Source organism: Micromonospora sp. NPDC002389, from assembly GCF_040296095.1.
Taxonomy (GTDB): Bacteria; Actinomycetota; Actinomycetes; order Mycobacteriales; family Micromonosporaceae; genus Micromonospora.
In genome coordinates this window covers 582,442-639,211 of record NZ_JBEOWP010000001.1, presented here as the reverse complement: position 1 = coordinate 639,211, position 56,770 = coordinate 582,442, and the positions used below count along the sequence as shown (strand labels likewise).

The window sequence follows — 56,770 nt, the reverse complement described above, 5'->3', positions numbered from 1 at the left end:
TCGTCGCCGTCCCGGACGAAGGTCGGCTCGACCAGCCGCGCCACGTGCTCGCGGACGTCGTCCGGGTACCCGCCGACCAGCAGCGGATCGAGGAAGATCCGGTTGTGCAGGCCGTCGACCAGGCGTACGGCGGCGGCGTCGGCCGCGCTGTCCGCGTCGGCGGGCTGCACGTCCGCGGGGTTGAGCGTGATGCCGACCCGGGCCGCCCCGCCGGTCCGCAGGGCCTGGGCGGCCAGACCGTGCGCGAGCAGCAGATGGTGTACGGCGGAGAAGGCCGCCCCCGCGTCCTGCACCCCGGGCGCGTGCACCCCGTTGCCGTACCCGAGGTACGCGGAGCACCACGGCTCGTTGAGCGTCGTCCAGGTGTCGATCCGATCGCCGAGCCGGGTGTGCACGGCACTGGCGTAGGTGGCGAAGTGCTCTGCGGTGTCACGGTCGGTCCAGCCGCCCCGGTCCTGCAACGTCTGCGGCAGGTCCCAGTGGTACAGCGTGACGATCGGGTCGATGCCCCGACCGAGCAGCGCATCGGTCAGCCGGTCGTAGAAGTCCAGGCCGCGCGGGTTGACCGGCCCGCTGCCGTCGGGCTGGATGCGGGGCCAGGACACCGAGAAGCGGTACGCCTGGAGGCCCAGCTCCGCCATCATCGCCACGTCGTCGGCGTACCGGTGGTAGTGGTCGCAGGCGACGTCGCCGGTGTGCCCGGCGTGGACCTTGCCCGGCGTACGGCTGAAGGTGTCCCAGATCGAGTCGCCGCGCCCGTCGTCGCGGGCCGCCCCCTCGATCTGGTACGCCGCCGTGGCCGCACCCCACAGGAAGTTGTCCGGAAACCTGAGTCCAGTCACGCCTTCACCGCACCTTCCATGATCCCGCCGATGATCTGGCGGCCGAACAGGACGAACACCAGCAGCAACGGCAGCGTGGCGATGGCCGTACCGGTGAACACCTGGGACATGTCCTGGTAGTAGCCGTCGGACAGGGCCCGTAGCGACAACTGCACGGTGGGATTCTCCGGATCGTTGAGCACCGCGTACGGCCAGAGGAAATCGTTCCACGTGGTCATGAAGGTGAGCAGGCCGAGCACGGCGGCGGCCGGCCGCAGTGCCGGTACCACCACGTTCCAGTAGATCCGGGCGGTACCGCATCCGTCCACCCGGGCCGCCTCGATCAGCTCGGTGCTGACCGCCTGGCCGGCGTACTGGCGCATCATGAACACGCCGAAACCGGTGACCAGCGCGGGCAGGATCACGGCGGGCAGCCGGTCGTTCAGGTTCAGCTTCGTCATCAGCATGTAGAGCGGGATGACGCCGAGCTGGGTGGGCACCATCATGGTGGCGATGATCACCATCAGCATCGCGTTGCGGCCCCGGAACCGCAGCTTGGCGAAGGCGAACCCGGCCAGGCTGCAGAAGAACACCACCGAGACGGTGACCGTGGTCGCCACGATCGCCGAGTTGATCAGACCGGTCAGGAAGTAGGCGTCGGTGTTGTCGAACAGCCGGGCGATGTTGGCGCCCAGGTTGCCGCCGGGCGTCATCGGTGGCGGCAACTGCCCCATCGCGTCGCTGCTGCGGCTGGCCACCACGAACATCCAGTAGATCGGGAAGAGCGACATCACGGTGGCGGCGATCAGCGCGCAGTACGTGAGCGGGCTGGCCCGCCAGAGCCGGCTCATCGCGCCACCTCGCTTCGCTCGGCGTCGCGACGAGGCCCCAACGCGCTGAACCGAAGGATTCGCTCGCTGCGCTCGCTCATCGCGGGCCTCCCTTCCGCCCGCCGACGTTCGGTCGGGCACCGGCCCCGAGCCGGCGGATGATCAGTACGTTGATCGCCGCGACGATGGCGATCAGGGCGAAGAGCAGCCACGCCACAGCCGAGCCGTAGCCGAAGTTGTAGTAGGGCGCGAAGGCGTTCTCGAACATGTACATGGTCAGCGTCTGCGACTCGCGCATCGGGCCGCCCCGGATCGCGTTGGTGCCGGAGTGGAACAGCCGGGGCTCGGTGAAGAGCTGGAGCCCGCCGATGGTGGAGATGATGACGCAGAAGATGATCGTCGGCTTGAGCAGCGGCACGGTGACCGCCCAGAACTGCCGGGCCCGGTTCGCGCCGTCGATCGCCGCCGCTTCGTACAGGTCGCGGGGGATGGCCTGCATGGCGGCCAGGAAGATCAGCGCGTTGTAGCCGGTCCAGCGCCAGTCGACCATGGCGGAGATGGCCACCCAGGAGGCGAACCGGTCGGACTTCCACCCGATCGGGTCGAGGCCCACCAGGTCGAGCATCCAGTTGACCATGCCGAACTCGCGGCCAAACAGCACCCCGAAGACGATCGCCACGGCGGCCGTGGAGGTGACGTTGGGGACCAGCACCGCCATCCGCCAGCCGGTCCGGAAACGCAGGTGCCGGTTGAGCAGGTTGGCCAGCCAGAGCGCCAGGAGCAACTGCGGCACAGTGCTGATCACGAAGATGCCGAGCGTGTTCACCACCGAGTGCCAGAAGTCGCTGTCGACCAGCAGTTGGGTGTAGTTGTCCGCGCCGATGAAGGTGGGATTGCTGCCGAGGAGGTCCCAGTCGTGCAGCGAGACCCAGAAGGTGTACGCCAGCGGCCACGCCCCGAAGATCGCGAAGATCACGAAGAACGGGGCGATGTAGAGGTAGGGCGAGTACTTCGCGTCGATCCGGCTCAGTCGGCCGGACCGTGGCGGGCGGGTGTTCCGCGGTGCCGGGGTGGCCGGCGGGTGCGCGTCGAGCTGCAACGCCATGACCCGTGACTCCTTTCCACGCCCCCGCCCCGCGCCGATCCTCCGGTCGCCGTCGCGTCGGGGTGGACGCGTCGGGTCCGGTGGATCGGCGACGGGGTGGGGACCGTCGGGCCGGCTACTTGGCGGCGGCCTTCTTGGCGTTGGCGATCGCGTCCTGCCACCCCTGCTCGGGGTTGCGCTGTCCCAGCTCGACGGTGCGGACCGCGTTCTCGACCTCGGTGCGTACGGCCTGGTTCTTCGGGCCCATGTAGACCGGCTTGAGGGTCTTGGCGCCCTCACCGAAGATCCGGCCGACCGGCGCGCCGGAGAAGTACGCGTTGGTGGCCTCGGTGATGGCCGAGTCCTCCAGCGCCTGCGGCGACGACGGCAGCGGGCCCTTGGCCTTGAAGGCACCGATGTGGCCCTCGGCGCTGGTCAGGAACTTGACCAGCTTGATCGCCTCGTCCTGGTTCTTGCTCTGGCGCGGCACGGCCAGGTGCGAGCCGCCCCAGTTGCCGCCGTCACCGGGCACCCGGGCGATGTCCCACTTGCCGTTGGCCTCCGGACCGGCGTTGCCCTCGATGACCCCGGTCATCCACGCGGGGCAGGCGATGGTGGCGAACTTGGACTGCTTGAAGGCGGAGACCCACTCGTCGGACCAGGAGCCGTACTTGCCGGAGAGGCCCGCGTTGATGATGGCCATGGTGGTGTCCCAGGCCTGCTTCACCGCCGGGTTGCTGTCCACCACCAGGTTGTCGCTGGTGTCGTAGTAGTGGTAGCCCTGCGCGTTGCCGGCGGTCTGGAGCACGATCGTGTTGAACGTGTTGGTCGCGGCGTCCAGGAACGCGGCGCCGGTGTTCGCCGCCTTGAACTTCTCACCGGTGGCGATGTACTCCTGCCAGGTCGGCCAGAGCTTGGAGACCTCTTCGCGGTCGGTCGGCAGCCCGGCCTTGTCGAACAGGTCCGTGCGGTAGCACATCGCCATGCCGCCGACGTCGGTGCCGAGGCCGATCAGCTTCTGGCCGTCGGCGGTGAGCCCCTGGTTCCACTTCCACTCCAGGAAGTTGCCCTTGAGGTCGGCGGCGCCGTGGTCGAGCAGGTTGACGAAGTTGTCCGGGTTGGCCTTGTACTCGACCATCAGACCCTCTTCGATGGCGACCACGTCACCGGCGCCCTTGCCCGCCGCGAGCCACTGGGTCAGCTTCGGCGAGTACTCGTCGAGGTTGCCGCCGGTGCCCCGCTCGACGATCTTCACGCCGGGGTTGGCGTCCATGTACTGCTTGTAGAGCTCCTCGTAGCCGAACTGTCCGAAGACGTCGACGGTGAGGGTTATCGTGCCGTCCTCGGCGTCGTCGCCGCCACCGCAGCCGCTGGTGACGAGCAACGCGCCGACGGCGGCCAGGGCGACCGCAGCGAGGCGGTGGCGCGGGAAGGTGCCCATGGTCTGGTGACCCCTCTCAGGTCGGGGGTGGTGGTGGAGTGAAGTCCAGAGAGCGCTCTCACGAAGCTTGCGGTCTGCCCTCGATCGATGTCAAGAGAGCGCTCTCTCGGCGAGGTCACAGAATGGCCACGGGCGGCCCTCCCGATCGGGAGGGCCGCCCGTGGCATGTCCGTGCTGCGTCGGCTACGCCGGCTGTCGTGCCGGCCGCGTTCGGCTTCGCCGGCTGTGCTGGCTCTACCGGCCGTCGTGCCAGCCATATCGGCTTGGCCGACGTGCCGGCCAAGCGGCCGTGTCGACTGTCGGGCGTGGCCGGCCGCCGACGCGGACTCAGGCGGCGCGGACCCCGTCCAGCAGGGCGCGGTCGCCGGCCACGGTCAGGGTGTCGAAGCTGACCCGCCCCCAGAGCGCCAGCAGCAGGTCGCTCGCGGTCGCGTTGACGTGCACCCGGGCGTGGTGGTCGTCGTGGTCGAGGATCGTGCCGGTGTCGAGCAGGGCCACCCCCTCGCCGCGCAGCCGCAGATACCACTCCTGGGCGGCGTCGCTCGCGCTCAACCGCACCACCCCGCGCCACTGCCCGGTCGCCGCCCGCCGACCCGCCGGCAGCCAGGTGTCCAACACCTCGCTCACCCCGTCGGCCGCGAGCTTGGCCTCGATCGGTTCACCGGCGGCGATGGCGAGCTGGGAGTCCCATCGGTGCACGGCGGTCTCGTGGGCCATCCGACGCGGCCAGAAGCCCGCCTTCTTCGGCTGCGGGGCCCAGTTCCACGCCGGAGCCTCCGGGTCGAGGGTGTCGAAGAGGGCCATCAGCTCGTCGTACGCCTGCTGCCACTGCGCCGCGGCGGTCACACCCGGCACCGGCTCGACCGGCTGTGCCCGGCGCTCCGGGGCCGTCGTCCCGCCCGAGCCCACGATCGCGTGCGCCCAGCGGTAGACGCCGGCGAGATGCAGGGCCAGGTCGGCGACCGTCCAGCCGGGGCAGGAGAGCACGGGTGTCTCGGGCGGGGCTTCGGCCACCGCAGCGGCGAACGCCGGACCCTCCGTCCGAAGCGCGCCGATCCAGAAGTCCTTGCTGCCCTGCAATCTGCTCATCGCCATCCTCCCGGGGGTGACCCGGCCACCAATGGGTGCCGCGGCTACCCACCAGCCTAGGGTGAAAGGCGTGTTCGACGCCTACGCCCAGCCGACAGTCGCCGCTGAACCCGCCAGCACCGGCGATCTAGCGCAATACACCACACTACGCTTGGGTGGCCCGGCTCGCCGGATTGTCACCGCCACCACCGCCGACGAGATCGTCACCCGGGTACGCGAGGCACAGGACGACGTTCTGCTGCTCGCGGGCGGTAGCAACGTGGTGATCGGCGACGCCGGCTTCCCCGGCACCGTGGTCCTCGTCCGGTCCCGGGGTCTGCGCGTGCTCGCCGAGAACGAGGTGAACGTCACCGTACGGGTCGAGGCCGGCGAACCGTGGGACGACCTCGTCGCCGCCACCGTGGCCAACGGCTGGTCCGGGTTGGAGTGCCTGTCCGGCATCCCCGGCTCGACCGGAGCGACCCCGATCCAGAACGTCGGGGCGTACGGGCAGGAGGTCGCGGAGACCATCGTCGGCGTACAGGTCTACGACCGCGTCACCGGTGAGGTGACGACGGTCCCCACCGTGGACTGTGGCTTCGCGTACCGGGCCAGCGTCTTTAAGTACAGCCAACGGCTGGTGGTGCTCTCGGTCGACTTCCGGCTGGCCCGTTCGCCGCTGTCCGGCCCGGTGCGCTACGCGGAACTGGCCCGTACGCTCGGTGTCTCGGTCGGTGACCGGGTGCCGGCGACCCAGGCGCGTGCCACCGTGCTGCGGCTGCGCGCCGGCAAGGGCATGGTGCTGGACCCGACCGACCCGGACACCCGCTCGGTCGGCTCGTTCTTCACCAACCCGGTGCTGGACACCGCCGGCTACGAACTGTTGCGGCAGCGGTCCGCCGACATCGGGGAGCCGCCAGCCTGGCCGGGCGCCGGGGACCGGGTCAAGATCAGCGCGGCCTGGCTGATCGACAAGGCGGGCTTCGGCAAGGGCCATCCCGGCCCCGAGGGCGTCGCCATCTCCAGCAAGCACACCCTGGCGCTGACCAACCAGTCCGGCACCGCCAGCACCGAGGCCCTGATCACGCTGGCCCGCGAGATCCGTGACACCGTCGAGGCCCGGTTCGCCGTGACCCTCCACCCCGAACCCGTCCTCGTCAACTGCACCATCTGACGCCCGCACCGCTGCGCCGCGCCTCGCCGCGCGGTCGTAGGCGGGCCGGCTGAGATGTAAGGAAGGGACCCTTCCTATACACGAGGCGTTAGTAGGGGACCCCTCCTTACACCCCTCCTCGCGGGGCGACGCTGGGCCAGGGGATCGTGAGTTGGCCCTGACGCCACTCGCGAGGACGGCGCAGGACGGGCCAGCCCTGGGCGCGCACCGTGGACACCGCGCGCAGCCAGCGTTGGCGCGGGCCGAACGGTGCGTAGCCGGCGGCAGCCCGCCAGGCGTCGTCCAGAGCGCGGATCAGGTCGTGGATCGGCTCGCCCGGCACGTTCCGGTGGATCAACGCCTTGGGCAGCCGTTCGGCCAGCTCGGCCGGGTTCTCCAGCGTGGTCAGCCGGGCGGCCAGGGTCAGCGTCAGGGGACCGGTGGCGTCGAGCAGGATCCAACTGCCGAGTCGACCCGGCTCGTCGCAGGTGCCCTCCACCAGCAGCCCGCCCGGAGCCAGCCCGGCGAGCACGGTTGCCCAGGCGGCGGCCACCTCGCTCTCGTCGTACTGCCGCAGGACGTTGAACGCGCGGACCACGGTCGGCCGGAGCCCGGCCAGCTCGAAGCCGCCCCGGGCGAAGGTGAGACCGGGTGGGTCGGCGGCAGGTTGGGCGGCGTCGACGCGTACCGGATCGATCTCCAGCCCGACCACCCGCACGTCGGCGCGGACCCGCGCGGCCAGCCGGGCGCGCAGCTCCACCGCCGTCACCGGTGTGGCACCGTACCCGAGGTCGACCACCAGCGGGTCCGGAGCGTCCCGCAGCACGTCCGCGCAGTTCTCCACCATCCAGTTGTCCACCCGGCGCAGCCGGTTGGGATTGGTGGTGCCCCGGGTCACCACACCGAGCGGCCGGGACCTCAGTGTCGCCATCGTGCAGACCTGGCGACACGACTCATCCGGCCATTCTCGCCCCTGCTGCCGCGGCCGGGAGCGGCACCCTGGTGATGAGGTCGGTCACGCCGGGACGCCTGGACGGCGTATTTCCGGCCGCCGATCGGGAAGATGACATCCGGCGTGGAGGTTGACGCAGGAGCGCCGGTCGTGCGCGTCGGCATCAACCGTGGCAAAGGGAGCGGACGTGGCGGAAATGCACACCGGTGTCGGACGTCAGCGAGGTGCCCTGCCGTGGCCCCGCCCCCGGCGGATCGCGACCCTCTCGGTGCACACCTCACCCCTGCACCAGCCGGGCACCGGCGACGCGGGCGGTATGAACGTCTACATCCTGGAGGTCGCCCGGCGGCTCGCCGAGGCGGACGTGGCGGTGGAGATCTTCACCCGCGCCACCTCCGGTGACCTGCCCCCGGTGGTGGAGGTCGCCCCCGGTGTGCAGGTACGGCACGTGATGGCCGGTCCGCTCGAAGGACTGACCAAGGAGGAACTGCCCGGCCAACTCTGCGCCTTCACCGCTGGGGTGCTGCGCGCCGAGGCGGCCCGCCCACCGGGCCACTACGACCTGATCCACTCCCACTACTGGCTCTCCGGCCAGGTCGGCTGGCTGGCCAAGGAGCGCTGGGGCGTACCGCTGGTGCACACCGCGCACACCCTGGCCAAGGTGAAGAACGCGCAGCTCGCCGCCGGGGACCGGCCGGAACCCAAGGCCCGGGTGATCGGCGAGGAACAGGTGGTCGCCGAGTCCGACCGGCTGGTGGCGAACACCCAGGTCGAGGCGCGAGACCTGATCGACCGGTACGACGCCGACCCGACCCGGGTCGCGGTCGTCGAACCCGGCGTGGACCTCGACCGCTTCCGTCCGCTCTCTGGCGACCGGGCGGCCGCCACCGTCGCCGCCCGGACCCGGCTCGGCCTGCCCGTCCGGGGGCACTTGGTCGCCTTCGTCGGTCGGATCCAGCCACTGAAGGCCCCGGACGTGCTGATCCGTGCGATAGCGGCCCTGCGCGACCGGGACCCGGCCCTGGCCGAGGAGGTAGCGGTGGTGATCTGCGGCGGTCCCAGCGGCACCGGACTGGACCGACCCACCGCGCTGATCGAGCTGGCCGCCACGCTCGGTGTCGCCGACCGGGTGCACTTCCTGCCGCCGCGCACCGGCGCCGACCTGCCGCTGCTCTATCAGGCGGCCGATCTGGTCGCGGTGCCGTCGTACAACGAGAGCTTCGGGCTGGTCGCGCTGGAGGCCCAGGCCTGCGGTACGCCGGTGGTGGCCGCCGCCGTCGGCGGTCTGGTCACCGCCGTACGCGATCAGGTCAGCGGCGTACTGGTCCGTGGGCACGATCCCGTCGACTGGGCGCGTACGCTCGGCCGTCTGCTGCCGGACCGGGCCCGCCGGGCCGAGCTGTCCGTGGCGGCAGCCCGACACGCTCGCGACTTCTCCTGGCACCGCACCGCCGCCAGCCTGCTGACGGTCTACGGCGAGGCGATCGCCGCCCACCGTGCCCGCCTCACCGCCGAACTGACCGCCTCCCGTTCCTGGTAGCGGGCTGCGCGTAACGGTTCCGTGTAACGGCTGCGCGTAACGGTTCCGTGTAACGGCTGCGTGTGCGGGCTGCGTGTAAGGAAGGGACCCCTACTAACGCCTCGTGCATAGCAGGGGTCCCTTCCTAACACCTCGGCAGCACAGCGCACGGACAGTGCCGGCCGTAGAGTTGATCCGATGAGTGACCTTGGGGCCCTGATCGAGTCGGTCTGCGCCGAGCGGGAGTTGGACTGGGAGTCCACCGGCCCGGGGTCGTACGCGGTGACCCTGCCCGGTACGCACAAGCTCAAGACGATCTGCAACCTGATCGTCGGCGAGCACGCGCTGCGGATCGAGGCGTTCGTGATGCGCCAGCCGGACGAGCGGCGCGAGGAACTGTGGGCCTGGCTGTTGCAGCGCAACGCCCGGATGTACGCGGTGTCGTTTTCCGTCGACGCGGTCGGCGACGTCTACCTGACCGGTCGGGTCAACCCCGCCGGTGTCGACGCCGACGAACTCGACCGACTGCTCGGCGCGGTACTCACCTACGCCGACGAGTCCTTCGACACGATGCTGGAGATCGGCTTCGGCAGTTCGATCCGGCGGGAGTGGGAGTGGCGGGTCAAGCGGGGCGAATCCACCGCGAACCTCGCCGCCTTCGCGCACCTCTTCGAGCCGTCTCCGCAGGCCGAGCCGTCTCCGTAGGTCGAGCCGTCGCGGTGGCAGGGCGACCCGTCTCGCATGCCGAGCTGTCTCCGCAGGGTGAGACATCTCCGTACGCCGAGCGGTCCGCACTGTCAGCCGTCGGCGTCGCAGGGCGAGACGTTTCCGCAGCAGGACGAGCCGTCCAGCAGGTTGAGCGCCGACCCGATCAACGCGGCCTGCACCACGGCACGTACGGGGATTCGGATCGCTCCTGACGGGTAAGCCGCCGCACCGCGCGGTGCGGCGTTGGGACCCGCCGCGCCGAGACCGAGTGTCGAGGAGCGTGAGCGTCCATGGCTCAGCGAAGCAGCTCGGGTCGCGGCGGGACCGCGACCAGCACCACACGACGAAACAGCAGCATCGCCCGGATGTCGGAGTCGGAGATCTCGCAGATGCGGGCGGAGGACATCCGGGGCCAGTTGCGGCGGTACGGCGTCTCGGGGATCTCCGCGTTGCGCAAGCCCGAACTGGTGAAGACGCTGGCGAAGACCATGCGGTCGGGTGGTGCCGCCCGCCGCAGCAGCGGCCCGGCCGGTCGGGCCAAGGCCACGAAGGCGGCCGGGACCCGGCAGACCACGTCGACCCGTACCGCGCCGGGCCGGGCGAAGGCGGCACCCGCGAAGCGGGCCACGTCGGCCCGGAAGGCGACGACCGCCACGGCCCGCAAGGCGGCCACCGCCCGCAAGAGCACCACCACCGCTCGCAAGAACACCGCTGCGGCCCGGAGCACCACCCCGGCCCGGAAGACCACCACCGTGGCCCGGAAGGCGACCACCGCCCGCAAGGTGACCCCGGCCCGCAAGACGACGACGGCCCGCAAGACCACGTCGGGGCCGGCCCAGAAGGCGACCACCGCCCGGAAGGCAACGACGGCCCGCAGGACCACCTCGGGTCCGGCCCGCAAGACGACCACCGCCCGCAAGACGACTCCGGCCCGCCAGACGACGACGGCCCGGAAGGCGACCACGGCCCGGAAGGCAACGACGGCCCGGAAGGCGACCACGGCCCGGAACGCGACCACGGCCCGGAACGCGACCACGGCCCGGAAGGCGACGTCGGGTACGGCCCGGAAGACGACCGGCGCCGCACACAAGAGCACGTCCACGGCCCGCAAGAGCACCACGGCCCGTACGAGCACGTCGGGTCGGGCCGGGGTCGCGAAGGCCGCGTCGTCGCGGGGCGGTGCGGTGCGTACCGGTAAGTCGACCGCGCGGTCGACCCGGTCGTCCCAGGTCATCGCCTCGCTCCAGGATCGGCCGGAGCGTCCCGGTCGCAGCCTGGTCACCACCAACCACGAGGTGATCCAGCGGTGGGCCCGGGCGCGCGGCGCGAAGCCGGCGACCATCAGCGGCACCGAGCGGGAGGGTCGGGCCGGGGTGCTGACGTTCAACATCCCGGGGTACCGGGAGAGCAGCCGAATCCGCGAGATCACCTGGGAGGAGTGGTTCCACACCTTCGATCTGCGGCGGCTGAACCTGATCTTCCAGGAGCAGATGCGGGACGGTCGGCAGAGCAACTTCTTCCGTACCGAGTCACCCGATCGAGAGGACGGCTGAGGTTTGCGGGAATCGCGGTCGGGTACCCGCTGTTGGCGCCAAGTAGGGGCAAACGTGCTGGTCCGGGGGCCGGAACTGCGCGTTGTGACGGGTAAGACAGCCGTTCGAGTTGAATAGCCCCTGCTGGCCGAACTAGCTTTATTACACCGCGCCACGCTCGGAACCGTTCGGGGGAGCGGCGGATCGATCAGGTCCGTGCACCGAGTGGGGTGTCGGGGGACGGGTGGATCAACACCGTTGGGGGACGGTGCCCCACCTGTTTGGACCGGCGGCGCGAGCGGGCGTCGCTTACGGGGGTGAGTGCCGCCCGCCGCCGCCGGTCGTACGACGCGAGTGCCCGGTACGCCCCGCGTACCGGGCACCACGCGTGTGGCGGACAGCGCGCGCAGGCGTCGACGACCAGATCCCGGGGCCGCCGGCAGGCGCTGTTCAGGATGCGGCGGTGACCGAGGTGCCGACCGGTTCCGCCGTGGCCTGCCGCAGCGCGGCCACCCGGCGTTCCCGAGGCGGCCCGGCGAGCAGGTGGCCACCGGCCGCCGCCAGCCCGAGCGCGCCGACGATCAGCCAGTGCCCGTCGCCCCACTGCTGGAGGCTGAACCCGCCGAGCGTCGGCGCCACGAACGACGCCGCCGGGAAGGCCAGATAGAACACCGACTGGTAGCGGGCTCGCAGGGCCGGCGGTGCGAGGTCGGCGTTGATCTGCGCGTTCGGCGGCGCGGCCAGCATGGAGCCGACCGTCCAGACCACACACGCACCCAGGTAGAACGCGAGGTCGTCGGCGAGGGCCAACGCACCGAAGCCGACCGCCAGCAGTGCCGTGGAGACGGCCAGGACGGTGCCCTTGCGGTGCCGGTCGATGAGCCGGGGTACGAAGAGTTGCCCCAGCACGATCAGCACCCCGCCGAGGGCCACCACCGTGCCGTACGCCGACGGGCCGAGCCCGTCCGCGCGCATCGCCAGCGGCATGATCGTCGACGCCTGCATGGTCAGTACGGCCAGCACGAAGGTCAGCCCGACGAAGACCAGGAAGTGCCGGTCGGCCAGCGCGGTGTGCAGGCCGGGGCGACGCTGTCGGAGCCGGACGGATGTCAGCGGCGGTGGTGGCGTACCCGCTGCGGTTGTCGACCTGGCGGGCAGCGTCTCCGGGACCTTCCACGCGATCAGCAACGCGGTGGCCAGCGTGGCGGCGGCGTCCACCAGGAAGAGCGCGACGTAGCTCGCCTCGGCCAGCAGCCCGGCGAGCAGCGAGGCCACCGCCATGCCCAGGTTGAACGCCCAGAACTGGAGGTTGAAGGCGCGCGATCGGCGGTGTTCCGGCACCACGTCGACGATCGCCGCGACGAACGCCGGGCTGGGCATCGAGTGCGTCACGCCGACCAGCAGGGCGAGTGCCGCGATCACCGCGAGGTGCTGGCTCAGCGCCAACGCGACCATCAGCCCGGCGGTGACCAGGTGCGCGAACACCAGGGTCGACCGTCGTCCCCAGCGGTCGGCCAGCACCCCGCCGAGCAGCACCCCGGCCGCCCCACCGGCGCCGTACGCCCCGACGACCACCCCGGCCAGCGACTCGCTGGCCCCTCGGGCGGCGGTCAGGTAGAGCGACAGGAACAGCATCGCGAACGCGCCGGCCCGGTTGATCAGCAGCCCGGCCCAGAGGTACCAGAAGGTGGCGGGCAATCCTCCTGCGGTGTCGGCGAGCCAGCGGCGCGGCCCGGTGGGCGTACCGCCGTCGTGCTGGTCTGCGGCCCGCACCCCGACCTCCTCGATCTGTTCGGACACCTAACAGATCTTGCCCGAGCAGGTCGGCGGTGCGGCGCGAGGGGGCGGACTCAGCTCTTGCCGGTCGCCACCGGCTCGGCCGCCTGGGGTGCCGCCGGCTGCGGTGCGGTCGACTGGAGGGTCACCACGGGGGCGGCACCGGCGGTACGCAACGCCAGCGCACGCCGCTCCCGGGCCGGCCCGGAGACCAGGTGGCCGACGGCCATCACGGCGCCGATGGCGGCACAGCCCAGCCAGAGCGTGGCGTTGCCGGCCTGCTCCCGCACCAGGCCGCCGAGGATCGGCGCGGCCGCTCCGGCGAGCTGCCAGGAGAGCGAGAAGACGCCCTGGTAGCGGCCGCGCAGCTCGCCGGGGGAGAGCTCGGCGATGAGGGTGGCGTTGGACGGCGAGTTGAGCATCTCGCCCAGCGTCCAGATCAGCACGGTGAGCCCGAAGAACCAGGCCACGTCGGCGAAGGCGGTCAGTCCGAAGCCGACGCCCATCACCACCGCGGCCAGGGCGAGCACGTGCGAGCGGTTGCGGCCCCGGATGAGCCTGGGTACGAAGAGCTGGCCGGCGACGATGAGGACCCCGTTGAGCGCGATCACCGAGCCGTACGTGGCCGGGCTCAGGCCGGAGTCGGCCATCGCGATCGGCAGCATCGAGATGTGCTGGAGGAAGACCAGCGCACCGAGCAGGTTCAGGGCCACGAAGCCCAGGTACACCCGGTCGGTGAGGATGGTGCGCAGCGCGCCGGTGCGCTTGCCGTCGCGGGGCACGCCCACGGTGACGGTGCGGGTCTCCCGCACCCGGATGAAGATGATCAGTGCGGTGACCAGCGTGGTCGACGCGTTGACCACGAACAGCAGCAGGTAACCGGCCTGGGCGGCGAAGCCGGCCAGCACCGCCGCGCAGGCGAAGCCGAGGTTGATCGCCCAGTAGTTGAGCGAGAACGCGCGCAGCCGGTCCCGCTCCGGCACCACGTCGATCATCATCGCGCCGAACGCCGGCCGGGCTGCCTCGGCGAAGAGGCCGAGCAGCAGCGCGCCCGCCGCGATGGTCGACAGGTCCCGGGCGAAGCCAAGGGCGAGCATCATGGTCGCCGCGCCGAGGTGGGCGGTGAGCAGGGTGGGTCGCCGTCCCCAGCGGTCGGTGAGCGTACCGCCGATGGTGGTGCCGACCGCGCCGCCGACGCCCCACGCGCCGATCACCAGGCCCGCCTGCGAGGCCGAGAAGCCGCGTTCCTGGGTCAGGTAGATGGCGAGGAAGACGAGGACGAACGAGCCGAGGCGATTGATCAGCGTCCCGGTCCAGAGATACCAGAACGTCTTCGGTAGCCCGCCTGTGGTGTCCCGGAACCAGCCCCGTATCGCGCGCACCTCGGCGCACCCCCGTTTCGGTAATGACCAATGATCGAGATGATCCCTTACAACTTAGATGTCGGCCGGAAGCCCGGTCACCCCGTTTTCCACGTGGTGGTCGTCACCCCCCTTCCCGCGCGTCCACTCACGGGTTGCGGCAGGATGATCCGCATGACAGCTAGCGAGGGACCCACCGTCGGGACGCTGGTCCTGCTGCGGCACGGCGAAAGCGACTGGAACGCCAAGAACCTCTTCACCGGCTGGGTCGACGTGGACCTGACCGAGAAGGGGGAGAACGAGGCGCGCCGCGGCGGCGAGCTGCTGCGCGAGCACGACCTGCTCCCCGACGTGGTGCACACGAGCGTGATGCGCCGCGCCATCCGCACCGCCGAACTGGCGTTGAACGCCGCCGACCGGCACTGGATCGCGGTGCGCCGGTCGTGGCGGCTCAACGAGCGGCACTACGGCGCCCTGCAGGGCAAGGACAAGAAGCAGACCCTGAACGAGTACGGCGAGGAGCAGTTCATGCTCTGGCGCCGCTCGTACGACACCCCGCCGCCGCCGATCGCGGACGACGACGAGTGGTCGCAGGTCGGCGACCCCCGGTACGCGCTGCTGCCGACCGAGCTGATGCCGCGTACCGAGTGCCTCAAGGACGTCGTCGAGCGGATGCTGCCGTACTGGTACGACTCGATCGTGCCGGACATCCTGGCCGGCCGGACCGTGCTGGTGGCGGCGCACGGCAACTCGCTGCGGGCGCTGGTGAAGCACCTGGACCAGATCAGCGACGAGGCGATCGCCAAGCTGAACATCCCGACCGGGATCCCGCTGCGTTACGACCTGGACCCGCAGTTGCGTCCGCAGACGCTGGGCGGCACGTACCTCGACCCGGAGGCCGCCAAGGCCGCCGCCGCCGCGGTGGCCAACCAGGGTCGCTGATCGCACCCTGCCCGTCGGGCCTGAATGTTAGGAAGGGTCCCCTGCTATGCACGAGGCGTTAGCAGGGGACCCTTCCTTCGGTCTCAGGCCGGGGTTACGGGCTCGCCGGTGATCAGGTAGACGACGTGCTCGCCGCTGTTCACCGCGTGGTCGGCGAACCGCTCGTAGAAGCGCCCGAGCAGGGTGGCGTCGATGGCCGTCTCCACGCCGTACGGCCAGTCCTCGCCGAGCAGCACCCCGAACAGCCCCTTGTGCAGCTCGTCCATCGCGTCGTCGTCGCCGTCCAACTCGGCGGCGACGGTGGCGTCCGGACGCGCCAGCACGGAGGCGATCTTCTCGGCCATCCGGTCGGCGATGCCGGCCATGTCGGTGAAGACCGGCCGCAGTTCCGCCGGCACGGCCGGCGACGGGTGCCGGCGCAGCGCGGTCTTGGCGACGTGGTCGGCCAGGTCGCCCATCCGTTCCAGGTCGGCGGCGACGTGCAGCGCGGTGATCATGGCACGCAGGTCGGAGGCGACCGGCGCCTGGCGGGCCAGCAGGTCACAGACCCGCTCCTCCACCTGCCGGTAGAGCGCGTCGATCCCGGCGTCGCCCGCGATCACCGATTCGGCCGCCTGCCGGTCGGCGGTGAGCAGGGCCCGGGTCGCCTGGCGCAGCGCCGCCCGTACCCCCTCGGCCATCTCCACCAGCATCTGGCTGACCGTGTCGAGATCGGCCCGGAACTCGTCGCGCATACTCACGTCCTGTCGGTCGGCGCCGGCACGTGCCGGCGAGGGTTCGTGCAGGTACGCCGCCCAAGCTAGGAGCACCGGGAGGACCCCAGGTGAACGCCGATGAACTGAGCCGGACGCGCAGGTGAACTTTCCCGGAAGTGAGAGTGCTTCGTCCCGTTCCGTACGGTAGCCGGGTTAACAATGACCCTACGATCGCCGGGTGACGTGGGCGGTGACGGTGGGAGTGGCCTCGGCCCTGGTGGTCGGCGTGGTCGCCGGACTGTTGCTGTCCCGGTTCGTCCCGGCGGCGCGCCGGTCGGCGGGCTCCGCCGGACGTGGGTGGGCCGGTCTCCGGCTCGGTAGGGGGAGGCACACGATCGCCGACGAGGTGCAGGTCGGGCTCGGCCGCCGCGCGATCGACTCGCTGCGCGCCGGAGTGGTGGTGCTCGACCCCGAGGACGTACCCGTACTCGTCAATCCGGCGGCCCGGGCGCTGGGCCTGCTGCGTACCGGTGGCCGCCCGGGCTCGATCATCGCCCACCCGCTGGTCCGTACGCTGGCCGGTCAGGTACGTCGTACCGGCGTCCGCCGCGAGATCGAGCTGGACCTGCCCCGGGGCCGCGACAACGTCGGGGACAACCCGCTCGGCGTGCACCTGCGGGCGATGGGCCTGGGCGGCGGCTACATCGCCGTGGAGGCGACCGACGTGACCGAGTCGCACCGGCTGGCCCGGGTGCGGCGCGACTTCGTGGCCAACGTCAGCCACGAGCTGAAGACCCCGATCGGCGCGCTGCAACTGCTCGCCGAGGCGCTGCTCGACGCCACCGAACCACCCGACGGGGACCGGCCGGACCTCTCCGAGGACATGGTGGCGGCCCGGCGGTTCGCCGAGCGGATCCAGCACGAGTCGACCCGGTTGGGGCGGCTGGTGCAGGAGTTGCTGGAGCTGACGCGGCTCCAGGGCGCCGAGCCGCAGCCGGCGCCGGAGCCGGTCGCGCTCGACTGGGTCATCTCCGAGGTGGTGGACCGGACCCGGACCACGGCCGCCGCCCGCCGGATCCAGGTGACGGCCGACTCCGGCCGGGGGCTGACCGTGTACGGCAGCGACAGCCAACTGGCCACGGCGGTGGCGAACCTGGTGGAGAACGCCGTGAACTACTCGGGCGAGGACACCACGGTACGGATCACCACGCGGGCCACCGACGACCACGTGGAGATCGCCGTGGCGGACCAGGGCATCGGGATCGCGCCCACCGACGTGGACCGGATCTTCGAGCGGTTCTACCGGGCCGACCAGGCCCGGTCCCGCTCCACCGGCGGCACCGGCCTGGGGCTGGCCATCGTCAAACACATCGCGAGCAACCATGGCGGCCGGGTGGACGTGACGAGCACTCTTGGTGGTGGGTCGACGTTCACCCTCCGGCTGCCGGCCCGACCGCCGGACGATCTGCTGGCGTCACTGCCGGTTGCTGGGATCGAGGCCGGTCCGGCCGACCTCCGGCAGGTCTGACCACACATGGATCAGACCGGGCTCCCCGCCCGGTCCGACCCGGATCGAAAGGAAACACCGTTGAGCCGCGTACTGGTGGTCGAGGACGAGGAGTCCTTCTCCGACGCCCTGTCGTACATGCTCCGCAAGGAGGGGTTCGAGGTCTCCGTGGCCGCCACGGGCACGTCGGCGCTGACCGAGTTCGACCGGACCGGGGCCGACATCGTCCTGCTCGACCTGATGCTGCCGGAGATGTCCGGGACCGAGGTCTGCCGGCAGCTCCGGCAGCGGTCGCACGTGCCGATCATCATGGTCACCGCGCGGGACAGCGAGATCGACAAGGTGGTCGGCCTGGAGATCGGTGCCGACGACTACGTCACCAAGCCGTACTCGCCCCGTGAGCTGGTCGCCCGGATCCGGGCGGTGCTGCGCCGACAGACCCCCGAGACGACCGAGTCGGGCATGCCGACGCTGGCCGCCGGCCCGGTCCGGATGGACATCGAACGGCACGTGGTGACCGTCGACGGTGGCGCGGTGCAGTTGCCGCTCAAGGAGTTCGAGCTGCTCGAACTGCTGCTGCGCAACGCCGGCCGGGTGCTCACCCGGGGACAGTTGATCGACCGCGTCTGGGGCGCCGACTACGTGGGCGACACCAAGACGCTCGACGTACACGTCAAGCGCCTGCGCTCCAAGATCGAGCCGGAGCCGTCCACCCCGCGCCACATCGTGACTGTGCGCGGTCTTGGCTACAAGTTCGAGCCGTGATCCGCCGGCCGGCGACCGGCCGTCAGGCCGGGTCGGCCGGGTGCGGTGCGACCAGGCCCTGCCGGATCCGCGCCGCGCAGAGCTCGGCCAACCGGGCGTACGCGGCGGCGCCGACCAGGGCGGTCAGCTCCGGCCCGTAGGAGACGTACATCGGCTCGCTGCCGACGTGGGCGTCGGTGGAGGAGGTGCACCACCAGTCGAGGTCGTGCCCGCCCGCGCCCCAGCCCCGCCGGTCGAACTCGGCCAGCGTGGAGACCAGCACCTTGGTGTTGTCCGGCCGCTTCACCCACTCCTGGTCCCGGCGGACCGGCAACTGCCAGCAGACGTCCGGCTTGTACTCCAGCGGGTGCACCCCGTCGCGCAGCGCCTGGGCGTGCAGCGCGCATCCGCCGCCCCCGGGGAAGTCGGCGTCGTTGAGGAAGACACACGGTGCGTCCGGCCCCTGGGTGGCGGTACGCCGCGCCGGGTTCTTGCCGTCCACGGTGTCGTTCTCGGTCCAGTTCTTGGTGCCGCGTCGGTAGTGCTGCCAGGTCTGCGGGGTCAGCCGCTTCACCGCGCCGCGTACCCGCTTCTCGTCGTCGGTGTCGGTGAAGAACGCGCCGTGCGAGCAGCAGCCGTCGGCGGAACGGCCGGCGATGATGCCGTGGCATCCCTGCCCGAAGACGCAGGTCCAGCGGGACAGCAGCCAGGTGAGGTCGGCCCGGATCAGGTGCCGCTCGTCGGCCGGGTCGACGAACTCGATCCACTCCCGAGGGAAGTCCAGCGGCACCTCACGGCTGCGGGGGTCCGTCGGGTCGTCCACCAGCACGCGGAGTTCGATCTGCCCTGTCACTCGGCCCAGCGTACGCGTGGTGTACGGGGATGGCCGGTGAGTGACGCGATCCGATCTCCCCTAGTGTTTCCCCATGCGACTGGGTGTCCTCGATGTCGGTTCGAACACGGTGCATCTGCTGGTGGTGGACGCCCATCGCGGGGCGCACCCGTGGCCGGCGCACTCGGAGAAGGCGGTGCTGCGGCTCGCCGAGCAGATCGGCCCGGACGGCGCGCTCCGGGACACGGGTGCGGACGCCCTGGTCGAGGCCGTCGGGGCAGCCCGCGCCTCGGCCGCCGCGCTGGGCGTGGACGAGTTGCTCGCCTTCGCCACCTCGGCGGTACGCGAGGCCACCAACGCCGCCGAGGTGCTGGCCCGGGTCCGGGACGCCACCGGCGTACGCCTGGAGGTCCTGCCCGGCGCGGACGAGGCGCGGATGACGTTCCTCGCGGTGCGGCGGTGGTTCGGCTGGTCCGCCGGTCGACTGCTGGTGCTGGACATCGGCGGTGGCTCCCTGGAGATCGCGGCCGGTATCGACGAGGACCCGGATCTGGCGGTCTCGTTGCCGCTGGGTGCCGGCCGGCTGACCCGGGACCGGCTCGGCGTGGACCCGTGCAGTGACCGCCCGCCCGCGCCGGAGACCGTGGACGAGCTGCGCGAGTACGTCGACGGCCTGCTGGAGCCGGTGGCCGAGCGGATGACCGAGGTGGGCTGGGACCGTTCGGTGGCCACCTCCAAGACGTTCCGCACCCTGGCCCGGCTCGCCGGTGCCGCGCCCAGTGGTGCCGGGCTCTGGGCCAAACGCCGACTGACCCGGTCCGGGCTGCGGCAGGTGCTCGGCTTCATCCGGCACATCCCACCGGCCCAGCTCGTCGAGCTGGAGGGGGTGAGCGCCGGCCGGTCGCACCAGCTCCTGGCCGGTGCCGTGGTGGCCGAGACGGTCATGCGCCGGCTCGGGGTCGACTCGGTGGACATCTGCCCCTGGGCGCTGCGGGAGGGTGTGATCCTGGACCGGCTGGATCGGCTCGCGCCGGAGGTGGACGCGGTGTGAGCGGGGTACGCGACCGGTGTGAGCCCGGCTGTCCGGAGAATCCGATTCACGGATTATCGTCTGATTGGTGTAACGGCCGGCGGCTACCCTCGGTGGTGTGACTTCCCGCGTCCCGGTGCTCCTCTCCAGTTCCTCGGTCTTCCCTGAGCGGACCGCGGCGGCGTTCCAGCTCGCCGCGGAGCTCGGCTACGACGGGATCGAGGTGATGGTCTGGACCGACGCTGTCAGCCAGGACGCCGGCGCGCTGCGCGGGCTGGCCGACCACTACGGCGTACCGGTGCTCAGCGTGCACGCCCCCTGCCTGCTGGTGACGCAGCGGGTGTGGAGCACCGACCCGTGGGAGCGGCTGCGGCGGGCGGCGGTGCTGGCCGAGACGCTCCACGCGCCGACCGTGGTGGTGCACCCACCGTTCACCTGGCAGCGGGACTACGCCCGCACCTTCGCCGAGGGGCTGGACACGGTGGCCGACGAGTTCGGCGGGCTGCGCTTCGCGGTGGAGAACATGTACCCGGTGCGGATGGCCGGGCGGCAGTTCGTGCCGTACGCACCGGGCTGGGACCCGACCGAGACGGGATACCGGTCGTACACGCTCGACCTGTCGCACTGCGCCGCCTCGCACACCGACGCGCTGGAGATGGCCGACCGGATGGGCGCCGGGCTGGCGCACGTGCACCTCGGTGACGGCACCGGCGAGGGACGCGACGAGCACCTGGTGCCCGGACGCGGCACGCAGCCCTGCGCCGAGCTGCTGCGCTCGCTGGCCGGGCGGGGTTTCACCGGCTCGGTGGCGGTCGAGGTGACCACCCGGGGCGCGAAGAGTCGTCAGGTGCGCGAGGCGGACCTGCGGGAGGCGCTGGCCTTCGCCCGCCAGCACCTGAACACGCCGTCCCCGGTCGAGGCGGCCTGACCTCGGCCGCGTCCAGCGCGGCGGCCTCAGCAGGTCGGCCGGCGCGGTGGCCCGACCTGGGCAGCTCGGCCGGCCGGCGGCCTGACCTCGGCCGGTCGGTTGGCGCGGTGGCCTGACCTCGGCCGGTCGGCCGCAGGGGCGGTCAGGACACCGAGGTCAACGGGTCGCTCTGGGCCGGCACGGCGGCCCGCTTGCGGGCGCGGTGGGCGGCCACGTGCGAGCGGGTGGCGCAGCGTTCCGAGCAGAACCGGCGGCAGCAGTTCGACGAGGTGTCCAGGTAGACGTTGCCGCAGCGGTCGTCGGCGCAGACCCCGAACCGGGCGCTGCCGTACTCGCAGAGCCAGACCGACAGGCCCCAGACCGCGCCGGCCAGGTACTCCGAGCTGACCGAGGCGCCCCGGCCGGTCGCGTGCATGTGCCAGTCGCTGGAGTCGTGCCCCGAGATGCGCGGCTGCACCGGATGGACCTCCAGCAGCGAGTTCAGCTCGGCGACCGCCTCGCCGTCCCGCCCGGTGGTGCCGTACTCGAAGACGTCCCGCAACCGCTTCTGTGCGCGCCGGAAGGTGGCCAGATCCCGCTCCGCGACCTCGTCGCGCATCCACTCGTGGTCGTCGCAGAAGATGGCCCGCAGGTCGTCGAGGTCGTCCAGGCGGGCGTTGACGAGGTCAACTCCGGTCCGGGCGTACGCGTCGAAGTTCACACTCCAACGGTAGACGACTCATCCCGGACGTGGCGCGTCGATGTAGTGCGGGAGAAACCTGGCGTAACCGTCGGTGATCAGACTGGCGCTCTCCCGTAGCCCCGCCCCCGCCGATTCGCCGTCCACCACCCACGCGCCCAGGACCAGGTGACTTCCGTTGAATTCGGGCAGTGCCCGAAACTCCTGATAGCAGAATCCCTCACTGCCGTAGTCGCCCGGATTCGTGATCTCCTCACTTTCCGTGACGATCCGTACGGCTGCGCCCTCCCGGCCGAGCAACGGCTTGGCGACGTACTCGGTCATACCGCGCGGCGAGTCCAGGTACGCCGGCAGCAACAGCTCGTGCCCCGGGTACAGCTCCCAGAGCACGGCCAGCAGCGCCTTGTTGGACAGCAGCAGCTTCCAGGCCGGCTCGATCCAGGTGGTCGGCGTACCCGGGTCCAGCGCCAACGGCCCGTACGGCTCGGCCAGCATCCACTCCCACGGGTAGAGCTTGAAACAGGTGGTGACCGGCTGCCCGGCGGTGTCGACGAAGCGGCGGCCGTCCCAGCCGATCTCCTGGATCGGCAGCAGCTCCACGTCCAGCCCGGCCTGGCGGGCCGTCTCGGCCAGGTAGCCGGCGGTCATGTGGTCCTCGCCGCTCTCCTCCTCGTTCGACCAGACCACGTGCACCCGGCGGTCGTGCAGACCGGTGCCGATCTTCGCCCAGGCGCCCACCAGCCGCTCGTGCAGGCTGTTCCACTGGTCCAGCTCCGGGCGGGTGTGCTCCAGCCAGTACCACTGGATGATGCTCGCCTCGACCAGCGCGGTCGGGGTGTCCGCGTTGTACTCCAGCAGCTTCGGCGGCCAACTACCGTCGTACCAGAGGTCGAACCGGCCGTAGAGGGTCGGCGGCGTCTCCCGCAGCGACCGGGCCACCGCCTCGACCGCCCACTGCGGGATGCCGAACTCGGCGTACCGGTTGCGGGCCACCACGTGTTCGGCGGCGGCGACCGACATCCGGTGCAGCTCCTCGGTGGCCTCCTCCAGCCGCAGCACCTCGTCCAGCTCGAAGGCGTACGCGGCGGTCTCGTCCCAGTACGACATCACCCCGCCGTCGGGCAGCTCGGTGTCGACGTACACCAGCCCCTGCGCGCGGATGGTCGCGTCCCAGTCGGGTCGCGGGGTGACCTGCTCCCGGCGCACGCTCAGCCGCCGCAGGAGGCGAGATGGGTGCCGAAGCCGCCCCGGTCGGGCACGGACGCGGCGACCGGCTCCGGAGCCCCTCGGTTGACGGCCGTGGCCGCCGACGGTGTCGGGGTGTGCAGGGCCAGGGCGACTGTCTCACCGCCTCCGGACGGGCCCATGGCGCAGTCGTCATCGTCGTCGTCGGAGGACATGTTGCAGCCGGAGAGGGCGAGCGCGAGGGCGGTGAGTGCGCCGAGCTGCACGGAGGCCGACCGGAGTCGGCGGCGGGGGCGGTTTTCCACGTTCATCGTTGTAACCGATGCACGCCACGCCCGTCGCCCGGGGTCCGGGTGCGCGGATCGTGTGCGCGGGCTGGGTGCGTGGGGTGGGTGCGCGGGCTGGGTGTGCGGGCTGGGTGTAAGGAAGGGCCCCCTGTTAACGCCTCAGGTATAGAAGGGTTCCCCTCTCACTCCTGAGTGTTAATAAGGGGCCCTTCCTTCACCTCGGGCGGGGCGCGCTGGGGGGTGGCTCGGGCGTTACGCTCGGCTCATGCTCCGTTCCGTCATCCTCGCCGCCTCCCGGTCAACCCGGGTCGAGCGGCTCGTCGCGACGGCCCCGTTCTCCCGGGACGTCGTGCGCCGGTTCGTCGCCGGCGCCGGGACCGACGACGCGCTGCGCGTGACCCGCGCACTCGTCGGCGACGGTCTCGCGGTCACCCTCGACAACCTCGGTGAGGACACCGTCACCCCCGAGCAGGCCAACGCCACCCGGGACGAGTATCTCGCCCTGCTGCGGAGTCTCGCCGAGGCGGGCCTCACCCCGGCCGCCGAGGTGAGCGTCAAACTGTCCGCGCTCGGCCAGACCTTCGACGAGCACCTCGCGTACGACAACGCACGCGCGATCTGCACCGCCGCCGCCGATGCCGGCACCACCGTCACGCTGGACATGGAGGATCACACCACCACCGACTCGACGTTGGACGTCCTGGCCAACCTGCGCAAGGACTTCCCGTCGACCGGGGCGGTGCTCCAGGCGTACCTGCGGCGGACCGAGTCGGACTGCCGTGAGCTGGCCTCGGCCGGATCGCGGGTCCGGTTGTGCAAGGGCGCCTACAAGGAGCCGGAATCGGTGGCGTACCAGTCGTCCCGCGAGGTGGACAAGTCGTACGTCCGGTGCATGAACATCCTGATGTCCGGCGACGGCTACCCGATGCTGGCCACCCATGACCCGCGTCTGATCGCCATCGGCGAGGACCGGGCGCGCTGGTTCGACCGGGGATCCGACGGCTTCGAGTTCCAGATGCTCTACGGCATCCGGCCGGAGGAGCAGGCCCGCCTGGTCGGCGAGGGCTACACGGTCCGCACCTACGTGCCCTACGGCGACGACTGGTACGGCTACCTGATGCGCCGGCTCGCTGAGCGCCCCGCCAACCTGGCCTTCTTCGCCCGCGCCGTGGCCTCCCGGAAGTAACCCGGCCGCCCGGAGTCGGCCCGGCCGCACAGAACCAGCCCGGCCGCACAGAACCAGCCCGGCTGCCCGGCAAGTAACCGTCCATCGGCCCCGGACCGTCGACCGACGATCCGGGGCCGTCGCCTTGACGAATTTAGCTAATGGGGTTAGCTTTTTGGCTATGACTGTTAGCTTTGTCGAGCATGGCGGTGGACGCGTCGCCTACGAGGTACACGGGCAGGGGCCGCTGGTCGTCCTGTCGCACGGCATGGGGGAGAACCGCCACTCCTACCGTCACTTGGTCCCGCTGCTCGTGTCGGCGGGCTACCGGGTGGCGTCGGTCGACGTCCGGGGGCATGGCGACTCCAGCGTCGGCTGGCCGTCGTACGCCCCAGCGGAGGTCGGCGCCGACCTGCTGGCGGTGGTCCGGGACCTCGGCGGTGGCCCGGCCACGCTGGTCGGCAACTCGTCCAGCGGGGCGGCCGTCGTCTTCGCCGCGACGGAGGCACCGGAGCTGGTCGAGGGCATCGTGCTGGTCGGCGCGTTCGTCGAGCAGCGCAAGCTCAACCCGTTCATGCGGCTGGCCATCGGTGCGGTGCTGCGCAGTGCCCGCCTGTTCGGGCTGTTCCACCGGACTCTCTTCCCGGTCCACCGGCCCGCCGACGACGCGGCGTACCGCAAGGCGATGGTGGCCGCGCTGCGCCGGCCCGGCCGGATGGCGGCGGTACGCGGCCTGATCGTCCCGGTCGAGCCGTACTGGACCGCCGTCGCGCCCCGGGTGCGGCAGCCGGTGCTGGTGCTGATGGGCACGAAGGACCCGGACTTCGCCGACCCTGCCGCCGAGGCGCGTGCCGCCCGACGACTCTTCCCGGTCGCCGAGGCGCGCATGATCAGCGAGGCCGGGCACTACCCGCACGCCGACCGGCCCGAGGCGATGGCCGGTGAGCTGTCCGAGTTCCTCGCGGTGATCGATCGTGCCTAGGGCCGGGCTCAACCCCCAGGTGGTGGTCCGCGAGGCGGCCCGGCTGGCCGACGAGGTCGGCTATCACAAGCTCACCCTCGCCGCGCTGGCCGGCCGGCTCGGCGTCGCGCTGCCCAGCCTCTACAAGCACGTCAAGGGCGCCGACGCGCTCGCGCAGCAGCTCTCCGCACTCGCCACCGCCGAGATCGCCGACGAGATGACCACGGCCGCAGCCGGTCGCAGTGGCGAGGACGCGTTGCGTGCCGTCGCCGCCGCCTACCGGTCGTACGCCCGCCGCCATCCCGGCCGCTACCCGGCGACGCAGCGGGTGCCGGACCCGGACGACCCTGCGCACGTGGTCGCCGGCCGACGCGCGGTGGAGGTGGTCTACGCCATCCTGCGCGGGTACGGGATCGAGGGCGAGGCGGCGGTGGACGGGGTCCGGATGTTCCGCGCCGCCGTGCACGGTTTCGTGTCGCTGGAGGCGGCCGGCGACTTCGGCCTGCCGCGCGAGGTCGACCGCTCGTTCGACCAGATGGTGACCGCCCTCGGCGTCGCCTACCGGAGTTGGCCCGGACCCGCCGGAACCGGCCCCGGCTGACCGTCCACCCGTCCACCCGCGTCGGCCCGTTCACCCGCGTCGGCCCGTCCACCCGTCGGCCCGCCCGCCGACGCACCACGAGGCGTCACTTCCGCGCGGCCAGGTGGACCCGTACTCTGCGCCGGTGACCGACGGGGGAACCACGGCCGGCGACCACCCGACGCGGGCCGACTCGACACCGCCTGCGGCCGGGCTGGCCGACACAGCGCCGGCGCAGCCGACGCCGGCCGACACGAGGCCGCCTGAGACCGTGCCGGCCGACACGAGGCCGCCTGCGACAACGCCGGCCGACACGACACCCTCGCAGATGACGCCGGGAGGGCTGGAACCGTCCGGGTTCGTGCCGCCCGTGCCGGGCCGGAGCCCTCGCCGCCGATGGCCACTCTGGACGGCACTGGTCGCCGGCGTACTGGTGCTGGCCTGTGGCGTGCCGGTGGTGCTGCTGGCCGGCGGGCTGCCGGACACCGACCTCGGGAAGCCCGCCACCGCCGCCTCGCCGACCGAGAACCCGACCACGATCGCCGCCCGGCAGGTCGCCGAGCGGATCACCGTGCAGTTGGACCGGCAGTCGGCCGCGTTGCTCGGTCGCGACCGGGCCGGCTTCCTGGCGATCGCCGCACCCGCCGCGCAGAAGGACCTGCGCCGCCGGTACGCCGCGCTGACCGCGCTCAAGGTCACCCGCTGGGAGGCGCGCCCGGGCGGGCTGCCCACCTCGGCCGGGCGGGCGGGCGAATGGCGGTTGCCGGTCGAGTTCCGGTACTGCTTCGTGCTGCCGGAGTGCACGACCAGCCCGGTGGTGATCGAGACCCGGTGGCGCGACGGCGCGGAGCCCCGCCTGCTCGCGTTCTCCAAGTCGAAATCGTCGTACCCGGTGAACGGCCGGTCCAACGGGCAGCCCGGCAGCCTGCCCTGGGAGGTCAGCGACCTGGTGGTGGAGGTGGGCGAGCGTACCGTCGTGGCCACTACACCGGCGTACCGCACGCGGCTGCCGGGCCTGCTGCGGCGGGCCGAGGCGGCGGCGACGGTGGCCGACGCGTACGTGGTGACGGGCAACCCGCCGGACCGGTACCGGATCTTCTACGCCGGGCCGAAGGAGTGGAAACGCTGGTACGGCGGTGAGCAGCCGGAGTGGGGCGCCGGGTACGCGATCAACGTCGGCGGCGGCCACTACGAGATCGTGCTCGGCCCGGAGAGCTTCGAGTACGGCCCCTATCTGGACGAGTTGCTGCGGCACGAGTTGGCCCACGCCGCCTCGCTGCCGGAGAAGGACTACGCGGACGAGTCGACGTGGTGGCTGAGCGAGGGGCTGGCCGAGCAGGCGGGCGTCGACGGCCAGCCGGTCGGTCGGTACGAGGGGCTGGACTCGGTCCGCCAACTGGTCGAGGGCGACTGGGACGGGAAGCTGGAGTCCCTGATGCCCGACGCCGACACCCCGCAGGAGCAGGTGAACGGCAGCTACGGCGCCGCCTTCCTGGCGGTCCGCTACTTCGTCGACCGGTTCGGCGAGGAACGGGTGCGCGCCTTCGTCAAGGCCGTGCTGCACGACCTGCGCGTGCCGGCACAGGTCAGCGAGGAGATCTTCGACGAGGAGTGGAGCACCCTGCACCGGGAGTGCGTCGCGTACATCCGCGCCACGGTGCGCTGACCAGGCGGCGTGCCGCAGATCCGTCGGGGGCGACTCGTAGCATGGGCGGGTGCGCCGCACCGACTCGCCGCGGCTGCCCGCAGTCACGCGGCCCCGCCTGCTCACCGCCCTGACCGCCGTCGCCGTCCTGACCCTCACCGGCGCCGCCTCCTGCGGCGGGGACCCGCCGGCAATCTCACTCGCCTCGGCCACGCTCGCCCCGGTGGCCGAGGAGATCGACGCCCCGGCCACCGTCACCGCCCGCGCGGCGGCCACCCTGACCGCCCCGGCCGACGGCACCCTGGCCAGCCTCCGCGTCGAGCCGGGCGAGCGCGTCCGGCGCGGCCAGGTGCTCGCCGTGGTCGAGTCGCCCGCCGCGCGGGAGCGTCTCCGGCAGGCGCGCGCCGCGCTCAACGCCGCCAAGCGGGCCGGGCCCGGCGGTGGTGGCGGCGACCTCGCCGGCAGCCTGCGCGGCACCGACCGCGCGGCCGACGAGGCGCACGAGGCGGCCCGCGCCGCCGCCCGCAAGATCAGCGACCCGGAGCTGCGCAAGGCACTGCTGGCCCAGGTCAAGGCCGCGCAGAAGCGGTACGACTCCGCCGCCCGCACCGCCGACCAGGCGGTACGTGAGGTGCAGCGCGGCGTCCGCAACCTGAACTCCGCCGTCGGCGCGCTCGCCACCGCCCAACGCCTCCAGGCCCAGCAGGCGTACGACCTGGCCAAGGCGACCGTCGACGCGTTGACCTTGCGTGCGCCGATCGCCGGGGTCGTGCAGCCGGGCGGTGTCGCTGCCGGCGGTGATCCGTCGGGTGCGCTCGCCGGTCTGCTCGGATCGGGCGGGCTGCCGCCCGGGCTGGACCCGGCCGCGCTCGGTGCCGCCCCGGCGGGACCCCCGCCCGGCGTGGACACCGCCGTCCCGGTCGGTGGGCGGGTTACCGCCGGCACGCCGGTGCTGACCGTGGTGGACACCGGTGAGCTGGGTCTGCTGGCCGAAGTCGACGAGACCGACGTGCTGCTGGTGCGGGCCGGGCTGACCGGCACGGTGGAGCTGGACGCGGTGACCGGTGCGGTGTACGAGGCCACCGTGAAGTCGATCGACGTGCTGCCCAGCGCCTCGGCCCGGGGCGGGGTCAGCTATCGGGTCCGGCTCGCGCTGGGCCCGGGGCGTTTCGGCGAGGCGGAACCGGCACCGGCGCCGCGCCCCGGCATGAACGCGGTGCTGCGGCTGCGGGTCCGGGAGGCGGCGGACGCGGTGACCGTACCCGCCTCGGCGGTCTTCTCCGTCGACGGGCGGGACACGGTCTGGGTGATCCGCGACGGTCGGGCCGGCCAGGCGGCGGTCACCGTCGGCGTGCAGGGCCAGGACCTGGTGCAGATCGTCGACGGGGTGCAGCCCGGCGACCGGATCGTGGTGCGCGGCACCGACCAGGTCCGGGACGGCCAGGAGGTCGGGTGAGCCGGGCTCCGGCGATCGAGGCGGTCGACGTCTCCCGGACGTACCAGCTCGACGGGATCTCCGTACCCGCCCTGCGGGGCGTCACGCTGACCGTGGCGGCCGGTGACTACGTGGCGCTGATCGGGCCGTCCGGCTCGGGCAAGTCCACCCTGATGCACCTGCTCGGCGGGCTCGACCGGCCGACCGGTGGCCGGCTGGCGATCGGCGGGCGACAGGTCGGCGCGCTGGCCCCACCCGAGTTGGCGCGGTTGCGCAACGAGACCATCGGATTCGTCTTCCAGGCGTTCCACCTGCTGCCGCGTACCTCGGCGGTGGACAACGTGGCGTTGCCCCTGGTCTACCGGGGGGTGGGGGCCCGCGAACGCCGTACCCGGGCCGCCGCGATGCTCGGGCGGGTCGGTCTGGGACACCGGTTGGACCACCGGCCCAACCAGCTCTCCGGCGGCGAACAGCAGCGGGTCGCGATCGCGCGGGCGCTGGTCACCGATCCGACGGTGCTGCTCGCCGACGAGCCGACCGGCAACCTGGACAGCAGCACCGGCGCGGCCGTTCTGGAACTGCTGGAACGGCTCAACGCGGAGTCCGGCGTGGCGCTGGTGATGGTCACCCACGACGCGGAGGTGGCGGCCCGGGCCCGCCGCCGGATCACGATGCGCGACGGGGTGATGGTCGCGGACAGCGCGGCCGGTACGCCGGACCAGGCCGGCGGTGGCCTGACCGGCTCGTCCGGCAGCGCGGCCGACCAGGGCGGCGACGGGATACGCCGGTGAGGCTGGCGGAGGCGTGGCGGGTGGCCTGGGACGCGCTGCGCGCGAACCGGATGCGCAGCGCGCTGACCATGCTCGGGGTGATCATCGGTGTCGCCTCGGTGGTGCTGCTGGTGGCCATCGGCACCGGCACCAAGCAGACGGTGGAACAGCAGGTCGAGGGGCTCGGCTCCAACCTGCTGCTGGTCGTGCCGGGGCGGCTCGACGTCGGGTCCGCCCCGGCGGTGTCGCCGCTGACCCTCAAGGACGTGGACGCGGTCGGCCGGGTGGTCGGGGACCCGAGTCGGGTGGCCGTGACGGTCGCCTCCGGCGCCACCGTACGGGCCGGCACCCGGGAGGACTTCACCACCGTGCAGGGGGTGCTGGAGACCACCCCGGAGGTCTTCGCCCGGGAGTTGGGTCGGGGCCGCTACCTGACCCGCTCCGACGTGGACACCGGTCGCCGCGTCGCGGTGCTCGGCGACTCGGTGGCCCGGGCGCTGTTCCCGGACCGGGAGGCGGTCGGCCAGCAGGTCAACGTGGCCGGCGTACGGTTCCGGGTGATCGGCGTCTTCACCCCGCTGGGGCAGAGCCTCGGCGTCGACCGGGACGACGAGGTGCACATCCCGGTGACGGCGGCCCAACGGTTGTACGGCACCCAGCGGGTCGATGCGATCGCGGTCAAGGCACCGGACCGGGAGCGCATCGACGAACTGGGCGAGCGGATCGTCACCGAGTTGAACGGCCGGCATCCGGGCACCGAGTTCAGCGCGGTCACCCAGGAGCAGATCCTCGGCGTGCTGGGTGACATCCTCGGCATCCTGACCGGCGTACTCGCTGCCATCGCCGGGATCTCGCTGCTGGTCGGCGGCGTCGGCGTCTCCAACATCATGCTCGTCTCGGTACGCGAGCGGACCCGGGAGATCGGGCTGCGCAAGGCGGTCGGGGCCCGTCCACGCGACATCGGCGTGCAGTTCCTGCTGGAGGCGGTGCTGCTGACCTCGGTCGGCGGGCTCACCGGGATGGCCCTCGGGGTCGGCGGGGCAATGCTGGTGGCCGCGGTGTCGCCGATCCCGGCGGCGGTGACCTGGTGGTCGCTGGCGCTGGCCTTCGGCGTCTCGGCGGCGGTCGGGATCGTCTTCGGGGTGCTGCCCGCGCAGCGGGCCGGTCGGCTCGACCCGGTGGTGGCGCTGCGCGCCGAGTGACGGTTCCCGTCAGGTGGCCGAGGATGATCGGTTGCCGGATCGGCTCACATCCACTCGACCAGGGGTTTTTCGCCCCGGTGCGCCGATCGAATCATGATCAGTTGCAGGAAGGGATCGCGCCGGTCACAGCCGTCCCGCTACCGTACTGGTAACACGCGCGTCGCCGGCCGCGCGGGAGGACCCGTGTGGCGGCACGCGCCGGGCATGGGATGGGTCGGTGAGCCATGGCCGGGTCGCAATCCGATGGTCGACTCTCGGATGTCAAGTTCCTGACCGTCGCCGAGGTGGCAACGGTCATGCGGGTCTCCAAGATGACGGTCTACCGTCTCGTGCACAGCGGTGAGCTGACCGCCGTACGCGTCGGCAGGTCGTTCCGGGTGCCCGAGCACGCGGTGCACGAATATCTCCGTGGCGCCTTCCAGGAGACCGCCTGACCCGCGAGCCGGATCCGGTCGCGGCGGGCCCGGTGAACGGGCATCGACCGGGGGCGCGTTGGTCCTGCTGACGCATCCCCGCTACGCTGGACTTGCGATCGTGACCGCTGGTGCGCTCTGCCGCCCACTCCGCCGGTCCGGTCCGTTGTCCGCAAGCGGTCGCCGACGCCACGGATTCGTGGTGTCTTGCCGGTCGCGCCGCACGTTGCATCGAAAGGCTTTCGTATGGGCTCGGTGGTCAAGAAGCGCCGCAAGCGCATGGCTAAGAAGAAGCACCGCAAGCTGCTGCGCAAGACCCGCGTCCAGCGTCGCCGTCTCGGCAAGTGACCGTGTGCCGGGCCGTGGCCCGGCATTCGTCGCTTGCCAACTGTCGACCCTCGGAGGCTCAGGTGATCAGGCCGTGGCTGTCCCGGCTCGGTCGCTGCGGCCGGGGTAGGTGCGAGACATGACCCCCGGTGGCTCATCGAGCCCTCCGGGGGTTGTCGTCGTGACCGGGGTCAGTCGTTATCTCGGCGCGCACGTCGCCGCCCGCCTCGCCGCCGATCCCCGGATCGCCCGGGTCATCGGTGTCGACCTGGCCGAGCCCGGCCCCGAGGTGGCCGAGCTGCTGGCGCAGGTGGAACGGGTCCGGGTGGACGCCGGGTCGATCGGTGGCCTGCTCGCCGACCTCGACGTCGACACCGTGGTGCACCTGGCCCTGGTCAGCGCCCCGGATTCGCAGCACGGCGGTCGCGCGGCGATGAAGGAACAGAACGTCATCGGCACCATGCAGCTCCTCGCCGCCTGTCAGCGGGCGCCGCACCTGCGCAAGATCGTCGTCCGGTCCTCCACCGCCGCGTACGGCGCGTCGTTCCGGGACCCGGCCGTCTTCACCGAGGAGACCGAACCCCGCGAGGTGCCGCGCGGCGGTTTCGGCCGCGACATCCTCGACATCGAGGGGTACGTCCGCGGGTTCCGTCGCCGCCGCTCCGACGTCACCGCCACGGTGCTGCGCTTCGCCCCCTTCATCGGCTCGACGGCCGACACCACGCTGACCCGGTACTTCTCCCAGCCGGTGGTGCCGACCATCTTCGGCCGCGACGCCCGGTTGCAGTTCCTGCACTTCGACGACGCCCTGGAGGTGGTGCACCGGTCGGTCGTCGAGGACCATCCGGGCACCTACAACGTCGCCGGCCGCGGTGTGCTGTCGCTGTCGCAGGCGATCCGGCGGGCCGGGCGGATCTCGGTGCCGGTGCTGGAGCCCGGTGTCGCCGGTGCCATCGCGCTGGCCCGGACGATGGGCTTCGGGCGGTACGGGCTCGACCAGGTCGACCTCTTCGTGCACGGCCGGGTGGTGGACACCTCCCGCCTGGAGCGCGAGTACGGGTTCACCCCCCGCTCGACCGCCGCCGCCTTCGACGACTTCATCAACGCCCACCACGGCCGGGCCGTGGTGACCCGGGAGCAGTTGGCCGCCGCCGAGCAGATGGTGCTCGACAGCATCCGCCAGGCCCGGGCCGCCGTACGGGAGCGCTCGTGACCGGGCCGGAGGAGCAGCGCGACGAGGCGCACCTGGACGACCGGTACGCCGTACCGCCTCCGGTGTCGGCGGACCTCGACCCCGCGCGGCGCAACGGGCACCGTCCCGCCGAGCCGGCGGTGCCGGACCGGACCGGTGACGTCTGGGACCGACGGGTCGCGGGCGGGCTCGCGTTCCTGCGTCGACGGCTGGCCGGCGACTACGAGGTGGACGAGTTCGGCTTCGACCCGGAGCTGACCGAGGCGGTCTTCCATCCGCTGCTGCGTCGCCTCTATCGCGACTGGTTCCGGACCGAGGTCACCGGTCTGGAGAACGTACCCGCCGACGGGGCGGGGCTGGTGGTCGGCAACCACTCCGGCACCGTGGCGCTGGACGCGTTGATCCTCTCCACGGCGCTGCACCACGAGCACCCGGCCAACCGGTATCTCCGCCTGCTCGGCGCCGACCTGGTCTTCCGAATGCCGGTGGTCTCCGAGATCGCCCGCAAGACCGGTGGCACGGTGGCCTGCAACCCGGACGCCGAACGACTGCTGCGCGGCGGCGAGCTGGTGGGTGTCTTCCCGGAGGGCTTCAAGGGCATCGGCAAGCTGTACGCGGACCGCTACAAGCTGCAACGCTTCGGGCGGGGCGGTTTCGTGTCGGCGGCACTGCGCACCGGCACCCCGATCATCCCGGTGGCCATCGTCGGCGGCGAGGAGATCTATCCGATGCTCGCCGACCTCAAGCCGCTCGCCCGACTTCTCAAGCTTCCGTATTTCCCGGTGACGCCGACCTTCCCCTGGCTCGGGCCGTTGGGCATGGTGCCGCTGCCGAGCAAGTGGCTGATCGAGTTCTGCCCGCCGATCCCGACGGCCCACCTGGTCGACTCGGCGGACGACCCGCTGGTCGTGTTCAACCTCGCCGACCAGGTCCGGGAGACCATCCAGCAGACCGTGCACCAACTGCTGGAACGCCGTCCGGACCCGTTCGGCCCGTAGCCGTCCCCGGCCCGGTGGCGTCGGCCCGCGTCCACGACCCGACAGCGGGACGCCGACCCGGTCTACGCGGCGACCTCGTCTACGGCTCGGCGTTGCGTCGGGTGCGTCCGGAGGTGGCGTCGGCCGCGCGGCGGCGGCGCTGCAAGGCGACCCCGGCGGTGACCGCTCCGGCCACCAGTCCCGCCGCGGCGGTGGACGGGAGAGCGATCTTGACCGCCCGTCGGCCGGTGCGGAAGTCGCGTACCTCCCAGCCGCGCTGCCGGGCCTGGCGCAGCAACGTGCCGTCCGGGTTGACCGCCACCGCGCGCCCCACCAGCGACAGCATCGGCAGGTCGTTGGCAGAGTCGCTGTATGCGGCGCACCGGCTCAGGTCGAGACCCTCCACCGTGGCGAGTTGGGTGACCGCCTCGGCCTTGAGCGGGCCGTGCATCAGGTCGCCGACCAGCCGACCGGTGTACGCCCCGTCGACGATCTCGGCGACCGTACCGATCGCGCCGGTCAACCCGAGCCGGGTGGCGATCACCCGGCCGATCTCCACCGGGGCGGCGCTGACCAGCCACACCCGCTCACCGGCGTCCAGGTGGCCCTGCGCCAGCCGGCGGGTACCGGCCCAGATCCTCGGGGCCATCAACTCGTCGAAGATCTCCTCGGCCAGCCGTTCGACGTCCTGGACCCGCCAACCCTCGACGAAGGCGAGCGCGGCCTCCTTGGCCTGGGACATGTCGCCGGCGTGCTCGCGGGCGAGCAGCCGGAACCGCAACTGCTGCCAGGCGAACCGGGCCAGGTCGCCGGTGGTGAAGTAGTTGCGGGCGGCGAGCCCACGGGCGAACCAGTAGATCGACGCGCCCTGCATCATCGTGTTGTCCACGTCGAAGAAGGCCGCAGCGCGGGGATCGGGCGCGGCCGGGGGAGCGGGCTCGGTCTGCGCCCAACCGGTGGTGTGCCCGTGCACGTCGGTGCTGACGGTCACCTTGCGGCTGCGCGCCACCTGCTCCCCCTCACGTCGCTCACCCTGCCCTGCTGCCCGAAGCGAGGGTATCCGGAGCAGCGGTTTCCGCCGCCGGACGCGGGGGCGACGTGCGCCCGCCGGGTCAGGCGCAGACGCCGGGGGTGGGGCCGAGGTCGTCGCTGGCGGTGCCGGCCGACTGGCCGCAGGCAATGGCGGTACGCAGCGCCTCGGTGCGCTCGGCGACCAGGTCCAGCAGCTCCAGCGACTTGGCGGTCCGCTCCTGGTCGGCGCGGGAGCCCCGGTCGGCCAGCGCGTCGAGTGTGCGGCGCTGCCCGGTGAGGAAGGCGTCGACCGTGTTCAGCGCCGCCGGGTCCGCGCGCCGCACGGCGGCGCCGGTGAGCTGGCGTACGCCCTGGCGGATGTCCGCGTCCATGTCGTCCAGCACGGCGCGGTAGCCGGCCCGGTTGCCGCTGACTGAGGACGCCTCGGCCAGCCGGGTCCGGGCGAAGTCGAGGAAGAGCTGCCCACGGCTGATCTCGGAGCTGGCGAGCGCCAACTGGGCCCGCTCGGTGCTGCGCTTCATGCCGTACAGCGCGTCACCGGGTACCGCGTTCTCGCTGGCGGCGGAGATGCCGGAGACGGCGATCGCGCCGGCCGCGATGCCGACCAGGATCGCGCCCCGGGCGCGGGCCCGGCGGGCGGTGACGGCCGGTAGCAGCGATCCGCGACCGGTGGCGGCCTTCTCGACCGGCGCGGCGACGGTGGTCCCGATGCCCTCCCGGTCGGCCGTGGCCAGCAGCATCGCCCGCAGGCCGGTCCGGAACTCCGGGTCGACCTCGGTGTTCGGCGGATTGGCGCCGAGCTGTCGGCTGAGCGCGACGAGCGGTGCGAGCTGATCGTCGGCGCGGGACCGGACGTGATGACGTAGGCCACCGTTGGCTTCGTCGAGAAGCTGCGCGAAGCGCTCGGTGCGCCGACGGGAGAAGAGGGCGTTGTCCACCGCGGCACCTCCTCTCGCTGGTCGCGGCCGGTCGGCCGCGTTCACCACCAGCGACCGACCACCGCATGACACCGGGTACGGAAGCCCTCGTCGGCACCGCCGCCGGTCCACCTCGGAGGTTTCCGGCCGGTCATCGGTCGCACTCGGAGAAACGCGCCGTGCCGGGGCCGGGTTACGGGCCGGCCGGCGGCGAAATCACGCAAAGTGATCGGCTACGGCTGGAAACCGTCTGGGAGAAGTCGAGCCAGCGCCCGCACCGCGCGGTACTGCAACGCCTTGATCGCGCCCTCGTTCTTGCCCATCGCCCGGGCGGTCTCGGCCACCGAGAAACCCTGGAGGAACCGCAGCACGATGCACTCCTGCTGCTCCGGGTTGAGCCGCTTGACGGCTGTCAGCAAGGCGACGTTCGTGATGTGCTCCACCACCGCCGCCTCCGGGCTGCCCTCCGGGCCACGGTCCTCCCGGTCGGCGTCGAGCACGTCGCCGGTGGTGACCTCCAGCCGGTACCGGCCGGACTTGAAGTGGTCGGCGACCAGGTTGCGGGCGATTGTCACCAGCCAGGCGCCGAGGTCGCGTCCCTGCCAGGTGAAGCTGCCGATCCGTTTGAGGGCCCGCAGGAACGTGTCCGAGGTGAGGTCCTCGGCGAGTTGCCGGTTGCCGACCCGGAAGTAGACGAAGCGGAAGACGGTGTCGACGTAGCGGTCGTAGATCAGCCCGAACGCCTCGGCCTCGCCGGCCTGGGCGCGCTCGACCAGGGCCCAGACCTCGGTGGCCGGGTCGGAGGGGTCGGGGCGGCTCGGGAACCCGGTGGAGGTGCCCGCCGACGAGACCACCGGCAGCACCGCCGTCTCCGAGGTGGACACCTCGGTCACCGGGGCGTCCCCGCTGCGGCGGGCCTGGGACGGCATGGTCGGTCGACTCGGTGAGGCGACCCGACCACCGGAGGGTTTCGTGTTCCCGCCGGGCGTCGGTGGTCGGTGCGGAGGTTCGTTCTGATGTGGTCTGCTGCCCACCCGGTTGGCGACGCCTTCGCCGCGTGCGGGCAGGTTGCCCGTGGTGTCCTGCTGGCCGTGAGCGTTGCCGCGCTCGTTGACCGGCGTACGGGGTAGTGGGCCGGGCAGGCCGACCGGGCGGGATGCGAAGCCGAAGGCGGTCATCGGGCCACCTCCGTTGCACCGGCCGTCGCGCCGACGGTGCCCGGTCGATCGATCGGGCCTCCGGCGGGCAGGGCGGCTCCGGGGTGTGCCGGCGGGCGGCAGTTCCCCTTGAGGTGCTGGTCCAATGCGCTCACGGGCACGGGGGCCTCCTCGGGCTGAGGGGTGTCGACTCACGGCAAAATGGGGTGAGCCGACCCGAGTGATGATAGGGCCAACGTCACCCGCGCGTGGCAAGTCCGTTACACAGGGCCAAAGTATTTCTCGGCGGGTCGCACCCCTGGCGGACCGGTTGTCCGTCGGGGGTTGTTGACAACTCGCCGACGGGTTGTTCCAGGGTGTATCCCCAGGTCAGCGTCGTGGTGAGACGGTTCGCCCGGTGGCCCGTGCGCCTCCGGCAGCACTCGACGCGGCCGGCAGCGGCGGGGACGCGTCGGGGCTGTCGCACACCGACGGTGACGCCGCCGGAGTTCCGTGCACGGGACCGAGCCGCGTCCTCGGTGGTCGGTGCGACGTGGTCCGGCCGGGGCCGCACCGGGATCGATCGGCGGGGCCGACGTGTCGGTGTCCTCGGATCGGCGTCGATCGTCGTCCGCAGGCATGGCCGGGCGGCTCCGGCTGTGCCAGACTCAGCGACCGTGCAGGACCGAGACGCAGCCGTCGGGCCGGGGTCGCGCCCCGCCCCCGACGAGGACGCAGGCACTGTCGGCCGCCCGCAGGCGGCCGACGGCACCGGGCCGAATCTGGCCGACCACCTGACCCGGGCGGCCCGGAGCAGTCCGGACCAGCCGGCGCTGTATTTCTCCGACCGGACGATCACCTGGTCCGAACTGGACGAGACGGTGACCGGAGTGGCCTTGGCGCTGGCCCAGGCGGCCCCCGGCGCGGACGGCCGACCGGCGCGGGTCGCCGTGGCACTGCCCAACTCACCGGACTTCGTGGTCGGTCTGCTCGGTGCGCTGCGGGCCGGACTGACGGCGGTGCCGGTCAACCCCACGCTGACGGCCCGCGAGCTGCGACAGGTGTTGGCCGACTCGGCCGCGTCGGTGCTGATCGGCACCGAACGCGTCCGGGACCTGGTGGCCGACGCCGAGTTGCCCGCACTGCGCGCCGTGCACACCACACCGCCCGGCGCCGACGGCGGTACGCCGACCTTCCCGGTGCGGGCCGCCGACGACCTGGCGGTACTGCTCTACACCTCGGGCACCGAGGGACAGCCGAAGGGCGCCATGCTCTCGCACGGTGCCCTGGCCGCAAACCACGAGCAGGTCGACCGGATCGCACCGCCGGTGGTCGGGCCGGACGACGTGGTGCTGCTGGCGTTGCCGCTGTTCCACGCGTACGGGCTGAACGCCGGACTGGGTGCGGTGCTGCACCACGGGGCGACCGGCGTACTCGTCGACGACCCGGGTGCCGACGCGGCGTTGGCCGAGATCGCCCGACACCGGGCGACCGTGCTGATCGGCGTACCGTCGATGGTGCAGTCCTGGGCACGGGCGGACGCCGACGTGCTGGCCGAGGCGATGGCGGCGGTGCGGGTCGTGGTCTGCGGCGCGGCGCCGCTCGATCCGGCGGACGCGGCGCGCTTCACCGAGGCCACCGGTCGGCCGGTGCAGATCGGCTACGGCCTGACCGAGACCGCGCCGGTGCTCACCTCGACCCTGGTCGGCGGGGAGCCGAAACCGGGCTCGATCGGCCGCCCGCTGCCCGGCGTCGAGCTGCGGCTGGTCGGGGCGGACGGGACCGAGCTGTGGCGCGACGGCCTGGCCGCCCCCGACGACGACGCGGAGGAGTGGGACCTGTCCGACCCGGTGGCCGGCACCGATCCCGGTCAGATCGTGGTGCGCGGGGCCAACCTCTTCTCCGGGTACTGGCCGGACGGCACGGGCGGGCCCGACCCGGACGGCTGGTGGGCCACCGGCGACGTCGCGTACGCGGACGCCGACGGTGATCTCTTCCTGGTCGACCGGCTCGGTGAGCTGATCCTGGTCAACGGCTTCAACGTGTACCCGCACGAGGTCGAGTCGGTGCTCGCGGCCCATCCGGCGGTGGCGGAGTCGGCGGTAGTGGGGGTGCCGCACCCCCGGACCGGGGAGACTGTCCGGGCGTACGTGGTGCCGGCGGCGGGGCATCGGGCGACCGGTGCCGAGCTGATCGCGCACTGCGCGCGTAATCTGGCCAGATTCAAGTGCCCGACCGACGTCGAGTTCGTCGACCTGCTGCCGCGCTCGGTGATCGGGAAGGTACGCAAGACCCTGCTCCGACCCACCGGCACGACGGAGGAGACCGATGCGTGAGCCCCGCCTGACCCTGATCACCCGACCCGGCTGCCACCTCTGCGAGGACGCCAAGGCGGCCCTCGACCGGGTCGTCGCGGTCACCGGCGACCGGTGGATCGAGCAGGACGTGAGCGGCGACGCCGAGATGGAACGCGAGTACGGCGACCGGCTGCCGGTGGTGCTGCTCGATGGCAAGGAGCACGGCTACTGGCGTGTGGAGGAGCAGCGGTTGCTCAAGGATCTGACCACTCCGCAGCTCTGAGGCCGCCGGTAGGGTGCGGTGATGACCCCTGCGCGCACCCATCTGGTGTGGGACTGGAACGGCACCCTGCTCAACGATCTCGATCTGGTGGTGGCCTGCACCAACGCCGCCTTCAGCAGCGCGGGCGGGCCGTCGGTGACGGTGGCGGAGCACCGGGTGCGGTTCCGTCGGCCGATCGCCGACTACTACGCGGACGTACTCGGCCGGGCCGTGGACGAGCAGGACTTCGGCCGCCTCGACAAGATCTTCCACGACGCGTACCGGCTGGGGTTGACCGGCTGTGAGCTGGCCCACGACGCGGTCGACGCGATGGCCGCCTGGCCGGGCAGCCAGTCGCTGTTGTCCATGTGGTTCCACGACGAGCTGGTCCCGGCGGTCCGGACGTACGGGCTGGCCGGCCGGTTCGTCCGGGTCGACGGATGGCGGGACCGGGTCGGCGGCGACCGCAAGGCGGAGTCACTGGCCCGCCACCTGGCCGAGATCGGCGTGGACGGCCGGTCGGTGGTGGTGATCGGCGACTCGATCGACGACGCCGACGCGGCGTACGCCGTCGGTGGGCGGGCCGTCCTCTACAGCGGCGGTTTCACCGACCGGTCCCGGCTGGAGGTCTCCGGCCACCCGGTCGCCGACACCCTGGTCGAGGCCGTGACGCTCGCCACCGCGCTGGCCGACGTCCCGACGGTGGAATCGCCCAGCTGAGCCGAAACGGGTGTCACCGTGCGTGGTCGCGGTCTCTCGATCTCCGCATTCGATCAATGATTGGCGTGTGTGATTGGTCAGAGAAGTCGGGATTGAGCAATAATCGCGCCGGTAGTCGTGGTGAAGGGGTCTCCGGTCGATCTTGCGGGACGGAGGGGCTGGTGGGGGCGCGGCGCGTGCCGACAAGATCGCGATTTGTGCACGTCTTCACAAGCGCCTACTCTGTAATTCCGACGCGCCCTGCTAGCACAGCCGGCAATTTCGGTCGCCAGCGGGAGTCCCGAAACGACCGGCCGGTGGAGTTGGTCGAGGATCGCACCGCACGGAGTCTCATGAGTCAGCATCGTCACCCAGGCGCGCCCGGCCGCGCCGGTGCCGTACCGGCGCTCCCGGACCTGCCCGAGGCGACGGTCGCCCGGCTCCCCGAGTACCTCCGTGCCCTGCACAACCTCGCCGAAACCGGCCACGAGACGATTTCCAGCGAAGGCCTGGCCAACGCCGCCGGGGTGAACTCCGCGAAACTCCGCAAGGACCTGTCCCACCTCGGCTCGTACGGCACCCGGGGCGTCGGCTACGACGTGGCGCTGCTGGTCGAGCAGATCGAGTACGTCCTCGGGCTCACCCAGCGTCGGGCGGTCGCCCTGGTCGGCGTCGGTAACCTCGGTCACGCGCTGGCCGGTTACGACGGGTTCGCCGGTCGCGGGTTCCGGATCGCCGCCCTCTTCGACGCCGACCCCCGCCGCATCGGCGAGGAGATCAACGGGCTCGTCGTGCGGCACATCGACGAGTTGCCCGAGGTCGCCGCCGCCGAGGCCGTCGCCATCGGTGTCATCGCCACCCCGGCCCCCGCCGCCCAGCGGGTCGCCGACCAGTTGGTCGCCGTCGGCGTGACGAGCATCCTGAACTTCGCGCCGTGCGTACTCTCGGTTCCGGAGGGGGTCGACGTCCGCAAGGTCGACCTCGCCATCGAACTGCAGATCCTGTCGTTCCACGAGCACCGCAAGGCAGCACTGACCGCGCTCCCCGCCGCCGGTGGGTCCGCTCTCACCGCCCTGCCGGGTGGGTTCGCGGTCACCGAGAGCCAGGAGGCGATCGGCACGTGAAACTCATCGTCGTCGGCGCCTCCTACCGCACCGCGCCGGTCGCCACCCTGGAACGGCTCGCGGTGCCGCCGGCCGATCTGGGAGCCACCCTGGACCGGCTGATGGCACAGCCGTACGTCAGCGAGGTCGTCCTCGTCTCCACCTGCAACCGGGTGGAGGTGTACGCGGCCGTCTCCGGCTTTCACGGCGGCCTCGGCGACATCTGCGCCGTCCTCGCCGAGCAGGCCGGCTGCCCGCCCACCGCGCTGGCCAACAACCTCTACGTGCACTTCGACTCCGCCGCGGTCGAGCACGTCTTCCGGGTCGCCGCCGGGCTGGACTCCATGGTCATCGGCGAGGCGCAGATCCTCGGGCAGCTCCGGGACGCCTACCACTGGGCCGGCGAGACCGACGCCGCCGGCCGGCTGCTGCACGAGCTGATGCAGCAGGCGCTGCGGGTGGGCAAGCGGGCCCACTCCGAGACCGGCATCGACCGGGCCGGACAGAGCGTGGTCACCGCCGCGCTGGGGCTGGCCGCCGGTCATCTCGGCAACGACCTCGTCGGTCGTCCCGCGTTGGTGGTCGGTGCGGGGGCGATGGGCTCGCTGGGCGTGGCGACGCTGTCCCGGCTCGGTGCCGGGCCGGTGACCGTGACCAACCGCAGCACCGACCGGGCCGTCCGGCTGGCCGAGTCGTACGGTGCCGCCGCGCGGGAGATGACCGAGCTGGCCGACACGCTGTCCACGGTGGACATCGTAGTAGCCGCCACCGCGTCCACCGAGCCGGTCCTCACCCGTCCGGTCGTCGCCGAGGCGGTGGCCGCCCGCGAGCCGGAGCGAGGTCCGTTGGTCCTGCTGGACCTGGCCGTACCCCGCGACGTCGGGCCTGGTGTGGCCGAGCTGCCCGGCGTCGAGGTGATCGACATCGACCGGATGGCGGCACTGCTCGCCGACGGGCCGGTCGCCGCCGACGCCGCCGCCGTCGAACGGATCGTGGCCGCCGAGGTCGAGTCCTTCCTCACCTGGCTGCGCGGTGCCGACGTGGCACCGACCGTGGCCGCCCTGCGCGGCCGGGCCGACGACGTGGTCACCGCCGAGTTGCGCCGACTCGCGCAGCGCCGCCCCGACCTCACCGACGACCAGCGTGCCGAGGTGGCCCGCACCGTGCACCGGGTGGTCCAGCGACTGCTGCACCAGCCGACCGTGCGGGTCCGGCAGCTCGCCGCCGAACCCGGCGGCGACCAGTACGCCGCCCTGCTGCGCGAGCTGTTCGACCTCCAGGTCCCGCAGACCTCGCCGGTGGACACCGTCCCCGACATCACCCCACCCGGAGGTGAGCAATGAGCGAGCGCCAGCGAGCGAATCGTCAGCTCAGTGCGAAGGTGCCTCATGGTGGCACGCAGCGGAGCGGAGGGCCGGCATGAGCGAGCGCCGCTTGAGCGCCGCCCCACTGCGCCTCGGTACCCGGGGCAGCACGTTGGCGATGGCCCAGTCCGGGCACGTCGCCGACGCCCTGACCGCCCGTACCGGACGCCCCGTCGAACTGGTCGAGGTGGTCACCGCCGGCGACCGGTCCAGCGCGCCGGTGCACCGACTCGGGGTGGGCGTGTTCGTCTCCGCGCTGCGGGACGCGCTGGTCGCCGGCACGATCGACTTCGCCGTCCACTCGTACAAGGACCTGCCCACCGCCACCGCGCCCGGGCTGCACATCGCCGCGGTGCCGCCGCGGCAGGACCCGCGTGACGCGCTCGTCGCCCGGGACGGCAAGACGTTGGCCGAGCTCGCCCCCGGGGCGAACATCGGCACCGGCGCGCTGCGCCGGATCGCCCAGCTACACGCGCTGGGCCTGCAACTGTCGGTCACTCCGATCCGGGGCAACATCGACACCCGGCTCACCCGGGTGCTCGGCCCGGAGGCCGACCTGGACGCCGTCGTCCTGGCCCGGGCGGGGTTGGCCCGCATCGGCCGGGCCGACGTCATCACCGAGACGCTCGACCCGATGCTGATGCTGCCCGCGCCCGCCCAGGGTGCGCTGGCGGTGGAGTGCCGGGCCGACGACCCGGACCTGGTCGAACTGCTCGCCACGCTCGACGACGCACCGTCGCGCGCCGCAGTCACCGCGGAGCGGGCGATGCTGGCCACCCTGGAGGCCGGATGCTCCGCTCCGGTCGCCGCCTACGCCGAACTCGCCGAAGGCGACGCCGGTGACGAGATTTACCTGCGCGGGGCGGTGATCAGCCCGGACGGCACCCGTGACATCCGGCTGTCCCGCACCGGAACGCCCGCCGATGCGGCGGAGATCGGCAAGGCACTCGCCGCCGAACTCCTCGACCTCGGCGCCGACTCGATCCTCGGCCCGCAAGGACACGACGGCCCGGGGACCCAGCAATTTGGGAGCACAGAATGACCCGCACCCGTAAGCCCGTAGGCCGGATCGCATTCGTCGGGGCCGGTCCCGGCGACCCGGGCCTGCTGACCCGCCGGGCGCACGACGCCCTGGTCGACGCCGACCAGGTCGTGTACGACCGGGGAGTCCCCGAGTCGTTGCTCGACGTCGTCCGGGCCGAGGCCAGGGAAGACGCCCAGTTCACCCCGGCCGAGGGCGCGCCGGGCGACGTGGCGAAGGTACTGATCTCGGCTGCCCGCTCCGGGCAGAACGCGGTGCACCTGGTGGCCGGCGACCCGTTCGGCCACGACTCGGTGGTCAAGGAGGTGCAGGCGGTGGCACGTACCGCCGCGCACTTCGAGGTGGTGCCCGGCGTCGGCCAGGCCGAGGGCGTCGCCGCGTACGCGGGTGTGCCGCTGCCCGGCGTACGCACCGCCGCCGACGTCGAGGACGTCGGCACGCTGGACTTCGAGGCGCTGGCCGGAGCGGTGCAGCGCGGCTCGCTGGCGCTCGCGGTGGACGCCGGTGACCTGGCCGCGATCCGCGACGGGCTGCTCGCCGCCGGGGTCGACGGCACCACCGACGTCGGGGTGACCGGTGACGGCACCGGGGAGACGCAGTACACCACCACGTCGACCGTGGACTCCTTCGTCGCGGCGGCACTCGGCTTCACCGGTCGGGTCGTGCTGACCGTCGGCGAGGGCGTGGGCCAGCGCGACAAGCTGAGCTGGTGGGAGAACCGCCCGCTGTACGGCTGGAAGGTGCTGGTGCCCCGCACCAAGGAGCAGGCCGGCGCGATGAGTGCCCGGCTGCGCGCGTACGGGGCCATCCCGTGCGAGGTGCCGACGATCGCGGTGGAGCCGCCGCGTACCCCGGCCCAGATGGAGCGGGCGGTCAAGGGCCTGGTCGACGGCCGGTACGCCTGGGTGATCTTCACCTCGGTCAACGCGGTGCGCGCGGTCTGGGAGAAGTTCGGCGAGCACGGTCTGGACGCCCGGCACTTCGGTGGCGTCAAGATCGCATGCATCGGCGAGGCCACCGCCGACGCGGTCCGCGCCTTCGGTATCCAGCCGGAGCTGATCCCCTCCGGGGAGCAGTCGTCCGAGGGGCTGCTGGCCGAGTTCTCGCCGCACGACGAGGTGCTCGACCCGGTGGGCCGGGTGCTGCTGCCGCGCGCCGACATCGCCACCGAGACGCTCGCCGCCGGGCTCACCGAGCGCGGCTGGGAGGTCGACGACGTGACCGCGTACCGGACGGTCCGCGCGGCCCCGCCGCCCGCCGAGATCCGCGACGCGATCAAGTCGGGCGGGTTCGACGCGGTGCTGTTCACCTCGTCGTCCACGGTCCGGAACCTGGTCGGCATCGCCGGCAAGCCGCACGCGCGTACCGTGGTAGCCGTCATCGGGCCCAAGACCGCGGAGACCGCGACGGAGTTCGGCCTGCGGGTCGACGTCCAGCCGCCGCACGCCTCCGTGCCGGACCTGGTGGAGGCGCTCGCCGGCTACGCCGTCGAGCTGCGGGAGAAGCTCGCCGCGATGCCGGCGAAGCAGCGCCGTGGCTCGAAGGTCCAGGGGCCGACCGCGCTCAGGTTCCGGTAGTCGTCAGGGAGGGCACCGTGCCGTACCCCGAGAACCGTCCCCGCCGGCTGCGGCGTACCGCAGCCGTGCGGCGGCTGGTCTCCGAGACCCGTCTCGACCCGGCCGAACTGATCGTGCCGATGTTCGTCAAGGAGGGGCTGACCGAGCCCCGGGCGATCTCCTCGCTGCCCGGCGTGCTCCAGCACTCCCGCGACTCGCTGCGCAAGGCGGCCGTCGAGGCGGTACGCGCCGGCGTCGGCGGGATCATGCTGTTCGGGGTGCCGGCGTCGCGCGACGAGCGCGGCTCCGGTGGCCTCGACCCGAACGGGATCCTCAACGTCGCCATCCGGGACGTGGTCTCCGAGGTGGGTGACTCCACCGTCGTGATGAGTGACCTCTGCCTGGACGAGTTCACCTCGCACGGGCACTGCGGCCTGCTCCGGCCGGACGGTTCGGTGGACAACGACGCCACCCTGGCCGCGTACGCCGAGATGGCGGTGGCCCAGGCCGACGCCGGGGTCGGCATGGTCGGCCCGTCCGGGATGATGGACGGCCAGGTCGGAGTGGTACGCCGGGCGCTCGACGCGGCCGGTCACGCTGACGTCGCCGTGCTGGCCTACACCGCCAAGTACGCCTCGGCGTTCTACGGCCCGTTCCGCGACGCGGTCGAGTCGGCGCTCGACGGCGACCGCCGGACGTACCAGCAGGACCCGGCGAACCTGCGCGAGTCCCTGCGCGAGGTCGAGCTGGACGTGGCCGAGGGCGCCGACATCGTGATGGTCAAGCCGGCCCTGCCCTACCTCGACGTGGTCGCCGCGGTCCGGGCCGCGGTCGACGTCCCGGTCGCCGCCTATCAGGTCTCCGGCGAGTACGCCACTGTCGAGGCCGCCGCCGCCAACGGCTGGATCGACCGCGAGAAGGTGATGCTGGAGACGCTCACCTCGATCCGCCGCGCCGGTGCGCAGATCATCCTCACCTACTGGGCCGTGGAGGCCGCCGGCCTGCTCCGCGACCGCTACTGATCCCCACCCCGGTCCGCAACGATCCGCCGCCCCCGAACCCCCGATCCTGGTCCTACTGACCGACCGCGACCCCGAGCCTCAGCGCGCGGCGTCGAGGCGGTGCACCAACTCGGCCACGTCGACGCTGTATTCGCACCACTCCCGGTCGGGCCGGTAGCCCAGCTCCGCGTTGACCTTGAGCATGGCCTCGTTGGCCTGGGCGTTCCACGTCTGGACCTCGATGAGCTGCGGCTCGGCCGAGCGCAACTCCAGCAGCATGCGGGCCTTGATCGCGCGGTCGATCCCGTAGCCGCGGTGATCCTGCACCACGATCGTGTCGTACTGATCCGCACGGGTGGGGTGCTGTGCCGGCACGACCACCTCGGTCAGGCCGGCCACCTCGCCGGTCTTCTCGTGCAGGGCGAGCACGATGTACGGCTTCATCCCCCGCCGGTGCAGGCAGTCGAGACTGTCGCGTAGCCGCTGCGGGTCGTACGAGCTGGGCCGTAGCTCGCCGTCCTCGACGTCACGGATCTCGGCCTTGGCCCGCGCGTACGCCTCGATGAGCTCGTCCGGTGGGCCGCCCGGGTGGAACTGCACGTGGTAACCGGCGCCGACACCGGTCGACATCTCGGCCAGCTCGGTCCAGTCGACCCCGGCGAGGTCGAGCACGCTGCGGGTCTCGACGTACTCCCGGCTGAAGCCCAGCGACTCGTAGAAGGCGACGGCCGGGGTGTCACCCACCACCTCGACGCCGATCGACTCGAAGCCCTCCTGGTAGACCCGGCGGGAGGCGCGCAGGACGAGATCGCGGCCGAGGCCCTGACGCCGGTGGTCGGGGTGCACCAGCACCTCCAGCACACCGATGCTGCCGAGCAGCAGCACGTGCACCTGACCCAGGATCGGGCCGGGCGTCCCGTCGGCGGCCTGCTCGGCCTGGGCCACCCAGGCGATCCGTCGTTCGCCGGGCATCACCTCGGTGAGGTACTCCCGCACGGAACTCTCCCGCCATGGCGGATCCTGCGGAAGATCGACCGCCAGGACCGCGTTCAGCGTGTCCAACAGCGACGCGATCTCGGCGGACGACGCGGTCCTGGGGTCCCACTCGCGCACCATCACGCGTCTAGCTTGCCGTTAACCGCTGCCGGGGGGAAGTGTCCAGTCCTCCAATGTGCGGGGACGATCACTTCACGTGCGACTCGCCTGTCCGTACCGGTTGGCCGTTTCGAAGACGGCCTGGGCGTACCGACCGACGTTGTTGTACGACAGAATGGCGTTCCACCAGTCACCCGGAACGGTGAGGTTGCGGCCCCCCTTGCACAGGTACGTTCCGGCGGCCAGCGCGGCGTCGTGGATGTTGTGCGGGTCCTTGACCCCGTCGCCGTCCGCGTCGGCGCCGTTCTCCTGCCAGGTCGTCGGGATGAACTGCATCGGTCCGACCGCCCGGTCGTAGGTGGTGTCCCGGTCCAGCTCGCCCCGGTCGGTGTCGGCGATCCGCATCCGACCGCCCTGCCCGTCCAGCGGTAGTCCGATGATCTCCGGAGTGGCCCTGCCGTCCGGCCCGAGCCGCGCGTTGTTGGCCTGCCCGTGCCGAGATTCGACGAAGCCGATCGCGGCCAGCGTGGTCCAGCTCAGGCCGCAGGCCCGGTTGGTCTCGGCGAGCACCAGCTCGGCGTAGCCGTACGCCTGGACAGCGATCGGGTCGATGCCGGTCTTGGCGCCGACCTCGCGGGCCCACCCGGCGAGGGCGTCGGAAGGGCGTCCCGCCACCGGCGCGGTACCCCCCGTCGTGCCCGGGAACGGCGTAGCTCCCGGCGGCAGCGTCTCGGTGGTCGGCGGCACCGCGCCGATCGGTGGAGCCTCGGTCAGCGGCAGCGTGCCGTCGGTCGCCTCCGGCCCGGCGGTCGCGTCGGCCGCGACCGGACGCGGCGCGCCGACGGTCGCCGGCACCAGCAGCGCGCCGGCCGTCGCGGTCGCGATGACCAGCGCGAGCAGGAACACCCCGGGCAGGGTCAGCCGCCCGCCGGGCCGCCGCGACCAGTCCCGGGTCGCGCGGGCGGCGGCCCGTGGACCCGGCACGCGTACGGCGTGCGCGAAGCGCACCCGGCGTCGCCGGGCTCGCCGCGGCCGGTCACCCGTCCCGCCCGCCACCTCCCCGTCGGTCTTGGTGGCGGTGCCGGTCGCGTTCGCCGCGTCGCCATCGGTCTTGGTGGCGGTGCCGGTTGCCGCGTCGCCATCGGTCTTGGTGGCGTCGTCGGTCTTGGTGGTGGTCCCGCGCTCGGTCTTGCTGGCGGCCTCGGTTTTGGTGGTCGCGTCGGCCTTGGCGGTGACGTCGGCCGTGGACTCGGGCTTCGGGTCGGGCTTGGCCGGCAGTTCGGACGCAGGCTTGTCGGGCGCAGGCTTGTCGGGCGCAGGCTTGGCCGGCAGCTCGGGCGCGGGTGTGGCCGCCCTGATCGTCGGCGCACTGGCAGCCGTGTCGGCCCCGGTGGTGGGCGACCCGCCGGCCGGTTCGCCGGATCTCAACCAGGGTCGGCGCGGCCGGGGGACCGCGCTGACCGGTCTGTCCGTAGTGGCGCCGGTTTGGGCGCCCGGCGTGGCCGGTCGCAGGGGTCGAAGGGTCGAACGCTCTTCGCCGTCTGCCACCCGTCGAGTATCACCCATGTCGCCGCGAGCGTCAGGTCCGGTCGTACCCTGATGCCATGCCCCGGTACGAGTTCCGCTGCCGCGCCTGTGGTGACACCTTCGAGGTCAACCGGCCGATGGCCCAGGCGGGCGAGCCCGCATCCTGCCCGAAGGGGCACTCCGACACGGTGAAGTTGTTGTCGACGGTCGCGGTCACGGGACGGGGTGCCGGTGCCTCCGGCGGTCCGCCCGCACCCTCCGGCGGCGGCTGCTGTGGTGGCGGTTGCGGCTGTTGAACGCCGCTGGCGACGGTGGCCGGTCGGACGTGGTCGGACCGGCCGGAGAGCCGTCGTACGTGGTGGGACGGTTGATGTCGGTCTTGCCCGGATGCCGGGTGCGATGGCACCTTGGGGCGGAGTCTCGGCCGACCGTTCTCACGATGCGTGATGATCTGGTTTCGGGAAGTATGAAGCCGAGGCCAGGGGGGAGGTTCCACGCATGCCGCCACGGATCCACCTCCCGAGTGGCTGGGTGACGTTCGTCTTCACCGACATCGAGGGCTCCACGCGACTGGCGCAGATGCTCGGCTCCGGGTATCGCCCGGTGCTGCGGGAACACCGCCGTCTGCTGCGCCGGACGATCGCCGCGACCGAGGGCGCCGAGCTGCTGACCGAGGGGGACTCGTTCTTCCTGGCCTTCGGGGACGCCGGTGCCGCGCTGACCGCCTGCCTGACCGCGCAGCGCGCGCTCGGCGAGCACGAGTGGCCGACCCCGGAGGCCGCGCCCCGGGTGCGGATGGGCCTGCACACCGGCTGGGCCGAGCCACGTGACGGCGAGTACGCCAGCCCGGAGGTGCACCGGGCCGCCCGGGTCGCCGCCGCCGCGCACGGCGGGCAGGTGCTCTGCTCCGCCGCGACCGCGCGGCACGCCGATCCGCTGCCGTTCGGGGCGTCCCTGATCGACCTCGGGCTGCACCGGTTGCGGGGTTTCGACGACCGGGAACGTCTCTTCCAACTCGTCGCCCCGGGCCTGGAGCGGCAGTTCCCGCGTCCGCGTACGGCCGACGCGGTGGCGCACAATCTGCCGATCCCGGTCACCTCGTTCGTCGGCCGGCAGGCCGAACGGATCGAGTTGCGGGAACTGGTGGCCGGGCACCGGTTGGTCACCGTGCTCGGTGCCGGTGGCGGCGGCAAGACCCGGCTGGCCGTGGAACTCTCCATCGACCTGGTCGACGAGTACCCCGACGGGGTCTGGTTCGTCGACATCGCCTCGGTGACCGATCCGGGTCTGGTGGCGTTCGCGATCGCCGCGGTGCTCGGGCTGCGTCCCGAACCGGGCCGTCCCATGGTGGACACCCTGGTCGAGTACGCGGCCGGTCGCCGGATGCTGATCGTCCTCGACACCTGCGACGTGCAGCCGACGGCCTGCGCCGAGGCGGTGTCCCGGCTGCTCTCCGGCGGCAGCGGGGTGAAGGTGCTGGCGACCACCCGGGAGCCGCTGGCGTTGCCCGGCGAGGTGGTGTGGCGCATCCCGCCGCTCTCGGTCGACCCGTCACCGGACGGCACCGAGAGCGACGCGGTCGCGTTGCTGCTGGACCGGACCGCCGCCGCCCGGGGCGGGCGACGTCCGGACGCGGTCGAGTCGGCGGACCTGCGCCGGGTGGTACGCCGGCTGGACGGGCTCCCGTTGGCGATCGAGCTGGCCGCGGCGCGGCTGCGCGTGCTCTCCGTCGGGCAGCTCGCCGAACGCCTCGACGACGTGCTGGGCACGCTGGACGCCGGTCGCGACGATCCGGAGCCACCACCGACCGACCACGGCAATACGGGCAACCAGCGGGACACCGTGGACCTGGTGGCGGCGGCGACCGGGGCGAGTCCGCAGTCCCCGGCGACGCGGGCGGTGGCGCGGTCGGCGATCGAACGTCACCTGACCATGCAGGCGACGGTCACCTGGTCGTACCGCACGCTCGGGCCGAGGGCCGCGCGGCTGCTGCGCTGGCTGGCGGTGTTCGCTGGCCCGGTCGACCTGCCGACCGTCGAGTGGCTGCTCGACGACGACCCGCTCGACCCGCTCTCGGTGCTCGTGGACAAGTCCATGGTGCTGGCCGAGCCGCAGGCCGGCGGCTGCACGTACCGGATGCTCGACCCGATAAGGGCGTACGCGGCCCGTCGACTCGCCGAGGCCGGTGAGGAGCAGGACGCGCGCAACCGGCACGTGGACTGGTCGGCGCACGCGCTGGAACGGGCACATCTGGGCCCGGACGGCCAGCCGGTGACGCTGTCGCTGTACGCATTGGATCCGCTCGCCGGTGAGCTGCGCGCCGCCCTGCGCTGGTGCGCCACCGGTGGCAGTGCCCGGGCGGGCCTGCGGCTGGCCAGTGGCCTCGACCAGTGGTGGCGGGAACGCGGGCTGGCCCGGGAGGGGCGCCTGTGGCTGTTCCGGCTCTACGGCCGGATCGCCGAGACCGGGGAGGCGATCCCCGAGGCCGAGCTGGCGGCGGCGTACCACATGCATTCGCTGCACGCCGGTGGCGACGGCGAGTACGCCGAGGAGCTGCGCTACTCGCAGCGGGCCGAGGCGGCGGCCCGGCAGGCGGGGGACGCCGGACTGCTGGCCCGGGTGCTCGCCGGGCGGGCGGCGCCGCTGGTGGACATGGGACAGTTCGCCGAGGCCGAACGGGTCTGCCGGGAGGTCATCGACTGGGCGCGTGAGCAGGGGGTGGAGTCCGAGGCGCTGTTCGCGGTGTTCCGGCTGGCCGAGCTGCTCTGGCGGCGGGGCGCCCTGGACGAGGCGGCCGACCTGCTCGCGGCGGCACGACCGGTGGAGGCGGCCCGCCCGGTCGACCGGGGGCGGCGTTCGGTGGACATGCTGCTCGGCATGGTGGCGTTGGCCCGGGGTGATCTGGTGGCCGCGCACGAGCACCTGCTGGCGGCGTTGCGGTCCCGGATGAACCACGGTTTCCACGGCCGGGCCTGCGACACGCTCAACGCGATCGCGGTGCGCTGCCTCGCCGGGGACGAGCCGCTGACCGCAGCCCGGTTGTTCGGTGCGGCGCAGGCGACCCGGGCGGGGCTGCGGTCGACCACCGGCATCTACGACGGCTACTGGAACGAGCGGCAGGTGGCGCTGCGTCGGACGTTGGGCGACGCCGCCTTCGACGAGGCGTACGGGGAAGGCGCGGAGCTGGGCCTGGACGAGGCCGTGGCGTTGGCGCTCGGCGTCGAGCATCCCGACCTGGCCGCCGATTCGGCCCGGTTCGCGGCGCGGGCGGGCCGGGCCACACCCCGCCAGTCGACCGCCGCCGCCGACCGACACACCGAACACGCCTGACCGAGGGGTCCGCGTCGGCCGCGGACCCCTCGGCCGGGAGATCAGGCGCGCGCGAGGCGTTCCGCGTCGGCCTTCATCCGGGCGGCCCGGTCGATGTCGGACTGCTGGACGGCGGCGGCCGAGCCGAAGACACTCACCGCCTGGTAGTAGGTCCAGGCCAGGCTGAGGCAGGCCGGACGGACGACCGCGTTGTACGTGGCACAGACCCGCTTGAGATCCTCATAGAAGGCGCTGTCCAGGCGGGACTTGTTGGCGCTGAACTGGCCGACCGCCTTGTAGTTGCGGTAGCCGAAGTCGTGGCGGTGGCAGGAGAGGGAGAAGCGGAACCCGAGCGGGTTGTCCGGGCTGGACGAGCAGAAGTCGGTGGACCAGTCGAAGTTGTAGCCGGCCCACGGTGTGCGGTTCTGCCGGGCCGAGTTCCAGGCGTTGTAGCTGCTGGCGCTGGTCTGCGTCCAGCTCGACAGCACGGACAGCTTCTGGGCGGGCGTGACGGCTGCGGTCGCCGGGGACGCCACGGCGAGCGTGGCGGCCAGCGCGACCGCGCCGGAGGCGAGGACGGTGGTGAGACGTCTGAGCACGGGGGATACCTCCGCGGGGGTGTGCGGTGGGGCAATGGTTACCGGCGAGTACCCGGAGTTCGACCAGTCTCGATCAAGGTCGCGGCATTCGGGTGTAACCATTGAGAAATATTGGTGACCGGTGCTGAAACAGACGAATACCCCGGACGCCGGTGACGTCCGGGGTATTCGCGGCCGGTCGGCCTGATTCGCAGCTCAGTGCCGGGTGGGCCGGCGGGTGGTCAGTCGAAGAAGCGGGCCATGTGGGTGGGGGAGGGGCCGTCGTCGTCGACGCCCAGCGGGGTGAGGTCGGCGAAGATCGACGCGCCGTCCGTGCCGGCGTGCAGTGGGTGCCAGCGTGGGGTGCCTGGTGGACGCATCGCGCAGACCCCCTTGATGGTCTGCACGTCGAGCAGCCGGACGTGGGTCGGGTCGGCGACCGCGTTCACATGGCCCCACCAGGGGCTCATCACGTGCAGGACGCCGCCGGGGCGCAGTACCCGGTGGCACTCGTCGAGCAGGGGCAGGAAGTCGATCAGGTGCTCCAGGATGTGCACCGCGAACAGGACATCCACCGAGTCGTCGGCCAGCGGCAGCGAGCCGGAGAGGTCGGCCACCGCGTCCACCCCGGGGGCCGGAAAGATGTCCAGCCCGAGGTTGCCCGGCCACTGCTTGGTGCCGCCGCAGCCGAGGTCCACCACCACCGGGTCGCGTCCGCCGACGCGTACCCGGCACCAGACGCCGAAGACCCCGGCGAGCCGGCCGACCTGCTCGCGTACCAGGCGGAGTTGGGCCGGTTCGTCGACCTCGCCGGTCAGGTGGGCGACGCCCCGGTCGAAGCGGACCTCGACGGCCAGCGACCGCAGCCTCTCGTCGTGGCGGGCCTGGTCCGCCCATGCCTCCGCGAGGAACCGGTCGACCGCCCGCAGCCGTTCGGCCGAGGGCGGGGTGTGTGCCAACGCGACCATTCGCCTACCTCCGGCCGGCGCGATACCCCGGATCGCTGCCCGTTATGCGCAACTTATCCCAGGGGGTGACGCTCGGGTGGGCCGTCGGCCGGACTGCCGCAGGGAGCCGGGCTGCCGCAGGGAGATCGATCAGCCGGGGGCGGTACGCCGGGGGCGGCCGGCGGCGCCGATCCGCTGTCGGGGTGCGGGCACCTTGGGGCGCTTGAGGTGGTAGCGGTGCAACTCGGCGTGGCCGGCCAGGGACGGGTCCTCACTCATCGAGACCAGTTCCCAGCCCTGGTCGCCAGCCCGGTTGAGATGGGCCAGCGCGGTGTCGCCGTACGGCGTGACGTCGATCATGGAACCGTCGGGGCCGTACCAGATGAAGACGATCTCCCAGCCGGCGTCGGTGCTCGCCGCCTGGCGGCGCCGCACCAACAGTGCGTACTCCCACCTGAGCATGCAGTGATTGTCGCTCCGGCGGGGGCCGCAGGCCGGGATCAGGACTCGGCGATCCGTCCGGCGTCGACCCGCAGGCGGCGGTCCACGCGTACCGCGTCCAACATCCGCCGGTCGTGCGTCACCAGCAGCAACGTGCCCGGGTAGCCGGCCAGCGCCGACTCCAACTGCTCGATCGCCGGGAGGTCCAGGTGGTTGGTCGGCTCGTCGAGCACCAGCAGGTTGACCCCGCGCCCCTGCAACAGCGCCAGCGCGGCCCGGGTCCGCTCGCCCGGGGAGAGCGTCGCGGCCGGGCGCAGCACGTGCTGGGCGCGCAGGCCGAACTTGGCCAGCAGCGTCCGCGCGTCGGCCGGCGACAGGTCCGGTGCGGCGACCCGGAAGGCGTCCAGCAGTGGCGCGTCCCCGAGGAACGACCCGCGTGCCTGGTCCACCTCGCCGACCACCACGCCGGGGCCCAGCGCGGCCTGACCGGCGTCCAGCGGCAGCCGGCCCAGCAGAGCGGCCAGCAGCGTCGACTTGCCGGACCCGTTCGCCCCGGTGATCGCCACCCGGTCCGCGAGCGCGATCTGGAGGTTCACCGGGCCGAGGGTGAAGTCGCCTCGGCGTACCACCGCGTCGCGCAGGGTGGCCACGACGGCGCCGGCGCGGGGCGCGGGGGCGATCTCCATCCGCAGCTCCCACTCCTTGCGTGGCTCCTCGACCACGTCCAGCCGCTCGATCAGCCGCTCGGTCTGCCGGGCCTTCGCCGCCTGCTTCTCGCTCGCCTCGGAGCGGAACTTGCGGCCGATCTTGTCGTTGTCGGTGGCCTTGCGGCGGGCGTTGCGGACACCCTTCTCCATCCAGGATCGCTGCGTGCGGGCCCGCGCCTCCAGTGCCGCCCGGGTGTCGGCGTACTCCTCGAACTCGGCGCGTGCCTGGCGGCGGGCCACCTCCCGCTCCTCCAGGTACGCCGCGTAGCCGCCCCCGAAGTGGTTGACCTGCTGCTGGTGCAGGTCCAGCTCCAGCACCCGGGTCACCGTCCGGGTCAGGAACTCCCGGTCGTGGCTGACCAGCACCGTGCCGGCCCGCAGCCCGGTGACGAACCGTTCCAGCCGCTCCAACCCGGCCAGGTCCAGGTCGTTGGTGGGCTCGTCGAGCAGGAAGACGTCGTACCGGCTGAGCAGCAGCGACGCGAGCCCGGCACGGGCCGCCTGGCCGCCGGAGAGCCCGGTCATCTCGTGGTCGAGATCGACGGCGAGCCCCAGCTCCGCGGCGACCTCCTCGGCCCGTTCGTCCAGGTCGGCCCCGCCCAGCCCGAGCCAGCTCTCCAACGCGGTGGCGTACGCGTCGTCCGCGCCCGGCGCGCCGGTGGTCAGCGCCTCGGTAGCCGCGTCGAGGGCGGCCTGTGCCCGGGCCACCCCGGTCCGCCGGGCCAGGAACGCCCGGATCGTCTCGCCGGGACGTCGATCCGGCTCCTGCGGCAGATGCCCGACGCTCGCGCCGGGCGGGCTCACCGCGACGCCGCCGGCCTCCACCGGCAACAGCCCGGCGAGGGTACGCAGCAGCGTCGACTTGCCCGCCCCGTTCGGCCCGACCAGGCCGATCACGTCCCCGGGCGCGACCACCAGGTCCAGCCCGGTGAACAGCGTCCGCTCCCCGTGCCCGGCGGCCAGGTCCTTGGCGATCAGCGTGGCGCTCACAAGCAGCCGAGCCTACCCGCCGGCGTGGTTGGCGTGGCCCGCCATGCCCGGGCGCCGCACACGAGGCAGACTCACGGTCGTGCAGACCACTCTGGCGATCGACTGCGGCGGTGGCGGGATCAAGGCGTCCGTGCTGGACGCCGCAGGCACCATGCGGGCCCAACCGATGCGGGTGCCGACGCCGTACCCGCTGCCGCCGGAGCTGTTCGTGCGGACCCTGCGGGAACTCGGCGACCGGCTCCCGACCGCCGACCGGGTGACGGTCGGCATGCCGGGCATGATCCGGCACGGCGTGGTGGTCGCCACCCCGCACTACGTGACCCGCTCCGGCCCGCGTAGCCGGGTCGACCCGGCGCTGCACGCCCAGTGGTCCGGGTACGACGCCCGCAGCGCCCTCGCCGCCGCGTTCGGGCTGCCCACGCTGGTGCTCAACGACGCCGAGGTGCACGGTGCCGGGGTGGTCGCGGGCACCGGCTGCGAGCTGGTGCTGACCCTCGGCACCGGGTTGGGCAGCGCCCTCTTCGACGGTGGTGTGCTCGCCCCGCACCTGGAGCTGTCGCACGCCCCGGTGCGCTGGGGCACCACCTACGACACGTACGTGGGCGAGCCGGAACGCCGCCGGTTGGGCGACGCGTTCTGGTCCCGACGGATCCGGCAGGTGGTGGAGGGGCTGCGCCCGGTGTTCCGCTGGGACCGGCTCTATCTGGGCGGCGGTAACTCCCGGTTGATCCGCCCCGAGCAGCTCGCCCGGATGGGCGACGACGTGGTGGTGGTGCCCAACAGCGCCGGCATCGTCGGCGGTGTCCGCGCCTGGGACCTGGCTGCCGTGTGACTGCAAGGATGTGAGTGCAAGGAGGGGACCCCTGCTAACGCCAGCGGTATAGCAGGGGTCCCCTGCTAACACCCGGCTCCGCCCGCAAGCGCCCGGGAACACCCGGCTCCGCCCGCAAGCGCCCGGGAACACCCGGCTCCGCCCGCAAGCGCCCGGGAACACCCGGCTCCGCCCGCAAGCGCCCGGGAACACCC

At 72.4% G+C, this 56,770-nt stretch carries 52 protein-coding genes and 1 pseudogene (1 of these 53 cut by a window edge); 31 read left to right on the top strand and 22 right to left on the bottom strand.

Annotated elements, in window-relative coordinates:
- From ABT008_RS02955 to ABT008_RS02935, 5 genes are all read right to left on the bottom strand, one after another.
- Window positions 1-842: the 5' portion of a GH1 family beta-glucosidase gene (locus ABT008_RS02955; protein WP_350693071.1), read on the bottom strand. Its footprint begins 529 nt before the window's first position; 842 of the gene's 1,371 nt are visible here — the first part of the coding sequence; the start codon lies at window positions 840-842; its stop codon lies beyond the left edge, outside the window.
- Window positions 839-1,672: a carbohydrate ABC transporter permease gene (locus ABT008_RS02950; protein ID WP_350693069.1), complete on the bottom strand. Its 834-nt coding sequence runs from the start codon at window positions 1,670-1,672 to the stop codon at window positions 839-841. The genes ABT008_RS02955 and ABT008_RS02950 overlap by 4 nt, the downstream gene beginning before the upstream one ends.
- Window positions 1,673-1,748: 76 nt before the next feature.
- The gene (locus ABT008_RS02945) at window positions 1,749-2,756 is read right to left on the bottom strand and encodes a carbohydrate ABC transporter permease (protein WP_350693068.1); all 1,008 of its coding nucleotides are present in this window, start codon (window positions 2,754-2,756) and stop codon (window positions 1,749-1,751) included.
- Between the two features lie 115 nt (window positions 2,757-2,871).
- Window positions 2,872-4,176, bottom strand: a complete 1,305-nt coding sequence (locus ABT008_RS02940; RefSeq protein ID WP_350693067.1) for an ABC transporter substrate-binding protein — start codon at window positions 4,174-4,176, stop codon at window positions 2,872-2,874.
- A gap of 327 nt (window positions 4,177-4,503) precedes the next feature.
- On the bottom strand, window positions 4,504-5,265 hold the full coding sequence (locus ABT008_RS02935; protein WP_350693066.1) for a maleylpyruvate isomerase family mycothiol-dependent enzyme: 762 nt from the start codon (window positions 5,263-5,265) through the stop codon (window positions 4,504-4,506).
- Window positions 5,266-5,335: 70 nt separating this feature from the next.
- Between ABT008_RS02935 and ABT008_RS02930 the strand changes: the two genes are divergently transcribed.
- On the top strand, window positions 5,336-6,418 hold the full coding sequence (locus tag ABT008_RS02930) for a UDP-N-acetylmuramate dehydrogenase (protein ID WP_350693065.1): 1,083 nt from the start codon (window positions 5,336-5,338) through the stop codon (window positions 6,416-6,418).
- A gap of 106 nt (window positions 6,419-6,524) precedes the next feature.
- Here the strand turns inward: ABT008_RS02930 and ABT008_RS02925 are convergent, their stop codons facing one another.
- The gene (locus ABT008_RS02925) at window positions 6,525-7,328 is read right to left on the bottom strand and encodes a class I SAM-dependent methyltransferase (protein ID WP_350693064.1); all 804 of its coding nucleotides are present in this window, start codon (window positions 7,326-7,328) and stop codon (window positions 6,525-6,527) included.
- A gap of 208 nt (window positions 7,329-7,536) precedes the next feature.
- On the opposite strand from ABT008_RS02925, the gene mshA reads away from it, so the two are divergent.
- The 3 genes from mshA (at window position 7,537) to ABT008_RS30435 (ending at window position 11,129) form a co-directional block, all read left to right on the top strand.
- Window positions 7,537-8,889, top strand: a complete 1,353-nt coding sequence (gene mshA / locus ABT008_RS02920; RefSeq protein WP_350693062.1) for a D-inositol-3-phosphate glycosyltransferase — start codon at window positions 7,537-7,539, stop codon at window positions 8,887-8,889.
- 177 nt (window positions 8,890-9,066) lie between these two features.
- Complete coding sequence (locus tag ABT008_RS02915; RefSeq protein WP_350693060.1) at window positions 9,067-9,573, top strand: type III secretion system chaperone family protein; 507 nt, start codon at window positions 9,067-9,069, stop codon at window positions 9,571-9,573.
- A 785-nt stretch (window positions 9,574-10,358) separates the two neighbouring features.
- Window positions 10,359-11,129 (top strand): hypothetical protein, encoded by a 771-nt coding sequence (locus ABT008_RS30435; protein ID WP_502890331.1) that lies wholly within the window; start codon window positions 10,359-10,361, stop codon window positions 11,127-11,129.
- Between the two features lie 429 nt (window positions 11,130-11,558).
- On the opposite strand, the gene ABT008_RS02900 is transcribed toward ABT008_RS30435, so the two are convergent.
- Both ABT008_RS02900 and ABT008_RS02895 read right to left on the bottom strand, forming a co-directional pair.
- Window positions 11,559-12,908 (bottom strand): MFS transporter, encoded by a 1,350-nt coding sequence (locus tag ABT008_RS02900; RefSeq protein WP_350693058.1) that lies wholly within the window; start codon window positions 12,906-12,908, stop codon window positions 11,559-11,561.
- A 50-nt stretch (window positions 12,909-12,958) separates the two neighbouring features.
- Window positions 12,959-14,266 (bottom strand): MDR family MFS transporter, encoded by a 1,308-nt coding sequence (locus ABT008_RS02895; protein ID WP_350693056.1) that lies wholly within the window; start codon window positions 14,264-14,266, stop codon window positions 12,959-12,961.
- 153 nt (window positions 14,267-14,419) lie between these two features.
- On the opposite strand from ABT008_RS02895, the gene ABT008_RS02890 reads away from it, so the two are divergent.
- Complete coding sequence (locus ABT008_RS02890) at window positions 14,420-15,187, top strand: phosphoglyceromutase (RefSeq protein ID WP_350693055.1); 768 nt, start codon at window positions 14,420-14,422, stop codon at window positions 15,185-15,187.
- A gap of 83 nt (window positions 15,188-15,270) precedes the next feature.
- Here ABT008_RS02890 and phoU read toward each other — a convergent pair whose 3' ends face one another.
- Entirely contained in the window at window positions 15,271-15,921 is a 651-nt protein-coding gene (gene phoU / locus ABT008_RS02885) for a phosphate signaling complex protein PhoU (RefSeq protein WP_350693054.1), read from the bottom strand.
- A gap of 199 nt (window positions 15,922-16,120) precedes the next feature.
- Between phoU and ABT008_RS02880 the strand changes: the two genes are divergently transcribed.
- Together ABT008_RS02880 and ABT008_RS02875 are read left to right on the top strand one after the other, a co-directional pair.
- Window positions 16,121-17,410 (top strand): ATP-binding protein, encoded by a 1,290-nt coding sequence (locus tag ABT008_RS02880; protein WP_350693052.1) that lies wholly within the window; start codon window positions 16,121-16,123, stop codon window positions 17,408-17,410.
- A 60-nt stretch (window positions 17,411-17,470) separates the two neighbouring features.
- Window positions 17,471-18,154, top strand: a complete 684-nt coding sequence (locus ABT008_RS02875; RefSeq protein WP_350693050.1) for a response regulator — start codon at window positions 17,471-17,473, stop codon at window positions 18,152-18,154.
- Between the two features lie 22 nt (window positions 18,155-18,176).
- On the opposite strand, the gene ABT008_RS02870 is transcribed toward ABT008_RS02875, so the two are convergent.
- Window positions 18,177-18,986 carry a DUF3109 family protein gene (locus tag ABT008_RS02870; RefSeq protein ID WP_350693049.1) on the bottom strand — a complete coding sequence of 270 codons (810 nt, stop codon included), beginning with the start codon at window positions 18,984-18,986 and terminating at the stop codon, window positions 18,177-18,179.
- A gap of 73 nt (window positions 18,987-19,059) precedes the next feature.
- Here ABT008_RS02870 and ABT008_RS02865 point away from each other — a divergent pair, with 73 nt between their 5' ends.
- Both ABT008_RS02865 and ABT008_RS02860 read left to right on the top strand, forming a co-directional pair.
- The gene (locus ABT008_RS02865; protein WP_350693047.1) at window positions 19,060-20,016 is read left to right on the top strand and encodes a Ppx/GppA phosphatase family protein; all 957 of its coding nucleotides are present in this window, start codon (window positions 19,060-19,062) and stop codon (window positions 20,014-20,016) included.
- A gap of 97 nt (window positions 20,017-20,113) precedes the next feature.
- Entirely contained in the window at window positions 20,114-20,923 is an 810-nt protein-coding gene (locus ABT008_RS02860; RefSeq protein ID WP_350693046.1) for a sugar phosphate isomerase/epimerase family protein, read from the top strand.
- A 142-nt stretch (window positions 20,924-21,065) separates the two neighbouring features.
- Here the strand turns inward: ABT008_RS02860 and ABT008_RS02855 are convergent, their stop codons facing one another.
- Genes ABT008_RS02855 through ABT008_RS02845 form a run of 3 tightly spaced genes read right to left on the bottom strand, consistent with a single transcriptional unit; the run spans window position 21,066 to window position 23,098 of the window.
- Window positions 21,066-21,623 (bottom strand): CGNR zinc finger domain-containing protein, encoded by a 558-nt coding sequence (locus ABT008_RS02855; RefSeq protein ID WP_350693045.1) that lies wholly within the window; start codon window positions 21,621-21,623, stop codon window positions 21,066-21,068.
- A gap of 18 nt (window positions 21,624-21,641) precedes the next feature.
- The gene (locus ABT008_RS02850) at window positions 21,642-22,808 is read right to left on the bottom strand and encodes a glutathionylspermidine synthase family protein (protein ID WP_350693043.1); all 1,167 of its coding nucleotides are present in this window, start codon (window positions 22,806-22,808) and stop codon (window positions 21,642-21,644) included.
- Between the two features lie 2 nt (window positions 22,809-22,810).
- The gene (locus ABT008_RS02845) at window positions 22,811-23,098 is read right to left on the bottom strand and encodes a hypothetical protein (RefSeq protein ID WP_350693041.1); all 288 of its coding nucleotides are present in this window, start codon (window positions 23,096-23,098) and stop codon (window positions 22,811-22,813) included.
- Between the two features lie 241 nt (window positions 23,099-23,339).
- Here ABT008_RS02845 and ABT008_RS02840 point away from each other — a divergent pair, with 241 nt between their 5' ends.
- The 11 genes and pseudogenes from ABT008_RS02840 to ABT008_RS02790 all read left to right on the top strand — a co-directional run bounded on the left by ABT008_RS02840 (window position 23,340) and on the right by ABT008_RS02790 (window position 33,762).
- On the top strand, window positions 23,340-24,260 hold the full coding sequence (locus tag ABT008_RS02840; protein ID WP_350693039.1) for a proline dehydrogenase family protein: 921 nt from the start codon (window positions 23,340-23,342) through the stop codon (window positions 24,258-24,260).
- Window positions 24,261-24,420: 160 nt separating this feature from the next.
- Entirely contained in the window at window positions 24,421-25,221 is an 801-nt protein-coding gene (locus tag ABT008_RS02835; protein ID WP_350693038.1) for an alpha/beta fold hydrolase, read from the top strand.
- Window positions 25,214-25,801 (top strand): TetR/AcrR family transcriptional regulator, encoded by a 588-nt coding sequence (locus ABT008_RS02830; RefSeq protein ID WP_350693036.1) that lies wholly within the window; start codon window positions 25,214-25,216, stop codon window positions 25,799-25,801. The genes ABT008_RS02835 and ABT008_RS02830 overlap by 8 nt, the downstream gene beginning before the upstream one ends.
- 307 nt (window positions 25,802-26,108) lie before the next feature.
- Complete coding sequence (locus ABT008_RS02825) at window positions 26,109-27,446, top strand: hypothetical protein (RefSeq protein ID WP_350693034.1); 1,338 nt, start codon at window positions 26,109-26,111, stop codon at window positions 27,444-27,446.
- 49 nt (window positions 27,447-27,495) lie between these two features.
- The gene (locus ABT008_RS02820) at window positions 27,496-28,881 is read left to right on the top strand and encodes an efflux RND transporter periplasmic adaptor subunit (protein ID WP_350693032.1); all 1,386 of its coding nucleotides are present in this window, start codon (window positions 27,496-27,498) and stop codon (window positions 28,879-28,881) included.
- A pseudogene (locus ABT008_RS02815) lies at window positions 28,878-29,694 on the top strand (ABC transporter ATP-binding protein); the annotation flags it as partial. The gene ABT008_RS02820 and the pseudogene ABT008_RS02815, both read left to right, overlap by 4 nt.
- Window positions 29,648-30,832, top strand: coding sequence for an ABC transporter permease (locus tag ABT008_RS02810; RefSeq protein ID WP_350693029.1), 1,185 nt, complete (start codon window positions 29,648-29,650; stop codon window positions 30,830-30,832). The pseudogene ABT008_RS02815 and the gene ABT008_RS02810, both read left to right, overlap by 47 nt.
- A 224-nt stretch (window positions 30,833-31,056) precedes the next feature.
- Window positions 31,057-31,266 (top strand): helix-turn-helix domain-containing protein, encoded by a 210-nt coding sequence (locus ABT008_RS02805; RefSeq protein WP_091079691.1) that lies wholly within the window; start codon window positions 31,057-31,059, stop codon window positions 31,264-31,266.
- Window positions 31,267-31,491: 225 nt separating this feature from the next.
- Entirely contained in the window at window positions 31,492-31,593 is a 102-nt protein-coding gene (locus ABT008_RS02800) for a 30S ribosomal protein bS22 (protein ID WP_007465623.1), read from the top strand.
- A 118-nt stretch (window positions 31,594-31,711) separates the two neighbouring features.
- On the top strand, window positions 31,712-32,785 hold the full coding sequence (locus tag ABT008_RS02795; RefSeq protein WP_350693027.1) for an NAD-dependent epimerase/dehydratase family protein: 1,074 nt from the start codon (window positions 31,712-31,714) through the stop codon (window positions 32,783-32,785).
- A 119-nt stretch (window positions 32,786-32,904) separates the two neighbouring features.
- Window positions 32,905-33,762, top strand: coding sequence for a lysophospholipid acyltransferase family protein (locus ABT008_RS02790; protein WP_350693190.1), 858 nt, complete (start codon window positions 32,905-32,907; stop codon window positions 33,760-33,762).
- Window positions 33,763-33,841: 79 nt separating this feature from the next.
- On the opposite strand, the gene ABT008_RS02785 is transcribed toward ABT008_RS02790, so the two are convergent.
- The 3 genes from ABT008_RS02785 to ABT008_RS02775 all read right to left on the bottom strand — a co-directional run bounded on the left by ABT008_RS02785 (window position 33,842) and on the right by ABT008_RS02775 (window position 36,868).
- The gene (locus tag ABT008_RS02785) at window positions 33,842-34,750 is read right to left on the bottom strand and encodes an HAD family hydrolase (protein ID WP_350693025.1); all 909 of its coding nucleotides are present in this window, start codon (window positions 34,748-34,750) and stop codon (window positions 33,842-33,844) included.
- Between the two features lie 103 nt (window positions 34,751-34,853).
- The gene (locus tag ABT008_RS02780) at window positions 34,854-35,711 is read right to left on the bottom strand and encodes a DUF5667 domain-containing protein (RefSeq protein WP_350693023.1); all 858 of its coding nucleotides are present in this window, start codon (window positions 35,709-35,711) and stop codon (window positions 34,854-34,856) included.
- A gap of 212 nt (window positions 35,712-35,923) precedes the next feature.
- On the bottom strand, window positions 35,924-36,868 hold the full coding sequence (locus ABT008_RS02775; protein WP_350693021.1) for an ECF subfamily RNA polymerase sigma factor, BldN family: 945 nt from the start codon (window positions 36,866-36,868) through the stop codon (window positions 35,924-35,926).
- A gap of 635 nt (window positions 36,869-37,503) precedes the next feature.
- Between ABT008_RS02775 and ABT008_RS02770 the strand changes: the two genes are divergently transcribed.
- The 8 genes from ABT008_RS02770 (at window position 37,504) to hemB (ending at window position 46,171) form a co-directional block, all read left to right on the top strand.
- Window positions 37,504-39,162, top strand: coding sequence for an AMP-binding protein (locus ABT008_RS02770; RefSeq protein ID WP_350693019.1), 1,659 nt, complete (start codon window positions 37,504-37,506; stop codon window positions 39,160-39,162).
- Entirely contained in the window at window positions 39,155-39,406 is a 252-nt protein-coding gene (locus ABT008_RS02765; RefSeq protein ID WP_131051867.1) for a glutaredoxin family protein, read from the top strand. The genes ABT008_RS02770 and ABT008_RS02765 overlap by 8 nt, the downstream gene beginning before the upstream one ends.
- A gap of 21 nt (window positions 39,407-39,427) precedes the next feature.
- Window positions 39,428-40,105, top strand: a complete 678-nt coding sequence (locus ABT008_RS02760) for an HAD family hydrolase (RefSeq protein ID WP_350693017.1) — start codon at window positions 39,428-39,430, stop codon at window positions 40,103-40,105.
- Between the two features lie 332 nt (window positions 40,106-40,437).
- A complete protein-coding gene (locus ABT008_RS02755) occupies window positions 40,438-41,208 on the top strand; it encodes a redox-sensing transcriptional repressor Rex (protein ID WP_350693015.1) in 771 nt (256 codons plus the stop codon).
- On the top strand, window positions 41,205-42,530 hold the full coding sequence (locus ABT008_RS02750; protein WP_350693013.1) for a glutamyl-tRNA reductase: 1,326 nt from the start codon (window positions 41,205-41,207) through the stop codon (window positions 42,528-42,530). The genes ABT008_RS02755 and ABT008_RS02750 overlap by 4 nt, the downstream gene beginning before the upstream one ends.
- A 76-nt stretch (window positions 42,531-42,606) precedes the next feature.
- A complete protein-coding gene (gene hemC / locus ABT008_RS02745) occupies window positions 42,607-43,593 on the top strand; it encodes a hydroxymethylbilane synthase (protein ID WP_350693011.1) in 987 nt (328 codons plus the stop codon).
- Window positions 43,590-45,170, top strand: coding sequence for a bifunctional uroporphyrinogen-III C-methyltransferase/uroporphyrinogen-III synthase (locus tag ABT008_RS02740; protein ID WP_350693009.1), 1,581 nt, complete (start codon window positions 43,590-43,592; stop codon window positions 45,168-45,170). The genes hemC and ABT008_RS02740 overlap by 4 nt, the downstream gene beginning before the upstream one ends.
- Window positions 45,171-45,187: 17 nt before the next feature.
- Complete coding sequence (gene hemB, locus ABT008_RS02735; RefSeq protein WP_350693007.1) at window positions 45,188-46,171, top strand: porphobilinogen synthase; 984 nt, start codon at window positions 45,188-45,190, stop codon at window positions 46,169-46,171.
- A gap of 78 nt (window positions 46,172-46,249) precedes the next feature.
- Here hemB and ABT008_RS02730 read toward each other — a convergent pair whose 3' ends face one another.
- Window positions 46,250-47,266 carry a GNAT family N-acetyltransferase gene (locus ABT008_RS02730; protein ID WP_350693189.1) on the bottom strand — a complete coding sequence of 339 codons (1,017 nt, stop codon included), beginning with the start codon at window positions 47,264-47,266 and terminating at the stop codon, window positions 46,250-46,252.
- A 72-nt stretch (window positions 47,267-47,338) separates the two neighbouring features.
- Window positions 47,339-48,673 carry a lytic transglycosylase domain-containing protein gene (locus ABT008_RS02725; protein WP_502890326.1) on the bottom strand — a complete coding sequence of 445 codons (1,335 nt, stop codon included), beginning with the start codon at window positions 48,671-48,673 and terminating at the stop codon, window positions 47,339-47,341.
- 176 nt (window positions 48,674-48,849) lie between these two features.
- On the opposite strand from ABT008_RS02725, the gene ABT008_RS02720 reads away from it, so the two are divergent.
- Entirely contained in the window at window positions 48,850-49,068 is a 219-nt protein-coding gene (locus ABT008_RS02720; RefSeq protein ID WP_350693004.1) for an FmdB family zinc ribbon protein, read from the top strand.
- Between the two features lie 202 nt (window positions 49,069-49,270).
- Complete coding sequence (locus ABT008_RS02715) at window positions 49,271-52,102, top strand: ATP-binding protein (protein WP_350693002.1); 2,832 nt, start codon at window positions 49,271-49,273, stop codon at window positions 52,100-52,102.
- A 41-nt stretch (window positions 52,103-52,143) separates the two neighbouring features.
- On the opposite strand, the gene ABT008_RS02710 is transcribed toward ABT008_RS02715, so the two are convergent.
- The 4 genes from ABT008_RS02710 to ABT008_RS02695 all read right to left on the bottom strand — a co-directional run bounded on the left by ABT008_RS02710 (window position 52,144) and on the right by ABT008_RS02695 (window position 55,744).
- On the bottom strand, window positions 52,144-52,680 hold the full coding sequence (locus ABT008_RS02710) for a phospholipase (protein WP_350693000.1): 537 nt from the start codon (window positions 52,678-52,680) through the stop codon (window positions 52,144-52,146).
- Between the two features lie 221 nt (window positions 52,681-52,901).
- The gene (locus tag ABT008_RS02705; protein WP_350692999.1) at window positions 52,902-53,627 is read right to left on the bottom strand and encodes a methyltransferase domain-containing protein; all 726 of its coding nucleotides are present in this window, start codon (window positions 53,625-53,627) and stop codon (window positions 52,902-52,904) included.
- Window positions 53,628-53,756: 129 nt separating this feature from the next.
- A complete protein-coding gene (locus tag ABT008_RS02700) occupies window positions 53,757-54,068 on the bottom strand; it encodes a hypothetical protein (RefSeq protein ID WP_350692997.1) in 312 nt (103 codons plus the stop codon).
- A gap of 38 nt (window positions 54,069-54,106) precedes the next feature.
- On the bottom strand, window positions 54,107-55,744 hold the full coding sequence (locus ABT008_RS02695) for an ABC-F family ATP-binding cassette domain-containing protein (RefSeq protein ID WP_350692995.1): 1,638 nt from the start codon (window positions 55,742-55,744) through the stop codon (window positions 54,107-54,109).
- Window positions 55,745-55,823: 79 nt separating this feature from the next.
- Between ABT008_RS02695 and ABT008_RS02690 the strand changes: the two genes are divergently transcribed.
- Entirely contained in the window at window positions 55,824-56,576 is a 753-nt protein-coding gene (locus ABT008_RS02690) for an ROK family protein (RefSeq protein WP_350692994.1), read from the top strand.
- Window positions 56,577-56,770: the final 194 nt, after the last annotated feature.

Bases quoted from the DNA above. Each gene is read 5' to 3' on its own strand.
- phoU (WP_350693054.1), bottom strand. From the start codon at position 15,921: ATGCGCGACGAGTTCCGGGCCGATCTCGACACGGTCAGCCAGATGCTG.
- ABT008_RS02940 (WP_350693067.1), bottom strand. From the start codon at position 4,176: ATGGGCACCTTCCCGCGCCACCGCCTCGCTGCGGTCGCCCTGGCCGCC.
- ABT008_RS02865 (WP_350693047.1), top strand. From the start codon at position 19,060: ATGCGACTGGGTGTCCTCGATGTCGGTTCGAACACGGTGCATCTGCTG.
- ABT008_RS02950 (WP_350693069.1), bottom strand. From the start codon at position 1,672: ATGAGCCGGCTCTGGCGGGCCAGCCCGCTCACGTACTGCGCGCTGATC.
- hemC (WP_350693011.1), top strand. From the start codon at position 42,607: ATGAGCGAGCGCCGCTTGAGCGCCGCCCCACTGCGCCTCGGTACCCGG.
- ABT008_RS02740 (WP_350693009.1), top strand. From the start codon at position 43,590: ATGACCCGCACCCGTAAGCCCGTAGGCCGGATCGCATTCGTCGGGGCC.
- ABT008_RS02755 (WP_350693015.1), top strand. From the start codon at position 40,438: ATGAGTCAGCATCGTCACCCAGGCGCGCCCGGCCGCGCCGGTGCCGTA.
- ABT008_RS02890 (WP_350693055.1), top strand. From the start codon at position 14,420: ATGACAGCTAGCGAGGGACCCACCGTCGGGACGCTGGTCCTGCTGCGG.
- ABT008_RS02765 (WP_131051867.1), top strand. From the start codon at position 39,155: ATGCGTGAGCCCCGCCTGACCCTGATCACCCGACCCGGCTGCCACCTC.
- ABT008_RS02720 (WP_350693004.1), top strand. From the start codon at position 48,850: ATGCCCCGGTACGAGTTCCGCTGCCGCGCCTGTGGTGACACCTTCGAG.
- ABT008_RS02840 (WP_350693039.1), top strand. From the start codon at position 23,340: ATGCTCCGTTCCGTCATCCTCGCCGCCTCCCGGTCAACCCGGGTCGAG.
- ABT008_RS02925 (WP_350693064.1), bottom strand. From the start codon at position 7,328: ATGGCGACACTGAGGTCCCGGCCGCTCGGTGTGGTGACCCGGGGCACC.
- ABT008_RS02945 (WP_350693068.1), bottom strand. From the start codon at position 2,756: ATGGCGTTGCAGCTCGACGCGCACCCGCCGGCCACCCCGGCACCGCGG.
- ABT008_RS02705 (WP_350692999.1), bottom strand. From the start codon at position 53,627: ATGGTCGCGTTGGCACACACCCCGCCCTCGGCCGAACGGCTGCGGGCG.
- ABT008_RS02760 (WP_350693017.1), top strand. From the start codon at position 39,428: ATGACCCCTGCGCGCACCCATCTGGTGTGGGACTGGAACGGCACCCTG.
- ABT008_RS02715 (WP_350693002.1), top strand. From the start codon at position 49,271: ATGCCGCCACGGATCCACCTCCCGAGTGGCTGGGTGACGTTCGTCTTC.
- ABT008_RS02805 (WP_091079691.1), top strand. From the start codon at position 31,057: ATGGCCGGGTCGCAATCCGATGGTCGACTCTCGGATGTCAAGTTCCTG.
- ABT008_RS02915 (WP_350693060.1), top strand. From the start codon at position 9,067: ATGAGTGACCTTGGGGCCCTGATCGAGTCGGTCTGCGCCGAGCGGGAG.
- ABT008_RS02825 (WP_350693034.1), top strand. From the start codon at position 26,109: ATGACGCCGGGAGGGCTGGAACCGTCCGGGTTCGTGCCGCCCGTGCCG.
- ABT008_RS02700 (WP_350692997.1), bottom strand. From the start codon at position 54,068: ATGCTCAGGTGGGAGTACGCACTGTTGGTGCGGCGCCGCCAGGCGGCG.
- ABT008_RS02775 (WP_350693021.1), bottom strand. From the start codon at position 36,868: ATGACCGCCTTCGGCTTCGCATCCCGCCCGGTCGGCCTGCCCGGCCCA.
- ABT008_RS02935 (WP_350693066.1), bottom strand. From the start codon at position 5,265: ATGAGCAGATTGCAGGGCAGCAAGGACTTCTGGATCGGCGCGCTTCGG.
- ABT008_RS02795 (WP_350693027.1), top strand. From the start codon at position 31,712: ATGACCCCCGGTGGCTCATCGAGCCCTCCGGGGGTTGTCGTCGTGACC.
- ABT008_RS02730 (WP_350693189.1), bottom strand. From the start codon at position 47,266: ATGGTGCGCGAGTGGGACCCCAGGACCGCGTCGTCCGCCGAGATCGCG.
- ABT008_RS02800 (WP_007465623.1), top strand. From the start codon at position 31,492: ATGGGCTCGGTGGTCAAGAAGCGCCGCAAGCGCATGGCTAAGAAGAAG.
- ABT008_RS02835 (WP_350693038.1), top strand. From the start codon at position 24,421: ATGACTGTTAGCTTTGTCGAGCATGGCGGTGGACGCGTCGCCTACGAG.
- ABT008_RS02845 (WP_350693041.1), bottom strand. From the start codon at position 23,098: ATGAACGTGGAAAACCGCCCCCGCCGCCGACTCCGGTCGGCCTCCGTG.